45 protein-coding genes (2 of these 45 running past the window's edge) are annotated in these 57,546 nt (G+C 64.5%); 23 read left to right on the top strand and 22 right to left on the bottom strand.

The window, feature by feature from the left end; all coding sequences use genetic code 11:
• Nucleotides 1–360, top strand: partial view of a sensor histidine kinase gene (locus AC3IQ7_RS19540; RefSeq protein WP_099378746.1) — the end only. Its footprint begins 1,056 nt before the window's first position; the window shows 360 of its 1,416 coding nt (coding positions 1,057–1,416); the start codon falls outside the window, past its left edge; the stop codon is at nucleotides 358–360.
• 64 nt (nucleotides 361–424) lie between these two features.
• On the opposite strand, the gene AC3IQ7_RS19535 is transcribed toward AC3IQ7_RS19540, so the two are convergent.
• Entirely contained in the window at nucleotides 425–1,234 is an 810-nt protein-coding gene (locus AC3IQ7_RS19535) for a Crp/Fnr family transcriptional regulator (RefSeq protein ID WP_034783188.1), read from the bottom strand.
• A 227-nt stretch (nucleotides 1,235–1,461) separates the two neighbouring features.
• Entirely contained in the window at nucleotides 1,462–3,519 is a 2,058-nt protein-coding gene (locus AC3IQ7_RS19530) for a methyl-accepting chemotaxis protein (RefSeq protein WP_489207086.1), read from the bottom strand.
• 162 nt (nucleotides 3,520–3,681) lie between these two features.
• Here AC3IQ7_RS19530 and AC3IQ7_RS19525 point away from each other — a divergent pair, with 162 nt between their 5' ends.
• Nucleotides 3,682–5,370 carry a peptide chain release factor 3 gene (locus AC3IQ7_RS19525; RefSeq protein WP_416208753.1) on the top strand — a complete coding sequence of 563 codons (1,689 nt, stop codon included), beginning with the start codon at nucleotides 3,682–3,684 and terminating at the stop codon, nucleotides 5,368–5,370.
• Between the two features lie 49 nt (nucleotides 5,371–5,419).
• Here the strand turns inward: AC3IQ7_RS19525 and AC3IQ7_RS19520 are convergent, their stop codons facing one another.
• Complete coding sequence (locus AC3IQ7_RS19520) at nucleotides 5,420–7,312, bottom strand: putative bifunctional diguanylate cyclase/phosphodiesterase (RefSeq protein WP_099378748.1); 1,893 nt, start codon at nucleotides 7,310–7,312, stop codon at nucleotides 5,420–5,422.
• 267 nt (nucleotides 7,313–7,579) lie between these two features.
• The gene (locus tag AC3IQ7_RS19515) at nucleotides 7,580–7,708 is read right to left on the bottom strand and encodes a hypothetical protein (protein ID WP_267891657.1); all 129 of its coding nucleotides are present in this window, start codon (nucleotides 7,706–7,708) and stop codon (nucleotides 7,580–7,582) included.
• Between the two features lie 184 nt (nucleotides 7,709–7,892).
• On the opposite strand from AC3IQ7_RS19515, the gene rnk reads away from it, so the two are divergent.
• Nucleotides 7,893–8,300: a nucleoside diphosphate kinase regulator gene (rnk, locus tag AC3IQ7_RS19510; RefSeq protein WP_162835757.1), complete on the top strand. Its 408-nt coding sequence runs from the start codon at nucleotides 7,893–7,895 to the stop codon at nucleotides 8,298–8,300.
• Between the two features lie 63 nt (nucleotides 8,301–8,363).
• Here rnk and AC3IQ7_RS19505 read toward each other — a convergent pair whose 3' ends face one another.
• From AC3IQ7_RS19505 to AC3IQ7_RS19495, 3 genes are all read right to left on the bottom strand, one after another.
• Entirely contained in the window at nucleotides 8,364–9,392 is a 1,029-nt protein-coding gene (locus AC3IQ7_RS19505; RefSeq protein ID WP_322427778.1) for a transporter, read from the bottom strand.
• A gap of 158 nt (nucleotides 9,393–9,550) precedes the next feature.
• Entirely contained in the window at nucleotides 9,551–10,249 is a 699-nt protein-coding gene (locus AC3IQ7_RS19500; protein ID WP_489207085.1) for a YXWGXW repeat-containing protein, read from the bottom strand.
• 189 nt (nucleotides 10,250–10,438) lie between these two features.
• Entirely contained in the window at nucleotides 10,439–10,675 is a 237-nt protein-coding gene (locus AC3IQ7_RS19495) for a hypothetical protein (protein WP_099378750.1), read from the bottom strand.
• 332 nt (nucleotides 10,676–11,007) lie between these two features.
• On the opposite strand from AC3IQ7_RS19495, the gene AC3IQ7_RS19490 reads away from it, so the two are divergent.
• The 4 genes from AC3IQ7_RS19490 (at nucleotide 11,008) to AC3IQ7_RS19475 (ending at nucleotide 17,131) form a co-directional block, all read left to right on the top strand.
• Nucleotides 11,008–13,323 carry a coiled-coil domain-containing protein gene (locus AC3IQ7_RS19490; protein WP_489207084.1) on the top strand — a complete coding sequence of 772 codons (2,316 nt, stop codon included), beginning with the start codon at nucleotides 11,008–11,010 and terminating at the stop codon, nucleotides 13,321–13,323.
• 19 nt (nucleotides 13,324–13,342) lie between these two features.
• Nucleotides 13,343–15,664, top strand: coding sequence for an SUMF1/EgtB/PvdO family nonheme iron enzyme (locus AC3IQ7_RS19485; RefSeq protein ID WP_489207083.1), 2,322 nt, complete (start codon nucleotides 13,343–13,345; stop codon nucleotides 15,662–15,664).
• A gap of 184 nt (nucleotides 15,665–15,848) precedes the next feature.
• Entirely contained in the window at nucleotides 15,849–16,247 is a 399-nt protein-coding gene (locus AC3IQ7_RS19480; RefSeq protein ID WP_322427782.1) for an OsmC family protein, read from the top strand.
• The gene (locus tag AC3IQ7_RS19475) at nucleotides 16,244–17,131 is read left to right on the top strand and encodes a pirin family protein (protein ID WP_489207082.1); all 888 of its coding nucleotides are present in this window, start codon (nucleotides 16,244–16,246) and stop codon (nucleotides 17,129–17,131) included. Before AC3IQ7_RS19480 ends, AC3IQ7_RS19475 begins: the two co-directional genes overlap by 4 nt.
• A 6-nt stretch (nucleotides 17,132–17,137) precedes the next feature.
• On the opposite strand, the gene AC3IQ7_RS19470 is transcribed toward AC3IQ7_RS19475, so the two are convergent.
• From AC3IQ7_RS19470 to AC3IQ7_RS19450, 5 genes are all read right to left on the bottom strand, one after another.
• A complete protein-coding gene (locus AC3IQ7_RS19470) occupies nucleotides 17,138–19,615 on the bottom strand; it encodes a TonB-dependent siderophore receptor (protein ID WP_489207081.1) in 2,478 nt (825 codons plus the stop codon).
• Nucleotides 19,616–19,743: 128 nt separating this feature from the next.
• Nucleotides 19,744–20,712, bottom strand: coding sequence for a FecR domain-containing protein (locus tag AC3IQ7_RS19465; protein ID WP_489207080.1), 969 nt, complete (start codon nucleotides 20,710–20,712; stop codon nucleotides 19,744–19,746).
• A complete protein-coding gene (locus AC3IQ7_RS19460) occupies nucleotides 20,712–21,239 on the bottom strand; it encodes a sigma-70 family RNA polymerase sigma factor (RefSeq protein ID WP_322427787.1) in 528 nt (175 codons plus the stop codon). Before AC3IQ7_RS19460 ends, AC3IQ7_RS19465 begins: the two co-directional genes overlap by 1 nt.
• A gap of 105 nt (nucleotides 21,240–21,344) precedes the next feature.
• On the bottom strand, nucleotides 21,345–21,947 hold the full coding sequence (locus AC3IQ7_RS19455; RefSeq protein ID WP_489207079.1) for a metal-dependent hydrolase: 603 nt from the start codon (nucleotides 21,945–21,947) through the stop codon (nucleotides 21,345–21,347).
• Nucleotides 21,948–22,332: 385 nt separating this feature from the next.
• Nucleotides 22,333–23,937: an FHA domain-containing protein gene (locus tag AC3IQ7_RS19450; protein WP_489207078.1), complete on the bottom strand. Its 1,605-nt coding sequence runs from the start codon at nucleotides 23,935–23,937 to the stop codon at nucleotides 22,333–22,335.
• 346 nt (nucleotides 23,938–24,283) lie between these two features.
• Here AC3IQ7_RS19450 and AC3IQ7_RS19445 point away from each other — a divergent pair, with 346 nt between their 5' ends.
• Nucleotides 24,284–24,703 (top strand): DUF2177 family protein, encoded by a 420-nt coding sequence (locus tag AC3IQ7_RS19445; RefSeq protein ID WP_099378759.1) that lies wholly within the window; start codon nucleotides 24,284–24,286, stop codon nucleotides 24,701–24,703.
• Here AC3IQ7_RS19445 and AC3IQ7_RS19440 read toward each other — a convergent pair.
• The 3 genes from AC3IQ7_RS19440 to AC3IQ7_RS19430 all read right to left on the bottom strand — a co-directional run bounded on the left by AC3IQ7_RS19440 (nucleotide 24,684) and on the right by AC3IQ7_RS19430 (nucleotide 26,881).
• Complete coding sequence (locus AC3IQ7_RS19440; protein WP_489207077.1) at nucleotides 24,684–25,634, bottom strand: PP2C family protein-serine/threonine phosphatase; 951 nt, start codon at nucleotides 25,632–25,634, stop codon at nucleotides 24,684–24,686. The genes AC3IQ7_RS19445 and AC3IQ7_RS19440 overlap by 20 nt on opposite strands.
• Before the next feature lie 149 nt (nucleotides 25,635–25,783).
• Nucleotides 25,784–26,230, bottom strand: a complete 447-nt coding sequence (locus tag AC3IQ7_RS19435) for a glycine zipper 2TM domain-containing protein (protein WP_099378761.1) — start codon at nucleotides 26,228–26,230, stop codon at nucleotides 25,784–25,786.
• A gap of 120 nt (nucleotides 26,231–26,350) precedes the next feature.
• Nucleotides 26,351–26,881: a GNAT family N-acetyltransferase gene (locus tag AC3IQ7_RS19430; protein WP_099378762.1), complete on the bottom strand. Its 531-nt coding sequence runs from the start codon at nucleotides 26,879–26,881 to the stop codon at nucleotides 26,351–26,353.
• A gap of 174 nt (nucleotides 26,882–27,055) precedes the next feature.
• Here AC3IQ7_RS19430 and AC3IQ7_RS19425 point away from each other — a divergent pair, with 174 nt between their 5' ends.
• Both AC3IQ7_RS19425 and AC3IQ7_RS19420 read left to right on the top strand, forming a co-directional pair.
• The gene (locus AC3IQ7_RS19425) at nucleotides 27,056–28,504 is read left to right on the top strand and encodes a M20/M25/M40 family metallo-hydrolase (RefSeq protein WP_489207076.1); all 1,449 of its coding nucleotides are present in this window, start codon (nucleotides 27,056–27,058) and stop codon (nucleotides 28,502–28,504) included.
• Between the two features lie 30 nt (nucleotides 28,505–28,534).
• On the top strand, nucleotides 28,535–29,440 hold the full coding sequence (locus AC3IQ7_RS19420) for a LysR family transcriptional regulator (RefSeq protein WP_099378764.1): 906 nt from the start codon (nucleotides 28,535–28,537) through the stop codon (nucleotides 29,438–29,440).
• Nucleotides 29,441–29,459: 19 nt separating this feature from the next.
• Here AC3IQ7_RS19420 and AC3IQ7_RS19415 read toward each other — a convergent pair whose 3' ends face one another.
• The 6 genes from AC3IQ7_RS19415 to AC3IQ7_RS19390 form a co-directional block, all read right to left on the bottom strand.
• Nucleotides 29,460–33,962 (bottom strand): multidrug efflux RND transporter permease subunit, encoded by a 4,503-nt coding sequence (locus AC3IQ7_RS19415; protein ID WP_489207075.1) that lies wholly within the window; start codon nucleotides 33,960–33,962, stop codon nucleotides 29,460–29,462.
• Between the two features lie 9 nt (nucleotides 33,963–33,971).
• The gene (locus tag AC3IQ7_RS19410; protein ID WP_489207074.1) at nucleotides 33,972–35,114 is read right to left on the bottom strand and encodes an efflux RND transporter periplasmic adaptor subunit; all 1,143 of its coding nucleotides are present in this window, start codon (nucleotides 35,112–35,114) and stop codon (nucleotides 33,972–33,974) included.
• On the bottom strand, nucleotides 35,111–36,568 hold the full coding sequence (locus tag AC3IQ7_RS19405) for an MFS transporter (RefSeq protein ID WP_489207073.1): 1,458 nt from the start codon (nucleotides 36,566–36,568) through the stop codon (nucleotides 35,111–35,113). The genes AC3IQ7_RS19410 and AC3IQ7_RS19405 overlap by 4 nt, the downstream gene beginning before the upstream one ends.
• A 122-nt stretch (nucleotides 36,569–36,690) precedes the next feature.
• Nucleotides 36,691–38,019, bottom strand: a complete 1,329-nt coding sequence (locus tag AC3IQ7_RS19400) for a hypothetical protein (RefSeq protein WP_489207072.1) — start codon at nucleotides 38,017–38,019, stop codon at nucleotides 36,691–36,693.
• A 130-nt stretch (nucleotides 38,020–38,149) separates the two neighbouring features.
• Nucleotides 38,150–40,285 (bottom strand): T6SS effector phospholipase Tle3 domain-containing protein, encoded by a 2,136-nt coding sequence (locus AC3IQ7_RS19395; protein WP_489207071.1) that lies wholly within the window; start codon nucleotides 40,283–40,285, stop codon nucleotides 38,150–38,152.
• 140 nt (nucleotides 40,286–40,425) lie between these two features.
• A complete protein-coding gene (locus AC3IQ7_RS19390) occupies nucleotides 40,426–41,283 on the bottom strand; it encodes an MBL fold metallo-hydrolase (RefSeq protein ID WP_322427801.1) in 858 nt (285 codons plus the stop codon).
• Between the two features lie 166 nt (nucleotides 41,284–41,449).
• Between AC3IQ7_RS19390 and AC3IQ7_RS19385 the strand changes: the two genes are divergently transcribed.
• The 7 genes from AC3IQ7_RS19385 (at nucleotide 41,450) to AC3IQ7_RS19355 (ending at nucleotide 50,366) form a co-directional block, all read left to right on the top strand.
• A complete protein-coding gene (locus AC3IQ7_RS19385; RefSeq protein WP_099378769.1) occupies nucleotides 41,450–41,686 on the top strand; it encodes a hypothetical protein in 237 nt (78 codons plus the stop codon).
• Between the two features lie 122 nt (nucleotides 41,687–41,808).
• On the top strand, nucleotides 41,809–42,057 hold the full coding sequence (locus AC3IQ7_RS19380) for a hypothetical protein (protein ID WP_100873472.1): 249 nt from the start codon (nucleotides 41,809–41,811) through the stop codon (nucleotides 42,055–42,057).
• Nucleotides 42,058–42,384: 327 nt separating this feature from the next.
• Complete coding sequence (prpB, locus tag AC3IQ7_RS19375) at nucleotides 42,385–43,272, top strand: methylisocitrate lyase (protein WP_034783951.1); 888 nt, start codon at nucleotides 42,385–42,387, stop codon at nucleotides 43,270–43,272.
• Between the two features lie 80 nt (nucleotides 43,273–43,352).
• On the top strand, nucleotides 43,353–44,507 hold the full coding sequence (gene prpC / locus AC3IQ7_RS19370; protein WP_100873471.1) for a bifunctional 2-methylcitrate synthase/citrate synthase: 1,155 nt from the start codon (nucleotides 43,353–43,355) through the stop codon (nucleotides 44,505–44,507).
• A 23-nt stretch (nucleotides 44,508–44,530) separates the two neighbouring features.
• The gene (gene acnD, locus AC3IQ7_RS19365) at nucleotides 44,531–47,125 is read left to right on the top strand and encodes a Fe/S-dependent 2-methylisocitrate dehydratase AcnD (protein WP_489210486.1); all 2,595 of its coding nucleotides are present in this window, start codon (nucleotides 44,531–44,533) and stop codon (nucleotides 47,123–47,125) included.
• 61 nt (nucleotides 47,126–47,186) lie between these two features.
• Complete coding sequence (gene prpF, locus AC3IQ7_RS19360) at nucleotides 47,187–48,377, top strand: 2-methylaconitate cis-trans isomerase PrpF (protein WP_099378771.1); 1,191 nt, start codon at nucleotides 47,187–47,189, stop codon at nucleotides 48,375–48,377.
• Nucleotides 48,378–48,479: 102 nt separating this feature from the next.
• Nucleotides 48,480–50,366 carry a propionate--CoA ligase gene (locus AC3IQ7_RS19355; protein WP_489207070.1) on the top strand — a complete coding sequence of 629 codons (1,887 nt, stop codon included), beginning with the start codon at nucleotides 48,480–48,482 and terminating at the stop codon, nucleotides 50,364–50,366.
• A 44-nt stretch (nucleotides 50,367–50,410) separates the two neighbouring features.
• On the opposite strand, the gene AC3IQ7_RS19350 is transcribed toward AC3IQ7_RS19355, so the two are convergent.
• Nucleotides 50,411–51,124, bottom strand: a complete 714-nt coding sequence (locus AC3IQ7_RS19350; protein ID WP_099378773.1) for a S24 family peptidase — start codon at nucleotides 51,122–51,124, stop codon at nucleotides 50,411–50,413.
• 149 nt (nucleotides 51,125–51,273) lie between these two features.
• Between AC3IQ7_RS19350 and AC3IQ7_RS19345 the strand changes: the two genes are divergently transcribed.
• From AC3IQ7_RS19345 to AC3IQ7_RS19320, 6 genes are all read left to right on the top strand, one after another.
• Nucleotides 51,274–51,690, top strand: coding sequence for a FeoC-like transcriptional regulator (locus tag AC3IQ7_RS19345; protein WP_489207069.1), 417 nt, complete (start codon nucleotides 51,274–51,276; stop codon nucleotides 51,688–51,690).
• Nucleotides 51,691–51,708: 18 nt separating this feature from the next.
• Nucleotides 51,709–52,251, top strand: coding sequence for a hypothetical protein (locus tag AC3IQ7_RS19340; protein WP_489207068.1), 543 nt, complete (start codon nucleotides 51,709–51,711; stop codon nucleotides 52,249–52,251).
• A gap of 339 nt (nucleotides 52,252–52,590) precedes the next feature.
• Nucleotides 52,591–53,796 carry a phage tail tube protein gene (locus AC3IQ7_RS19335; RefSeq protein WP_489207067.1) on the top strand — a complete coding sequence of 402 codons (1,206 nt, stop codon included), beginning with the start codon at nucleotides 52,591–52,593 and terminating at the stop codon, nucleotides 53,794–53,796.
• Nucleotides 53,797–53,869: 73 nt separating this feature from the next.
• On the top strand, nucleotides 53,870–54,313 hold the full coding sequence (locus AC3IQ7_RS19330) for a hypothetical protein (protein ID WP_034751875.1): 444 nt from the start codon (nucleotides 53,870–53,872) through the stop codon (nucleotides 54,311–54,313).
• Nucleotides 54,247–54,657, top strand: coding sequence for a phage tail assembly chaperone (locus AC3IQ7_RS19325; RefSeq protein WP_489210484.1), 411 nt, complete (start codon nucleotides 54,247–54,249; stop codon nucleotides 54,655–54,657). Before AC3IQ7_RS19330 ends, AC3IQ7_RS19325 begins: the two co-directional genes overlap by 67 nt.
• Nucleotides 54,658–54,708: 51 nt before the next feature.
• Nucleotides 54,709–57,546, top strand: the 5' portion of a protein-coding gene (locus AC3IQ7_RS19320; protein WP_489207066.1) for a phage tail length tape measure family protein. It continues 1,755 nt past the right edge of the window; only the first 2,838 of its 4,593 coding nucleotides appear in the window; its start codon is at nucleotides 54,709–54,711; its stop codon lies off the right edge, out of view.

Here is a 57,546-nt window from a genome sequence, read left to right as displayed (position 1 = left end):
GTGGCCATCAATATCGACAACCGCGAAGCTACCCTGACGATAGCCCTGTTCCGCATCGTGCAGGAATCGCTGACGAACATCCTGAAATATGCACGCGCCGGCATGGTCAGCGTGACCTTGAAACGCAACGAGCACGGCCTGGTGCTGCGCGTCATCGACGACGGCATCGGCATCACGGAAGATGCGCTGCAGAAACCCATGTCGCACGGTTTGCTGGGCATGCGCGAGCGGGCCTTGCTGCTGGGCGGCACCCTCACCGTGCGCCAGGGTCCGGAAGGCAAGGGGACGTGCGTGGAGGCCGTGATTCCGCTGCCGCTGACGCCGGAACCGGAAGACATCGATGCGGATGCCGAAGCGTAATTGTCGTTAAAGCAAAAAAAATGGCCGGGCATGCAGCCCGGCCATTTTTATTTGTCTTGCCTGATCAGCAGCGCGATACGTCGCGCAGCAAGCGGTCGTATTCCGTCTTGGCCACTTTGTAGCACTCGCCCGCATAGCATTCCAGGCCGGCGCGGTCCAGCACTGTGATATTGCCGCGGCGATAGTGGATCAAGCCTTCTTCCTGCAGCTTGCCGGCGGCCGCCGTGATGCTTTCGCGGCGCACGCCCAGCATGATGGAGATCAGCTCTTGCGTGACTTTCAATTCGTTCGATGGCGAACGGTCCAGGCGGTCCAGCAGCCAGCGGCACAGCTTTTGCTCGATCGAGCTGTGGCGGCCACCGACGGCGTTCTGCGCCATTTGCGCAAACAGGGCGTTGGTGTAGCGCATCAGCAACTGGGGCAGGGCGCCGCCTTGATTGAAGGCATCGCGCAAGCTTTGCGTTTTCAGGCGGTAGCCATAGCCGGCGCTTTGCACGACGGCCGTGCACATGGCGCGTTCGCCTGCCAGCAGCGAGGCACCGGCCACGCCTTCATGGCCGACGACGGCGATTTCCGTCGTGGCGCCGTCTTCCATTACATACAGCAAGGAAATGATGGCGGTGGTGGGGAAATAGCTGTATTCCAGGTTGTTACCGTAGGCATACAATTCCTTGCCGAAAGGCAGTTCCACCAGTTCCAGGTCTTCGAACAGCGATTCGAGCGCGGCGCGCGGCAGGGCGGCCAGCAATTCATTCTGTTGGGCACTGCTGAGACTAACCCGCGACGCAAGCTTGATTTCCCGTCCGGCTGCCGGCATGGCGCGCGGCAGCAACTGGTTCTTCTGGACCGGGGCGATAAGTTGAGTATGGCTCATAGTATTCCTCACAGGCTTTTTACATCGGAGTGCGACTGCCGCGTTGCTGGTCAAAAAAAGTTGCCGCATCCATCTTGGAACAGCGTTTTTTTTCGACCGCGCGGTGCAGATCGCGATGTAGCTACTTTAAAAGCTTATGTAAGTGGCGAACATAAGATTAGCAGTCGCCACTTTGTAGTCTCTTTTGAGGCGAAATTGTAGTCCTTGTCCTACGTGCACACTTTTGACTAGCTAGCCTTGCGCCGTTCTGCGCGATTTTGTGATATGACGCGCGGCTTGTTGGCGCTCCACAGGCCGGCCGGACGCACGCTGGGCAAGCCGTCGCGCGTGGTCGCGGCCGCTGCCTGGCGCGGGTTTGGCGCCTCGTGTTCCCCCAGGCGGAAGCGGCTGACGGCTTGCGTCAGCGCCTCGCCTTCCTGGTGCAGGCGCTGCGAACCGGCGCGCGCTTCGTCGACCAGGCCCGCGTTCTGGCGCGTCATGTCGTCGATTTGCGCCAGTGCCTGGTTGATGCGGGCGATCTCGCCATTCTGCTCGGCGCCGGCGCTGCTGATGCGCCCGATGACGACGGACACCTGCTGCACCGCGTCGACGACTTGCCGCATGGTGCTGCCGGCTGCGTTGACCAGGTCGCCGCCCGCATCCACGGTGGCCACGGAATCGCCGATCAGGCGCTTGATTTGCTGCGCCGCCTCGCTGGAGCGCTGCGCCAGGCTGCGCACCTCGGATGCCACGACGGCAAAGCCGCGCCCCTGCTCGCCGGCTCTGGCTGCCTCGACGGCCGCGTTCAGGGCCAGGATATTCGTCTGGAAGGCGATGCCGTTGATGACGCCGATGATGTCGACGATCTTGTGCGAGCTGGCCTTGATCGAGGCCATGGTCTCGACCACGGCGCTGACGGTCTCGCCGCCGCGCAGGGCCACCTCGGCGGCCGACGCCACCAGGGTGCGCCCCTGTCCTACGTGGGCTTCGTTGCGGCCCACGGTGGCCGTCAGCTCGCGCATCGAATCGACGGTGGCGCCCAGCGCGTCCGCTTGCGTGGCCGTATGGCCGGACAGGGCAGCGTTGCCCTGCGCGATATCGGCGCCGGCGGCGGCAATGACGGCCGCGCCGCCGCGGATTTCCTGCACCAGGGTGGCCAGGCCATGCGTCATGGCGCCGAAGTCGCGCACCAGGTCGCCGATTTCATCGTGCGCCTGCGAGGTGATGCGCTGCGACAGGTCGCCCGCCGCCGCCGCGCCGACGGCCACGCGCAATTGCTTCACGTCGCGCGCGAACGCGGCATAAAAGCCTGCGCACAGGTAGGCGGCGGCCAGCAGCACCAGCAGCATGGCCGCCAGGATCAGGGCGCGGCGCGCCTCGTCGCGCGCGATGCGCTGCGCCAGCAAGCCGTCCAGGGCGGTGGCGGAGGCGCCCGAGAGCGCGTGCAGGGCATCGATGGCTTGCATGCCGGCCGCGTGGAATTGCGCGCCCGAGGTCTGGTCGTAGGAATTCGTCACTTCGTTTTTCGTGCGCTCGAGGAAGGCCAGCGCGGCCGGCACGGCTTTCAGGGCCGGCTGCAGGCTGGCGCGCAATGCCGGCTTGGCGGCGATGATTTCGTCGAAGCGGGCTGGCAGGCGTTCCAGTTCGTGGCGGGCGATCAGGGCGTTGGCGTTGACGAGTTGATCTTCATTCGCCTCGAACAGGCCCGTGTCGATGTAGGCGGCGCCGCGCCCTCCGATGTCGGACAGGCTCTCGGCCAGGTCGGGCAGGGTGGCGGTAAACACGGCGCTCAGGTGGTTGGCGCCCGCGTCCGGGTCCAGGCTCAGGTGTGAGCGGTCGGCCACCAACTGGACCAGTTTGGCCGCCTGGCGCAGCAACGCCGTGTGTGCCGCGTAGCTGTCGCGCGCCGCGAGGCCCGTCTGGCGGCCCAGCAGGGCTTGCCACTGCTTCGTCAGCTCGGCCGCCTGGGGCAGGCCGGCGCCCGCCGGCAAGCGCGCCAGGACGGCCAGCGTGGCCGTGATGCGTGCATTCAGGGCCGTGTTGTCCATGCCCGCCTTGCCGCTCAGGCGCAAATGTTCCAGGCCGCGCCGCTGCTGCAGCAGGCGCGTGCCTTCCTGTAGCTGGCGCACATAGGCGACGCCCCGCTGCGCATCCTGCGCCTGGGCCAGCGATTTGCCCAGCTCCGAGATCAGCAGGGTGGTCGCCAGCACCAAAGGCAGCAAAAAGACCAGGCAGACAAGCATGAATTTGGGCAGCAGGCGCAAGCGCTGCATGAGTCGGATGGCGGGGGTGAGGAGCATTTTCATCGGGTTTCCAGGGAAGAGTGGCAACATTTCTGCAGTGCAATGTTGCCTGCCGATTGTGACCCCTTGATGAAGTGGGCGATTTCGCTTGCCGCCAGAGTGAAGCAGTTCACACGGAAGGCCGATCCTTCTGTAAAATCGAGGGTTTTTTGCGAGGGCCATATTATGGTCACCAATATGGCCAACGAGAACGACATCAACACCCCCGATTCCAGCGACAATGCGGACATCGCCGCAGCGTCCGTCAGCAGCAAGGCGCCGGCCGTGATCGCGCGCGAAGTGCAGCGCCGCCGCACCTTCGGCATCATTTCCCACCCGGATGCCGGTAAGACCACCTTGACGGAAAAACTGCTGCTTTTCTCGGGCGCGATCCAGATGGCCGGTACCGTCAAGGCCCGCAAATCGGGCCGCCACGCGACGTCGGACTGGATGGAGATCGAGAAGCAGCGCGGCATTTCCGTCGCTTCCTCGGTGATGCAGTTCGAATTCCGCGACCACGTCGTCAACCTGCTCGACACCCCTGGCCACCAGGACTTCTCGGAAGATACCTACCGCGTGCTGACGGCGGTCGACTCGGCGCTGATGGTGATCGATGCGGCCAAGGGCGTGGAAGCGCAGACGATCAAGCTGCTGGCCGTGTGCCGCATGCGCAACACGCCCATCGTCACTTTCATGAACAAGATGGACCGCGAAACGCGCGATCCGCTGGATCTGCTCGACGAACTCGAATCGGTGCTGAAGATTCAATGCGCGCCCGTCACCTGGCCTATCGGCATGGGCAAGAACTTCCGCGGCGTGTACCACCTGCTGAACGACGAGATCATGCTGTTCAAGGCCGGTGAAGAGAAGGCCGACGGCGCCTTTGAAATCATCAAGGGCATCGACAACCCGCGCCTGCAGGAGATGTTCCCGCTCGAGATGGACCAGTTGCGCATGGAAGTGGAGCTGGTGCATGGCGCGTCCAACCCGTTCAACCTGGAGGAATTCCTCTCCGGCGTGCAGACGCCCGTGTTCTTCGGTTCGGCCATCAACAACTTCGGCGTGCGCGAGATTCTCTCCGCGCTGGTCGACTGGGCGCCGGCGCCGCGCGAGCGCGACGCCACCGTGCGTTCGGTGGCCCCGTCCGAGCAGCCATTTACCGGTTTCGTCTTCAAGATCCAGGCGAACATGGACCCGGCCCACCGCGACCGCATCGCCTTTTTGCGCGTGTGCTCGGGACGTTTCGAGCGCGGCATGAAGGTCAAGCACTTGCGCCTGGGGCGCGAGATCAAGGTGTCGAACGTGGTGACCTTCATGGCATCGTCGCGCGAACAGGTGGAAGAAGCATACGCTGGCGACATCATCGGCTTGCCGAACCACGGCAACATGCAGATCGGCGACAGTTTTTCCGAAGGCGAGATGCTGACGTTTACGGGCATCCCGTACTTCGCGCCAGACTTCTTCCGCTCCGTGCGCATCCGTAATCCCTTGAAAATCAAGCAGCTGCACAAGGGTTTGCAGCAGCTGGGCGAAGAGGGCGCGGTGCAGGTCTTCAAGCCGGTGCAGGGCGGCGAACTGGTACTGGGCGCCGTCGGCGTGCTGCAGTTCGAGGTGGTGGCCAGCCGTTTGCTCAACGAATATGGCGTCGACGCCGTGTTCGAAGGCACCAGCATCAGCAGCGCCCGCTGGGTCAGCTGCGACGACAAGCGCATCCTGCAGGATTTCGAGAACGCGCTGGGCCACAACGTGGCCTACGATGCGGCCGGCAACATGGCTTACCTGGCCACGTCGGGCGTGAACCTGCGCCTGACGGAAGAGCGCTGGCCGAAGCTGACTTTCCACGCGACGCGCGAGCATTCGGCCAAGCTGGCCTGATGCATCCGGAGTAAGTAGCAAGGGCAGAACAGGCAGTTCTGCCCTTTTTTTATGCCGGTAGAATCGTGCGCGTGCTCCAGTCGCGCCGTTCCAGCAGCAATGCCGTCAACTGCGCTGCCGTCATCGGGCGCGCGAAGAAGAAGCCCTGGGCATTGTCGCAGCCGGCTTTTCTCAAAAACTCCACCTGCCGCAAGGTCTCCACCCCTTCGGCCACCACTTTCAGGTGCAGGCTGTGCGCCATGGCGATGATGGCCGTGACGATGGCTTCGCCCTCGCCGGGCAGGTCGTGCACGAAGCTGCGGTCGATTTTCAACTGGTCGATGGGCAGGCGCTTCAGGTACGACATCGATGAATAGCCGGTGCCGAAATCGTCGATCGACAGGTGGATGCCCGTTTCCTGCAGGCGCCGCATCAGTTCCACGTTGGCGTGGACATTGTCCATCAGGACGCCTTCCGTGATTTCCAGCTCCAGCAAGCCATGCGGCAGCTGCGTTTCATCCAGGATGGCGCGGATATCGTCCATCAGTCCCGCATCGCGCGCCTGACAGGCCGACAGGTTGACGGCCACGTGTTCGAGCGAATCGAGCAGGCCCGCCTTGCACCACAGGGCCGCCTGGCGGCAGGCGCTTTGCAGTACCCAGCGTCCCAGGTCGACGATGATGCCGCTTTCCTCGGCCACGGGGATGAATTCGGCGGGGCTCAACTGGCCCATGTCGCGGCAATTCCAGCGTATCAGCGCTTCCACACCGACGATGCGCCCGCTGCGCAAGTCGATCTGCGGCTGGTAGTGCAAATACAGTTCCTCGTTCTGCAGTGCGCGGCGCAGGTTCGCTTCCATGCGCAGGCGGCGCTGCGCGCGCAATTCCATTTCCGCCTTGAAGACGGCGTAGCGGTTCTTGCCCTGGTGCTTGGCGTGGTACATGGCCGTATCGGCATTGCGCGTCAGGGTGGCCACATCCTGCGCGTCGAACGGATACAGGCTCACGCCGATGCTGGCGCTGACATACAGCTGGTGGCCTTCGAGATCGAATGGCGCGGCCAGCACGGCGAGGATCTTGCGCGCCACGCTGGCCATTTCCGAGGCGTCGTCGGCCGGTTCGACGATGACGACGAATTCGTCGCCGCCGATGCGGCAGATGATGTCGGTGCCGCGCAGGATGGCCACCAGGCGTTCGGACACGAGCTTGAGCAGCTGGTCGCCGCAGTGGTGGCCCAGCGTATCGTTGACGATCTTGAAGTTGTCCAGGTCCAGCAGCAGCAGGCCCACGCTGCTGTCCTGGCGGTCGGCGCGCGCCAGCGCGTAGGCCAGGGCATCGTTGAATTCATGGCGGTTCGGCAGTTGCGTGACCGGGTCGACATGGGCCAGGTAGTGCAAATGGCTTTCCGCATGCTGGGCGGCCGTGCGCGTGCGGCGCACCATCAGGTACGTCAGGCCGAACGCGCACAGGCAGACGAGCAGGGTAAAGGCGGCAAATTGCGCCAGGCTGGCGTACAGCGGCGCCAGGCTGGCGCGCAGGTACAGCGCGCCGCCGCCGGGCAAGGCCGTCAGGATGGCCGCGCTGCCGTCCAGGTAATCGAGGTGCAGGCCGTTGCGCGGCGCCATGGGCGCGGCATCGCTGCTGCTGCGCGTGTAGCGGGCAAACGGCGTGCCATAGGGACTGTAAAGTAGTGCTTGCCGGACATGCGGGGCGGCGGCGAGGGAAGCGAGGAGTTGTTGTGCCGCAAGACGATTGTCCTGGCGCATGGCCTGGGTGGCGGCGGGCGCCAGCATGTCGGCCTGGATGCGCAGGTTGCGCTGGAAGGATGCCTGGAGGGAAAACAACTGGAAGAGGACCAGCAGCAGGCTGGCCATGGCCAGCATGGCCGCCGCGGCCAGCAAGTTCAGCCTGGCAATCCGGTCGCCGCGCAATTGCGCCGACGGCAGCATCAATGGCGTCATCATGACGCTTTCTCCTGCCGGCCCCGCTTGCCGCCGCCCCGTGTCATCCCGCCTCGCCCTGCCATACTTTACGTTCCAGTCTGATGAAAACCGAAGTGAGCCGGAACTCTCAACGTGTTGCTAAGGCCGACATATTGTCATTTTGCAGCGTGAAAGTACAGGGCGCGCGGCAATTTTGTCTGCATGCCACAGGCCGGTGGCAGCAGGCAGGGCGACAAATCAGGCGGAAAAGGCAGGACGTGTTTTTCTAATAATAATCCACACTGAATTTTAATCCTTTTTTTGCCCGCCGGTTTTTTTCGCTAAAAACATGCTGACGGTAAACAAAATAGCATCAAGAATAACTTCAATGCCTGCAGTCATCCTGGTACGGATTAACTTTTGCTCCGTATCGTCCATTGCAAGTCATTGATTTTAATAAATTTTAATGAAGAATGCGAGAACGCTATGGCCTTGCTCCACGAGTTCGTCCATAATCCTCAGATGATGGACGTTCTGATGCTGTTTATTTTGTCTGCCGCGGCCAAGCAAGCTGCCGCCAGAAAAACCGGACGTCGCCCTAATGATCAATAGTGAGGATATCTTGGAAAAAAAACCAAAAATTATTTTGTCATCACAAGACCTGGAACGACTGGAAGCGTTGTTGTATGCCTTGGGTAATAATCTGTCGCCGGACAAGGCCGCCTTGCTCGACGAGCTGGGCCGCGCCGAGGTGCTCGAGCCGCAAGAGATTCCCCCGACCGTCGTGACGATGAATTCCACCGTGCGCTTCACGGTGGAAAACAAGGAAGAATTCTGCCTGACGCTCGTGTATCCGAAGGATGTGGAAGGCCAGGCCGACCGCATTTCCGTGCTGGCGCCCGTCGGCAGCGCGCTGCTGGGCTTGTCCGTCGGCGACAGCATCGCCTGGCCCATGCCGGGCGGCGTGGTGAAGGTGAAAATCGAGGAAATCGTTTACCAGCCTGAACGGGCCGGCGAATACCACCGCTAAGCGCGGCAAGCAGTGATGGCGGACGGCGCCTGCCGTTCGCCTGCCAGGCCGTGTTCCCAATAGTCAACTATTGCGTTGCACGCGCACCACCAGCCATCCCGCCACCACCGTGAACGTGACGATGATGGCGACGATGATCCAGAAGCCCTGCGGATGCTGGGCCAGCGGAATTCCCCCCACGTTCATGCCCAGCATGCCGGCGATGATATTGATCGGCAAGGCCAGCACGGTGACGATGGTCAGCACGAACAGGCTGCGGCTGTTTTCCTCGTTGACGCTGGCGGCAATCTCTTCCTGCAGTAATTTGATACGTTCCTGCAAGGACGACATATCGCTGAGCACCACCGAAAACTCCTCCGTCGACTGGCGCAATTCCAGACTGTCGAGCTCCGATACCCACGATGGCGGCCGTTGCAGAAGGCGGAACAGGGCGGCCGGTTCCGGCGCCAGCAGGCGCTGCAGCCGCACCAGCACGCGCCGCATGGCGCCCAGGTCTTCGCGTTTCGGCACTAGGCGCCCGGCCAGCAAGTGGTCCTCGATATCGTCGACCCGCGCCACTGCGTCGCGCACGATGTTGACCAGCACGTCGGCCTGGTCGCGCAGCAGATGAATCAGCAATTCCACCGACGAGCGGATCGGCTCGTGGTTCTTGATGACGGCCTGGCGCAGGCGCTCGATCGACTGCAGCGGCGCGCGGCGCGCCGTGATGACGAGGTTTTGCGCCACGCTGGCCCACATGGTGGAAATGTCGGACGCTTCGAACGAGAAATTGTGCACCACATCGTTGACCACGGCGATCAGGGTGTTTTCCGCCTGTTCGATGCGCGTCGAGCGGGAACCCTGGTGCAGGGTTTCATAGAATTCGTCGGCCAGCTGCGTGTGCGTCATCAGCCATTTTTCGCTGGCCGCATGCGACAAATTGAAATGCAGCCAGACGAATTCCTGCGCCGGTCTGGCCGCGCCATCGGCCAGCCAGGCCAGTGCGGCCGTCGAGTCGAGCGCCAGCGGCTGCGCCTCACGGCCAAACAGGAAGCCCCAGACCAGGCCCGAGGTGTCCGAGCCGTAGGTAAAACCGGCAGTTTCCATCGCCATCGTGAATCTTTCTCGCGCAGTGTGATTGATCGTCGCGCGATTTTAATACACGGATGTGTCGGGAAAATGACAAGGCCACCGCGAACGGTGGCCTTGGTGGGTAAAGCTTGCAGTAACGCTTGATAGAACCGCCGCGCAGCAGGTTTGGTCAGGTGTTACTAGTCGCGGCGCGGATTGTCGGGCCTGCGGTCGTCGCGGTTCGGAATCCCGTCGCCGTCGCGGTCGTGGCGGTTGCCATTGTCGCGGTCATAGCGGTTGGGGATGCCGTCGCGGTCGCGGTCACCGTTCGGCCCGCGTGGCGACCAGCGGCCTTGCTCCATCTGCCAGCGGCCATCGCGCTGGTTCCAGGCGGGCGGCGCATACACGTAACCGGGGCGTTCGGCGATCCATATGCCTGGCGTCCAGGCGTAGCGCTGGCCGCGCCATTCCCAGTGGCCGGGCGCCCAGACGTAGCCGTGGCGGGCGCGCGGGATGGCTTCGCGGCGCGGCGGTGGCGGGGCGATGCGGATATCGTCATAGCGCACGGGCTGCACTTGCGCGGCGACCCAGCCGCCACGGTCCAGGCGCCAGCGGTTGTTTTCTTGTATCCAGGCGGCGCGGCGGTACTGGTTGCCGCCCCGTTCGCGCAGCCATTCGCCGTTGTTCCAGACATGGCGCTGGCCATCCCAGTTCCAGTAGCCGGGCGCCCAGACATATCCGGCGCGTGGCGCTGGCACGCTTTCAAACCGTGGCGGAGGCGGGGCGTTGCCGATGACAATGCTGACGCCGAGCTGATTCTGTGCCATGGCCTGCACGGGCAGGAAGGCCGCGGTGCTGATGGCAAGCATGGCTGCTGCGTAGAGTGTGATGGGTTTCATGGTGTGCTCCATTTCGGTGATTGCGTGAAATGGACTATAGGCGCTTGCCGGCGAGCGGATCGCTTTTGATTCAACTTATTACAATTGACACAATGCTGTGTGTCCGTGTATCCGTGGCGGATACAAATGGCGGCCTGGCGCGGAGGTATTCAAATTGGCGCCAGGCGGCGTGGTGTCAGCATCGGTGGCTCACAGGGTGCTGGCGGTGGCGTTGCCCAGCAAGGCTTGCCGTTCCTCGATCAGCGAGATTTTCTTTTCCTGTTCCGTCATGCGCTTGGCGCTGACGACGACGACGGGGATGGCACTCGCTTGTGCCACATCAGCCGCTTTGGCGGCCGATGGCTGCATGAAGCTGACGTAGCTGGCGCCGCAGGCAATGGCAACGGCGACGGTGAAGATGGCTTCCATGTTTTTTAACGTTTTCATGATGTTTCCTTTCGGGTGGCGGGTGGGTATGCATGCACTGTAGCCAGGCGCGGGCCGGCGCGCCATGCAGATGCGACCAGCCGTGGTTTTGGCGGGATGGCCTGCAAAAAAACGGCGCTGAAATGCCGGCGCACGGGCCTGGCGGGCGACCGCATGAATTGAGGCCTAATTCGCCCTGTATCCGTGCATATGAATGCAATTGCCCTATGGCATTATCTGATGCTGCGCACTGCCGTGCCCATGCTGTGCGCGGCAAGTGAGGCCCGGCTATCCTGCTAGAATCGGCATGGCAGCCGTGTTGCGCGCACAATCATTCTCATCAGGAGTCACACATGTTCCAATTGTTTGGTTTTGGCGGCGCCCGCTGCCCGCGCTGCGAGCACAAGAACGGCGCTGCCGCCGGCTATTGCGCGCAATGCGGCTTGTCGCTGGGGGCACCCGACAGCGACGCGGTGCTGCATGCCAATCAATGGCATCTTGCTGAAGGGCAACTAGCCCTGTTCTTTGGCGTGCGCGAACTGTCCTCGTTGTTCGGCAGCGCCGCGCGCCGCCTGCAGGTGCCGGCCGAGTCGCGCGCCTGGATCGTGCAATCGGACGCTTTCACCTTGATACCGGCCGGCGACTACGACAGCGCCGCCTTCTTTGCGCGCCTGCCCGCGCTGCTGCCGGCGCGTCCGGCCGAAGTGCTGATCGCGCGCGCCGACGCCGTCAGCCTGGACTTCGACTTGCCTGGCCTGGCCAGCTCGGAACTGCTGAACGTTGCCGCGTCCCTGCGTGTCGATATCGGGCTGGGCCAGCCCGATGCGTTCGCGCGCCAGTTCATGCGCGCGCCGGGCGCCGTCACGCGGGCCCACCTGCACGCCTTGCTGCTGCCGTCCGTGCGCCAGATTGCGCTGGAATTCATCGGCAGCCGCGCGTTGGTCGAGATGGACGCGAATGCCGACCTGCGGCCCGAATTGAACGAACGCCTGCAATCGGCGCTGACGCAGCGACTGGCGCCCAGCGGCCTGGCCGTGGCGCGCGTGGAAACGCTGAGTTTGCGCCACGACAAACGCGAGGGCAATGGCGATGCCTCCATCGGTACCCTGTGGCTGGGCGGCTTGCCGGCGCAGGAACTCGAGCAACACAGTCTGGAACGCATGAAGCAGCTCGACCAGCTGTATGACGAGGAAGAGTGGCAGCGCATCCGCCGCGAGGAACTGGCAGCGCGCCACGCACACCGCCGCGCGGAATTGCAGCAGGATGCGACGCTGGAAAAGGCGGAACTGAACCACCAGGAAGCGGAGCGCCTGCAAGCGCTGCGCGGGCGCCAGATCGACCTGTATGGCCGCATCCTGGAAGCGAAATCGCGGCGCCAGGCGCTCGACCATGGCGCCGCGCTGGCGCTGGGCGAGCTGGAACAGGAACTGGCGCAGAAGGGCGCGCAGCACGCCGACGAAGCGGCCAACTGGGAACACGTGCGCGCGCTGGCCGCCATCAAGATGCGCAGCGAGCTGGAACTGTCGCAGCTGCATGGGCGCGAACAGATCCAGCTGGCGCAGCAGCGCTTTACGCATCAGGTGCACCTGCAGTCGATCGCGCAGCAAGTGGAAAGCGCGCTGCTGATCGACGACGAGACGGGTCGCCGCACCCAGCTGGCGCGCCTGCGTCAGGCGGAGGCGGATGCGGCCCAACGCGAGGCGCAGCTGGAGGCGGAGCAGCACCAGGCAGCCTGGCAGGGCCTGATGCTGGCCAACGCGGCGCGCAAGCGCGAGGCCGAGCGGGTACAGGAGTGGGAAGAGCAGATGCAGCTGGCGCGCCAGCGCGAACTGCTGCGCGCCGAGGCGCACAAGGATGAAGCGGCCCAGGTGCAGGCGACGGAAATCGCGGAAAAAGTCGCAGCGCTGCGGCGTGGCGGCGCGCGCGAAGACGCCATCGCGCAGCAGGAAAAGCTGCTGCGCACCATCGAGGCCGATGGCGTGCACGCGCGCCAGCTGCAGCAGCAAACGCAGCTTGCGCAGCTCGACGCGCTGGCCATCGAGGAGCAGCGCCAGCAGCTGCGCCAGCTGGAGCAGGAAGCGCAATGGCAGCGCGACTTGCTGGCCATGGCCCAGCAGCGCGAAAGCGATTACGCGCGCTGGAAGGGCGAATACGAAGCCCTGCTGGCGCAGCAGGCGCATGCGGCCGAACTGGCGCGCATCGACATCGACCGCATCGAGAAAATCGGCTCGCTGAGCGACACGGGCAAGGTGGCCATGGCCGCCGGGCAGAATGCGGTCGCGCTGGCGCAAGTGCTGAAAGTGCAGCTGCAGGCGGGCATGAGCGCCGAGCAGATCCACGCGCTGGCGGCGCTGGCAGCGGCCGAGAGCAGCGTCGCCCCGCTGGACGCCATGCGCATGGCGCAGGACAGCGTGGCGCAGGAGCGCAGCTACCTGGAAGGCCAGGCGGAACGCGAGCGGCGCCAGCAGCTCGATCTGATCAACCTGCAGAACGCGGCGCACGCGCATGGCTTGTCGGCGCAGGCGCAGCTGGGCGTGGCCGTGGCGCAGGCGCTGCAGCCGGGCGCCGCCTCTGCAGCGCCGGCCCGCTGCAAGAACGGCCACGCGCAGCGCGCGGGCCATCCGGAAGCTAAATTCTGCGCCGCCTGCGGCGTCGCCCTGCAGCCTTGACGGAAGCGTTTCACTCCAGATGATGCAAAAAGCACGAGACAAGCTGCGGGAACTGCGCGCCCTCCACGACGACGGGCTGCTCAGCGAGCAGGAATTTGAACGCCGCAAGAACGCCATCCTCGACGCCGAGTACGCGCCGCCAGGCGCCGCACCTGTGGCCGCGCCGCTGCCCGTGCGCCAGGGCACGGAGCTGGGCTTCATGACGGGCCAGGAAATCGGTCCGCAAAACCGCCGCTACCGGCTCGAACGGCTGATCGGCACGGGCGGCATGGGGCAGGTGTGGCAAGCCACCGACCTGGCCACGCACGCGGAACTGGGCAGCAGCGAAATGGTGGCGCTGAAGATATTGCCGCCGCAGCTGACGCAAAGCGCCACGCACGCCAAGCTGCTGATCGAGGAAGCGACCCAGGCGAGAAAACTCGCGCATGAAAACATCGTGCGCGTCTACGAATGGGCGCAGGACCCGGCCACGGCCAGCTATTTCATCATCATGGAATGCCTCGATGGCGAAGACCTGGAACACTATCTGGGCCGCCAGGGTGCGCTGCCGCTGTCCACGGTGCAGGAACTGTTGCAGCCGGTGGCCGAAGCGCTGTCGTATGCCTGGGAAAAGCACAAGCTGGTGCACCGCGACATCAAGCCAGGCAATGTCTTCCTGACGGCGAAGGGCGACGTCAAGCTGCTCGACTACGGCATCGCCACGCGGGTGCGCAATGCGGACAGCAGCCTGGCGCTGGAGATGCCGAATGCGGGCACGCACGGCTACCGGGCGCCCGAAGCCGGCGCCAACCAGCGCCAGCCCAGCCCGCGCCTGGACGTGTATGCGGTGGCCGTGATGATCTATCAGATGCTGGAAGGGCGCATGCCGTTCGACGACATGCGCAGCGCCAGCCATTTGCCTTCAAAGCCGCAAGCGCTCAACGCGCAACAGTGGCAAGTGCTGCAGAACGGTTTTTCGCTGACGGCGGAATTGCGGCCCCAATCCGTGCAAGCCTTGCTGGAAGGGCTGGAACGCGCGGCCGGGCCATCGCCCGAAGAACTGGCGGAACAGGCGCGCCAGCAGCAGGCGCGCGCGGCGCAGCAGGCGCAGCAACAGCGGGAGGCGGCGCTGGCCGCCGAGCAGGCGCGCGAGGAAGAGATCAAGCGAGCCCGCATACGCCAGGAAGAACTGGATCAGCGCCGCAAGGCGGAAATCCAGGCCGCCGCGCTGGAAAAGCAGCGGCAGGACAAACTGCGCCGCGAACAGGAAGCGCAGCGCCATTTCGAGGCGGAAGAGGCGCGCAAGTTGCGCAAGGAAGCGCTGCGCGGCCAGCTGCGCGCGCGCCGCGAAGCCGATGCCGCCACGGCCTTGCAGGAACACCAGGAATTGCAGCGCAAGGCCATCGTCGCCAAGGCCGAGGCGGCATATCGGGCCGAGCAAGAGCGCGCGCGCAAGGAAGAGGCCAGCCGCGCCGCGACCGCATCTGTCCCTGTGCAGGCATCCGCGCCGGTGCCGGAAACGGAACACGCGGAACCGGTGGCCAATGCCGAAGGCATCTTGCGCGACGATTTTCTCGATGGCGCGGGACAGGGGCCGGAACTGGTGCTCATTCCCAGCGGCCGCTTCCAGATGGGCGCGCACGAGACGGAACACAAGGCGGCCATGCAGGCCGGCTCGCAAAAGACGTGGCTCGAACGCGAAATGCCGCAGCACTGGGTCGGCATCGAGCGCCCGTTCGCGCTGGCTCGCCACCCCGTCAGCGTGGGCGAATGGCGCGCCTTCGTCAAGGCGACCGGCTGGGCGGGCGGGTCGGAAACGGACTGGGATAATCCTGGCTTCGTGCAGAACGAGCAGCACCCGGTGGTGGGCGTGAGCTGGAATGACGCGCAGCTGTACCTGGCGTGGATGAGCGAATGCACGGGCCGCCAGTACCGCTTGCCCAGCGAAGCGGAATGGGAATACGCGTGCCGTGCCGGCTCGCGCACGACCTTCAACGTGGGCGACACCATCAGCACGGAGCAAGCCAATTACGACGGCCTGTATGTGTACAACGGCGGCCCGCGCGGCGTGTATCGGGGCGGCACCACGCCGCTGGGAACATTCGCGCCGAATTCCTGGGGCCTGTTCGACATGCATGGCAATGTGTGGGAATGGGTGCAGGACGTGGTGCACGATAATTACGAAGGCGCGCCCGTCGACGGCAGCGCATGGGAAGAGGGCAGCGACAGTAGCCGGCGCATCCTGCGCGGCGGCTCCTGGCTGTACCACCCGCGCTATTTGCGCTCGGCCCTGCGCAACGGCTTTTCCACCGTGCTGTCGAACGACATCGTGGGTTTCAGGGTGGCGCGCACGCTCGACTGACTCATTATCATATCGGTCATCTTGAGGGATACTGCATGCACCTTAACCGTGCTGGAGTGTCCATCGTCTTCGCCTGCCCACCGACCCCCTGTTCCGTATCAAATGACCAGGTAGCGGGGGAGCGGGCTGCGCAAAGCGGGCAAACGGTGTAAATTGTGGCTTTCCAAACGCACCAAGGAACGCCATGACCATCAAAGCCATCCGCGACCAGTCGCAAGCCATGCGCCACATCGTGCACGTGCGCGATCACATCATTTCCGCCGACGCCTCGGTGGCCGAAGGGGGCGGCGATGCCGGCCCGTCGCCGCACGACCTGTATGACGCGGCCCTGTCGGCCTGCAAGGCGCTCACCGTCGTCTGGTATGCCAAACACAAGGGCATCCCCCTGGAGCACGTGGAAGTGTCGACCGAACGCGATGCCAGCGAAGAGCGCAAGGGTGTGTACCGCCTGGCCGCCACCCTGCACCTGACGGGCGAGCTGACGGATGCGCAGCGCGAGGAATTGCTGGCCGCGGCCGGCAAATGCCCGCTGCATAAATTGATGACGGCCGTGACCACCGAAGTGACGACGGTGCTGGCATGAGCGCGGCGATCCTGAAAAGCCACGAAAAGGATCTGGGCGGCGGCTTCGTCGTGCGGCGCCTGTTGCCTTCCGCCGTCAAACAGGCCGTCGGCCCCTTCATTTTCTTTGACCATTTCGGCCCCATCGACGTGGCGCCCGACGCCAACCACGACGTGCGCCCGCATCCGCATATCGGCCTGGCCACCGTCACCTATCTGTTCGAGGGCGCGATCGACCACCGCGACAGCATCGGCTCGTACCAGCGCATCGAGCCGGGCGCCATCAACTGGATGACGGCCGGGCGCGGCATCGTGCATTCGGAACGCACGCCACAGGACCTGGCGGGTCAGCCGCACCGCACGCACGGCTTGCAGCTGTGGGCCGCGCTGCCGAAGGCGCACGAAGAGGATGAACCGAGTTTCACGCACACGCCGCAGGCCGACATTCCCGTGGTGCCGCTCGATGGCGCCGTCGTGAAGGTGTTGATCGGCACGGCCTTTGGCCAGAGCTCGCCCGTGCGCACCTACATGCAGACGGTGTACCTGGACGTGGCGCTGCAGGCGGGGCGCGAGTTGCGCCTGGAAGGCTTGCCGGCGGAAGCGGCGATTTATCCGATCAGCGGGGATGTGCTGGTCGATGGCGTGGCGCTGGTGCCGCACACCATGGCCTTGCTGGAAGCTGGTGCCGCGCCCGTGGTGACGGCAGGCGGCGGCCCGGTGCAGTTCGTCGTGATCGGCGGCGAGCCGCTGGACGGCCACCGCTTCCTGTTCTGGAATTTCGTCTCGTCGAGCAAGGAGCGATTGTCGCAGGCGGCCGACGACTGGACCGCCCAGCGCATGGGCAGTGTGCCGGGCGAGACGGAATTCATCCCGCTGCCGAAGGCGCCATTGCGTCCTCCGGCATAAGCTGGATTAGAACCGCGCGCGCAAGGTCAGTTGCGCCTTGCGCGGCTCGCCATAGAAATTGCCCCACGCCGGCGCGCTCACCGTCTGGTAGTAGCGCTTGTCGAGCAAGTTCGTCACGGACAGCGACGCCGTCCAGTTGCGGTCGATCTGGTAGGCGGCGCGCGCGCTCCACAAGGCATACGCGCCTTGCGCCACCTTCACGTCGCGCGTCGTGCGCGAGCTCTCCGTCTGGAAGTTCACGCCGCCGCCCACGCTCCACTTCTGCAAGGCACCGGGCAGGCGGTAGTCGCTCCACGCGCGCAGCATGTGGCGCGGCGAGTAGGTACTGGCGAACATCACGCCTGCGTCCGACGTCTGCTCCAGGTATTTGAAGTTGTTCAGGGAGTAGCCGGCGAACAGCTGCCAGCCCGGCGTCACTTCGCCGCTGATTTCCGCATCGACGCCTTCGCTGCGCACCTTGCCGGTCGAGAAATAGCACTCCGTGCCGCTGGTGCAGATATTGACCAGATCTGCCTCGGCGCGGTTGCGCTGCTCGATGCGGAACAGCGCCAGCGAGGTATTGACCTTGCCGTCGAACAGTTCACCTTTCACGCCCACCTCCAGGTTGCGCCCTTTCAGCGGCTCAAGCAGGGCGCCTTCGGCCGTGCGCTGGTTTTGCGGCTGGAAGATGTCGGAGACGCTGGCGTAGCCGGACCAGCGCTTGTCGAACGCGTAAATGACGCCGCCATACGGCGTGACGACGCCGTTTTCGCGGGACGGATCGAGATATACCTCGCCCGTGTCGCGGTACACGCTGGTCGATTTGAAATTCGATACGCGCGCGCCCGCCACCACGGTGAGCGGGTCGCTGACGCTGAATCGGGCCACGCCATAGGCACCCGTCTGCGTCATGGTGGTCAGGCTGTGGCCGCCGCCATATTGTTCCTTGCGTATCCAGGCATCGCTCGGTTCCGCCACGCCGTGATTCGGTTGCAGCGCGCTGTTGGGCAGCAGCATCTTGGCCAGGCTGTAATCGCTGTCGCTTTCCAGCCGGTTCGTGCTGACACCGGCGCTGAAGCCGTGGCGGCGGCCGAAGGCGTTGAATTTGCCATCGAGCGACAGGTCGAGTCCCTTGTTGGTGGTGCCGTAGTCGAACACGCCCGCGTACATCATCATGCCGGCCATGGTGGCGGGATTGAGCGCGCCCAGGTTGAACATGTATTTCACGTCATGCTGTTCGCGCGTGTAGTTGGCGCTGGCCTTGAGCGACCAGTCTGCATCGAAGCGGTGTTCGAATTCGGCGAAGGCGGCCGTCTGACGGCTGTCCCAGCGGTTCCAGTCCGCGCCCAGGTAGGTCGAGCGGGGCAGTTTCGGGTCGCTGCCATCGAGGTAGCGGGGCATGCCGGAGAAAAACGGCGTTGATTTCAGTTTTTCGTAGCTGGCGCCCGTTGTCAGCTTGCTGCCCGGCGCCAGGTCGAATTCCAGCACGCCGTACAGCACGTCGGTGCGGCTGTCGGCCACGTCATAAAAATAATCGCGCTGGTCGTGCGCGGCCACGACGCGGCCGCGGATGCTGCCCGCCTCGTTCAGGGGGCCGGTGACGTCGACCTCGCCGCGCACGTCGTTCCAGCGGCCGGCGCTGAGCGCCAGCTGCACCTGTTTTTCCGCCAGCGGGCGCTTGCGCACCATGTTGATGGCGGCGCCCGGCGAACCGGTGCCCTGCAACAGGCCCGTGGCGCCGCGCACGATTTCGACGCGATCGAGCATGGCCGTGTTGCTGGTAAAACTGTTCGCCTGCGGGTAGAACATGGCGCGGTTGACGCCATCGAACTGGTAAGTGTCGACCATGAAGCCGCGCGAATACACATAACGCCCGCCCATGGGGCTGTCGTACATGGTGATGCCGGTGGTGTTGGCCAGCACGGCGTCGATGGTATTGAGGTTCTGGTCGTCCATCTTCTGGCGCGTGACGACGCTGACGGATAGCGGAATTTCGCGCAGGGTTTGCACGCCCTTGCCGACGGTGACGGCGCGCGCCGCATACGAGTTGCTGTGCTCACTGACGGGGTCGCGCTCCATGCTGGCGCTGACAGTCACGGGCGCCATGGTCTTTTCCACGCCGGCCGCCGCTGCGGACGCTGGCGCTGCCTGGCGCAGCACATAGGCGCCGTTCGGCAGCTGCACGGCTTCCAGGCCGCTGCCGGCCAGCACCTGGGCAAAACCCTGGCCGACATTGAAGCTGCCGCGCACGCCGGGCGAGCGCAGGCCCCGCGTCTGCGCGGGATCGGTCGACAGGCTGACGCCGGCGGCGACGGCAAAGTCGTTCAGGGCCGTGGCCAGCGGGCCGGCTGGCACGGCGTAGGCTTGCGGTGCTGCAGCGGCAGCCTGGCCTTGCGCCAGGACGGGTGCTGCGACAAAGGCGGCGGGGGCGGCGCAAGCCATGGCGATGACGGCCAGGCGGATGGCGCGCGCGGCGGGATGGAGGACGGGGGTGGTCAGCTGCATGCTCGGTCTTTCTGCTCTAAAGGGATAAGAATTGGCGTGTGAATCGGCTACGTGAATTGGCTACTTAACTAGGAAGCCGAAGCAGCGCAGCGAAACACCAACCCCTGGCGCAAAAAAACTGAAAATAATTACGTGGAGCGGGCCGCCACCGTGGCCCAGTAGCGCGTGAAGTACGTCACTTGCAGCCCGTGCGAGGCGCACAGGCTTTCCAGCACGGCGTCGATATCGTCGAGGCGGTAGGTGCCCGTGACGGGGCGGCGCGCCACTTTGGTGTCGCAGACGAGACGCCCGCGCCGGTAGCGCGCCAGTTCCGCAACCAGTTGTTGCAGCGGCCAGTCGGCCGCCACCAGCATGCCGCGCAGCCAGCTGTCCTGGTGCGCAGGCATGGTCTGCACGTCATCCGCGCCAGTTGCGCTGAAGCGTAGCTGCTGTCCAGCTTCCAGGCGCCGCACGGCATCCGGGCGCGCAGCGCAGCGCACTTCCACGGCATGTTCGTAGACGCTGACGGTGCTGCCATCGCCATCGCAGCGCACGCCGAAGCGCGTGCCCAGCGCGCGGATCACGCCGTGCGGCGTGTCGACGAGGAAGGGGCGCGGGTCGGGCGCCGTCGTGATCATGATTTCGCCATGATGCAGGCGGATGCGGCGGTGCGTGGCGCTGTAAGCGACATCCAGGGCGCTATCCGTATTCACTTCCAGGCGCCCGCCATCGGCCAGGGTGACGTGGCGGCGCTGGCCCGGCGCCGTGCGCAAGGACGCCGTCAGGGCTTGCCATGGGTCCGATTGCAGGCCCACCTGGCCCAGCGCGATGCCGCCGCCGGTTGCCACCAGCAGCGCGAGTATCTTGGCGGCCGCGCGCCGGCGCTGCTGCGCCGCCTGCAGGGCGGGAATCGCCAGTGCTGCCGGTATCGCGCCCAACTGGCCGTCCATACGCTGCAGCAGCTCCCAGGCCCGTTCATGTTCTGCGCTGGCGTCGCGCCATGCCTGCAGCGCTGCCGGGTCGGCGCCGCCGCACTGGAGCTCCACATGCCAGTGGGCGGCGGCGGCCAGCACCTTGCGGGGGATAGTCGACGAAGGGGAGGCGGATGCGGCGAACATCAGGCGGCCGCCAGCATCAGGCATTCCGTATAGGCGCGCACCAGGTGTTTTTTTACGGTGGGCAGGGAGACGCCGAGGCGCCGGCTGATGTCGACATAACTGAGCTCCTCTATTTGCGCCAGCAGGAAGATGGCCCGCGTGCGGGCACCCAGGCCGTCGAGCAGGCGGTCGATGGCGAGCAGGGTTTCGATAATGATGGCATGCGTTTCGGCGCACATCGATACAGGCTCGGCTTGCTGCGCCAGCGCTTCCAGGTAAGCTTGCTCCAGCGCCTGGCGCCGGTAGCGGTCGATCAGCAAGCCGCGCGCAATGGTCGCCAGGTAGCCGCGCGGCTCGCGCAGGGGCGCCAGCGGTGTCACCTCGCGCTTGCCCATCAGGCGCAAGAACGTATCCTGCGCCAGGTCGGCCGCCTCGGCGCGGTTGCCCAGCTTGCCGCGCAGCCAGCCATACAGCCAGCCGTGGTGCTCGCTGTACAGGGTTTTCAGGTGGACGGCATGGACGGCATGGACGGGACTGACGGTACTCACTGCGTTCTCCAGGCAAGGAAAGGGCTGGGCTGACGGAACGCGGGGTGCCGGCTGGCTGGGCTGTTTGAGAATGATACTCATTATCACATTGCCACGCTGCCGGCGTCAATTGGCGTCGCCGCCCAGGCGCCAGCGTAGCTGCCATTGTTGCAGATTTGCCCAAGCTTGCTGCAGGGCAGCGGCGGACCAGTGCAGCAGGCTGTCCAGCGCCAGCACAGTGCGGCGCAGGTGGATGCCGTCAAAAAACACGTGATCGGCCACGATGGTGGCGGCCAGCCAGGCGGCGATGATGACGATGATGTCGTGGCGGCCGCTTTTCCACCAGCGCAGCGAGTGGCGGCGGAAAATCCATGGCACGCCCAGCGGATTGGGCCAGTCGGCCAGCAGATGCATGATGCCGCCGGCGGCAAAGCCGAACAGGGGCGGCGCCCACAGGTGGTGCGGCAATTGCAGGTAGGTGTAGACGAGCAGGGCGATCCACGCCAGGCCCCAGTGCGTCCATGTGCGGTGCGTGATCCACAGCCGGTGCGTGCGCGCCCACCAGGCCACTTCCAGCCAGTCCGGCGCCGTGCCGCCCAGCGCGCCCATGACAAAGGCGAGCATGCTCAGCACTTGATAGGGACCACCGGCGCCAGCGTGCGCGACCAGGGCCGCGGCGATCACGCCGGCAGCCCAACCGGTCGCATGATGCGCTTTGTTGGAAGCCATAGAAAATGTAAAACGCCATGCGGGCGCTGTGTGAAATGCAGGGGATATTAACTGGATGAATATACAGTATGCAAGGGCTTGGAGGGGTGCTATTTGCAGAATATCGGCCGATAATTTGTTAAATTGTGTGTCGGGAGAGCTTGGCCAGCGGACTCGGCAAGTCATGCCGGGCGGTCAATTGTGTTGTGTGGCTGATAATGTAATCGGCGCAGGGCGCGCTATGCTGAAAGCAGTCCTGTGTTTTGAAGAGGTGTCGCCATGAAAATCCCGCGCGAATTGCAGATTCCCGCCATCGTATTTACGCTGGAAGCGGTGTTTATTTTTGGGCTGTCGATGATTTTCCTGGTACTGGTACCGCGCTAGCTAGTGTTTGAGAGCCGTTGTATCAGGCGGTTAGCACGCTATCGCACAGCGCAGCACCTTCGGTGCGGATGATCCAGCATTCCGGATACGGTTCACTGGCGAAGCGGTTATGGCGCGCAAAGCCGCTGAGCTTGTCGAGCGCGGTGGCAGGGGCCAGCGCGGTTTCCTTTCCGCTGGCCGTATCGATGTGCCAGAAACCACCGTTGCGGTGGAAGAGCACGGGCAGGCAGCTGGCCTGCGGCGTGGCAAGGTGGCTTGCCGGCGTGGGCTGGGCTTCTGGCAGCAGCAGGTAAAAACACTCGGCGCGGGCGCCGTGGTCGATGCGGTGCAGGATCACGCCGTGCGCGAGCAGGGCCGTGACGCTGAGCACGACGATGCCCTTGATGCTGGCAGATAATTCGATGCGCATGCCCAGGCGCAGGGCGACGGGCTTGTGCTTGCCGGGCCATACGCCGTCGAGCAGCACGCCATAGCGCGATACGTCCTCGATTTCAAAGCCTTGCTGGCCGCGCCGGATGATGGCGTGGCGGCCCGACAGGCGGCGCGTCAAGCCATTGTTGTCCTGGCCGTCGGGACTGAAATGGCTGAGCAGCACATCGGCTTCCGGGTCGACCAGCTCAAAACGCCCCAGCATGCATTCTTCCAGCGCGAACAGGCGGATCTGGCGCTGTTCGCCCGCTTCCGGCGCCGCATTGACGAGGCAGGCGGCCTGGCTCGGGTGCGGATGGCAGTGGCTGGCGGCGGGCAGGTCGACCTCGATCAACTCTTCGTCCCAGGCGATGGTGGTAAAGCCCATGTCGATCTTGCCTTGTGGCGCAGACAGGTCCACGTGGGCAATGCCGGCATTGCGTGCCGTCACGTCGAGGTTGCAGCCGTCGCCGCCCGTGACGCGGGCAATCGACGCGTCGTCGGCCATCACGCGCACGTTCTTGTGGGTGCTGAGGAAGATCTGGTGGATCTCCGTCAGGGTGGCGTCGCGGCGTGGCACGAGGATGACAAACGTGCATACCCATTTCTGCGCCACGGCGCCATCGATGTGGCTGTGTACTTCGACTTCGATCTGGTATTGCCCGTGTTCCTTGTTGCGCGAGGAAAACTCGACAAACACGGGACGCCAGTCGCCGCGCGTGGTGCGCACGAAATCATGCTGCACGTGGCCGCGCGGGATCAGGTCCGAGCGCAGGCGCAAGGTCAGCTGCGGCGCGCAGGCGGCGCTCATGCCGCGCAATTCCATTTTTAATGTTTGCCGTCCGCCTGCCGCGCGCGGATCGAAGCCGCTGATGTGCAGGTGGGCTTGCACGGGCTGGTAAGCAGGATGGGCGGCTGTGGCAACCGTGGCGACGGCGGCAGGCGAAGCCGCTGGCGTGGACGCCGGCATCGCCGTGGGAATGCGGCTGGGCAGCGCTGGCGCGACTATGCCCATCAGCGGTGCGGTAACGGCGTCAGCAGCAGGGGCGTGCGCATTCTCCGTTGCCGATGGCTCGGAACGGGCGCTGCGCAGTGCGGTCAACAGGTCGTAGCTGCTGGGGGCAGTCGTTGCTTGCGGGTGGTTGCCCGCGCAGACTGTTTCCCCAGGCAAGACCCAGAACGTACAGTGCGGGTGCTCCGGGTTGCTGCATTTTTTCATGACATTCTGACTCGAATCGAGCGGGGACATTTTGCCCTCTGTTATACATGAGAGCTTACGCGCTTTTGCGCTTGCTTGGCAACTTTCACGACACCGGAATGCGCTCTTTTTACCCAAATTCATGCGCCTGATCACAGCTTGTCATGCCTGCCATGGAAACTATTGCTCAAAAACACATTTTATATCTTTCTAGATATGTAATTTGATATCGCATGGAATTTCTTTCCCACCGATGCGCGTGCGTGCCGGCTGGGCATTTTAGGCGCGCGATGCGAGCCTCGCGGCATTTTTGCATTATGCTGGTGCAACCGTTACCCCACACGCCGCCTGACGCCGAAAGACGACCATGCCTGTCCAACGTCCGTTCCAGCTTGCCATAGCCTATGGCGCCACCTTGTGCGTATTCCTGGCCATCGATGCCCTGTGGCTGGCGGTGCTGATGAAACCCGTGTACGCCGCGGCGCTGGGGCCGTTACTGGCGGAGTCTCCCCGCTGGGCGCCGGCCGTGCTGTTTTATTTGCTGTACGTGGCGGGATTGCTGGTCTTCGCCATCTTGCCCGGCCTGCGCGTGCGCCGCGGACGCACGGCGGCAGCGCTGGGGGCGCTGCTCGGCCTGCTTGCCTACGGCACCTATGATTTGAGCAACTATGCGACCTTGCGCGACTGGCCGCTGGCCTTGACGGTGATCGACATGGCCTGGGGCGCCGTGCTGTCGTCCGTGTCGGCGTCGGCCGGTTATCTGGCTGCTAGCCGCCTGGGGCGGTGAATTCCGCATCGAAGCGCAGCGCCACCACGGTAATGTTGTCGCTATGCAAGCCTTTTGGCGGATGCGAGAGGAAATCGTCGAACAGGGCGCTGACGGCCTGTGCCGCAGTCTTGCCGGCACACAGGGCGGGCCAGCGGGCCGTGAGAGCTGGCGGATCCTCGCAAGCCCAGAAACCATCGCTGGCCAGCAGATAGTGGGCGCCGGGCCGCACGCGCAGCACGCGGCGGTCGCCCAGGTGCGCGAGGAAGGGCGGCAAGGTGGCTGCATCGAGGCTGCGCAGGGGCTTGTCGAGCTGCAAGCTGTCGCTGATGGCGTTACCTAAAATGAATGCCTGCGAGATTTGCGGATGGTGCTCGCCATGCACGGCGGCACGCCAGCGCGTCTCGTCGAGCGCGCCGCGCATGGCGTACACGGTGGCCGGCACGTGGTCCACGGTGAGGATGCTGGCCGTGCCGTCGGCGATTTCATACAGGCGCGAATCGCCCACGTGATACAGCAGCGGCGCTTCGCCGGGCGGCACTTCCAGCAAGGTCAGGGTGGTGCCGGGCGGTCGCGCCTGGGCTGGCGCGGCACTGGCGAAACTGTCCTGCAGCCGTGTGTGCAACTCGTCGAGCCTGGTCGCCAGGCTGACCGTGTCGAGGCAGGCGGGCATGGCCAGCAAGCCTTGAACGGCCGCTTCCGCCGCTTCGCGCCCGTGGCCGTGGCCGCCCATGCCGTCGAGCACGGCGGCGCGCACGTGGCCGCGCGGCCAGCCCGGCACCTGGCAGTGGAACGGCGCCTGCCGCGACAGGCAGACGGCGTGGCCGCTGGCGTCGATCAGCAGGAAGTTGTCCTGGTTTTCGCGGCGCGGCAGGGGGCCGGCACCTACGCTGGTGCCAGCGGCGGCATCGAGCCAGGCGCCGAAGTCGAGCTCGTCTTTGATTAAATGCATCGGTTGGTGCGGTCCAGGCGGCCAGCAATGTTGATCATAGGACACAGCTTAGCCGATATTGTGTGGGCGCGATACCTTGCTCATTTCGCAAAAAAACCTGCGGCAGCAGGCTGGCGCAGGTTTTTCATGGTGCAAGTGCAGGGCGGTGCTTAACGGCGATGGCCCCAGCCGTGGCCACGGCCATGGTCGTGGTCATAATAGTCGCGGCGGCCATGGTCGCGGTAGTAGCCGCGGCCCGGTTGCACGTAGACGACAGCAGGCGGGCCGTAATAGCGTGGTGGCGGCGCGTAATATACTGGCTGCGGGGCAGGGGCGTAATACACGGGCTGCGGCGCAGGCGCATAATAGGTTTCGCGGTAACCGCCGCGATAACCGCCACGGTCGTAATAACGGTCATTCGTGCTGATGCTGTTGCCGACGGCGGCGCCAAGCACGCCACCGACGATCGCGCCATTGCGGCCGCCGGTGCTGTTGCCAATGGCCGCTCCGACAACGGCGCCTGCAACGGTATTGAAGTCGCGGTCACCGGCGACTGCGGCCGAAGACACAGCCACTGCCGCTACCATTACCGCACCCAGGAGTTTCTTGTTCAACATGGCATTTCCTTCCATTCCGGCGAGATCACAATGATCTGCATGGAGTGGACTATATCTGCTGTCGCCGGCATGTTCCACGTCTAATACAACTTATTACAATCCTGCCCCGGCGGTAACAAGTCAGCGCAGGCGTGCCTGCCATTCGGGACGCAGCAGGCTGTACATTTTGACATCGCGCATCACGCCATTGATAAAGAAGGCCTGGCGCAGCAAGCCTTCCTGGGTAAAGCCATTCTTTTGCGCGATGCGCTCGGAACCGATGTTCAGCGGGTCCATCAGCAGTTCCAGCCGGTGATACGGATAGGCGTTGAACAGGTAGTCGACCAACAGGCGCGTCGCTTCGCTGATGTAGCCGCGTCCGTCCCGCTGCCGGTCGAACAGGCGGTAGCCGATCTCGCGCGAGGCTGGCGTGCGGCTCTTGAAGTGCGTGATCGTGCCGATGATGTGCTGGGCGTGATCTTCGATGAGGAACAGTTCGCTATCCTCTGTCACGAAGCCCGATTGCAGGAAGTCGCGTCGCATGGCCTCGGGCGACTTGAACTGCATCGAGAAAAACTCGCCGCGCGAAGGCAGGTCGTTGACGAGGGAAATATAGGTATTCAGGTCGGCGGCCTGCAAATGCCGGACGGTACAGAGTGTTCCCTTGAGCATGGCGGTTTCCGGTAGCGATCACGATCCTGATGGTAATCGACTCTTGGGGAAACAGGCAATCGATGCCGTAAAAGTTGCTGCAATGACAGAATAAATACGCTATCGTAGAAAAAGTCGCGCCTTGCCCATGGCCACGGCGTACCCGCTCCGACCTCGTAGACTGGATTTGAACACATGCATAGCATCCTGACTGGCGCGCCACTGCGCCGTTCCGCAGTATCCCTTGCCCTTGGCTGCATCGTCAGCGCCGGCGCCTTTGCCGCCGCGCCAGGCAATACGCCGCAAGCGCTGGCACAGGTGCGCGACACCGCGCTGCAAAGCGACTGGGCATATGCCCGCCTGGCCGACATGACGGATCTGATCGGCCCGCGCCTGTCCGGCTCCGCCGGCGCCGCCGCCGCCGTGCAGCAAGTGGCCGACACCATGCGCCAGCTGGGCGCCAAAGTCACCCTGCAGCCCGTGAAAGTGCCGCACTGGGTGCGCGGCGTGGAAACAGCGGAAATCGTCGACTACGCCGGCCGTCCGCAGGGCGTCAGCCAGCGCGTGGTGCTCACCGCCCTGGGCGGCTCCGGCGCCACGCCGGCCGCCGGCCTGACGGCGCCCGTGATCATCGTCAAAAGCCTGGAAGAACTCAAGGCCCGCGCGGCGGAAGTGAAGGGCGCTATCGTGCTGATCGACACGCCGTTCGACCAGGAGATGGCCGAGCGGGGCCTGGCCGGCGTCACCTATGGCCAGGGTTCGCGCTCGCGCTTCCTCGGACCGAAGGCGGCGGCCGACCTGGGTGCGGCCGCCGCGCTGGTGCGCTCGGTCGGCGGCGCCGATTTCCGCATCCCGCACGCGGGCGCCACAGGTCTCGACGAGAATAAACGCATTCCGGCCGCGGCCGTCACTGTGGAAGACGCCTTGCTGATGGGCCGCCTGGCCGCGCGCGGCCCTCTGAAAATGCACCTGACCCTGACGCCGCAAAACCTGCCGGAAGCGGACAGCTACAACGTCATCGCCGACTGGCCGGGCACGGACAAGGCCGACGAAGTGGTGGTGGTTTCGGGCCACCTCGACTCCTGGGACCTGGCGACCGGTGCGCACGACGACGGCGCCGGCGTGGTGGCGGCCATGGGCGTGGTGGAGACCCTGAAAAAGCTCGACTACCGCCCGCGCCGCACCATCCGCGTGATCGCCTGGATGAACGAGGAAAACGGCGGCCGTGGCGGCCAGGCCTATTTCGAGGCCCACAAGCAGGCGCTCGGCAAGCAATATGCGGCCATCGAGATGGACAGCGGCGCCGGCCGCCCGTTCGGCATCCTCGCCAGCGTGGGGCCGAAGTCGGAAAAACTGTTCGCGCCCCTGCGCGCGGCGCTGCTGCCGATGGGCGCGCACGCGTTCACGCGCCGGGACGCGCTGGGCACGGGGGACTTGCACCGCCTGGAAACGGGCGGCGTGCCCAGCTTCGAGCCGCTGGTCGATAGCCACAGTTACTTCCACTACCACCACACGGCGGCCGACACCTTGGACAAGGTCGACCCGGATAACCTGAAGCGCAACGTGGCGCTGATGTCGTCGCTGGCCTGGTTCCTGGCCAATATCGACGGCGAGATTGGCCGCGCGCCGGAGCAGGGCGAGTAAGCGCCAGCAACGCGTGCTCAGGTAAAAACCATGTCGCTACCCGACCTGAACCTGTTGATCACCCTCGATGCGCTGCTGGCCGAAGGCAGCGTCACGCGCGCCGCGCGGCGCTTGCGTTTGAGTCCATCGGCCATGAGCCGCGCCCTGGCGCGCCTGCGCGAGACGACCGGCGATCCGCTGCTGGTGCGCGCCGGCCGTGAACTGGTGCCCACGCCGCGCGCGCTGGAGCTGCGCGCAAGAGTCGGCCCCCTGTTGAACGAGGTGCTGGGCGTGCTGGGACCGGCGCAGCAGCTCGATCCGCGCCAGCTGGAGCAGACTTTCACGCTGCGTGCGAGCGACGGTTTCGTGGAAAATTTCGGTCCGGCGCTGCTCGCGCATATCGGCGCGCAAGCGCCGGGCGTGCGTTTGCGCTTCGTGCAAAAGTTAGACCGCGAAAGCGTGCAGCTGCGCGAGGGCAGCATCGACCTGGAAACGGGCGTGATCGGCAGTCTTACCAGCCCGGAAGTGCGCACGCGCAGGCTGTTCGGCGACCGTTTCGTGGGCGTGGTGCGCAGCGGCCATGCGCTGGCGCAAGGCGAGATCAGCGCCGAGCGCTATGCGGCCGGCCAGCATGTGCTGGTGGCGCGGCGCGACCAGGATACGGGGCCGATGGACGATGCGCTGGCCGCGCTGGGATTGCAGCGCACGATCGCCAGCATCGTCGGCGGCTTCACGGCGGCGCTGGCGCTGGCCGCCGGCTCGGACCTGATCGCCACCGTGCCGGAACGGCATACGGGCAATCTGCGCGCCGGCATGTTCAGCTTTGCGCTGCCGCTGCGCATGCCGGAGCTGACCGTGTCGCTGATGTGGCATCCGCGCATGGATGCCGACCCGGCCCACCGCTGGCTGCGCGGCTGCGTGGTCGACGCCTGCGCCGGCCAGATCGGCGCCGTTTGACGCCGCCGGCGCCTGTCTTCTAGCGCTGCACCGGTCCGTCGAAGCCGCCCGCCATGGCCGTGTAGCCATGGGCCGTGGCGATGGCCACGTCGCGGTGGGCCGTCACCAGCTGCTCCTGCGTGGCCAGCGCGATGCGCTCTGCTTCGAGCACGCCGAGCAGGCTTTCCGCGCCTTCCTGGTAGCGCACCCTGGCCAGGCGCGCGCTGTCCTGCGCCAGCTGGTGCGCCTCGCGCAGTGCCGCATGGCGGCTGCGCAGCTGCACCCATTGCGCGATGGCGCTGTCGGTTTCTTCCAGCGCCAGCGCCAGTGCCTTGTCGAAGCTGGCCTGCGCGGCCAGCACGTCGGCGCCGGCCGCGCGGGCGCGGGCGCGGCGCGTGCCGCCATCGAACAGCGGCAGGGTAAAGGCGGCGCCCGCATGCCAGCGCGCCGCGTCGCCGTCATGCCAGTCGCCGGCCACTCCGGAGGCGCCGAACAGCGCGCCCAGGCTGATGCGCGGGAAGCGCTCGGCGATGGCGGCGCCTTCGCGCGCGCTGGCCGCCGCCAGCGCGCGTTCGGCCGCGCGCACGTCGGGCCGGCGCAGCAGCAGGTGGGCCGGTTCATCCGTCAGCAGGGTCTGCGGCAGCGTCAGCGGCATCGGCTGGTCGAGCGCCGCCAGTTCCGGCGCATCGAGCCGCTGCCCCGTGAGGGTCGCCAGGCGGTTGCGCGCCGCGCGCTCATCAAAGTTCAGGCTGGGAAGGCGGGCGCTGGCCAGGCGCATCTGCGCCTCGGCGCGCATGCGTTCGGCCGGCGCGGCGCGGCCCGCGCTTTCGCGCTCGCGCACCAGCCGCAAGGTGCCGGACTGGTTGGCTAATTGTTCTTCCAGGCTGGCGCGCATCTGCTGCGCGCCGCGCAGCGTCAGGTAGGCGTCCACCACCTGCGCCAGGATCAGGCGCCGCACGTCGTCGCGCACGGCGGCGCGTTCGTCCGCCGTGGCCTCGGCCGCGGCGATGCTGTGGCGCACGCGGCCGAACAGGTCGAGTTCCCAGCTGAAGACGGCGTTCCACTGTACCGGCGAAGCGATGTGCGGCTGGCCGTCGCGGCTCCCGATCGCCGCCAGACGCGCGCGCCCGGCCTGGACATCGAGGTCCGCCGCCGGCAGGCGGGCGCCGCGCGCCGCTTGCGCAAATTCGCTGGCGCTGGCCAGGCGCGCGGCGGCGATGCGCACGTCGTCATTGTCGTGCCAGGCGCGTTGCACTAATTGCTCCAGCCTGGCGTCGCCCAGTGCTTGCCACCACAGCGCTGGCGGTGCGCCGGCCTGCAGCTCCGGTGCGCCGGCTGCCGAGGGCAGGACCGGCAGCTGCGCAATATCGAGCGCCCGCGTCGCCGTGGGCGTGCCGACGCTGCAGCCGGCCAGGGCCAGCAGCGTGGCCGCCAGCAAAGGCGCCGCGCGGCGCCGGCTCAGCAAGGTGAAAAACAACGGTGTAAACAACAGGCCGGACACGGTCACGCCCAGCATGCCGGCGAAGACGGCCGTGCCCATCGACTGGCGCATTTCCGCGCCCGCGCCGGAAGACAGCATCAGCGGTATCGCGCCCAGCAAAAAGGCCAGCGACGTCATGAGGATGGGCCGCAGGCGCGTGCGGGCGGCGGCGATGGCCGCCTCACGCGCATCGGCGCCGGCCGCCATCGCCTGGCGCGCGAATTCGACGATCAGGATGGCATTCTTGGCCGCCAGGCCGATCAGCACCACGATGCTGATCTGCGTCAGCACGTTGTTGTCCAGGCCGCGCCACGACACGCCGACCAGCGTGGCCAGCACGCAGCTGGGCACGATCAGCACGACGGACAGGGGCAGCAGCCAGCTTTCAAACAGGGCCGCCAGCAGCAAATATACGAGCAGCACGGCCAGGCCCAGCACCATGCCGGTGCTGCCGCTCGCGTGTTTTTCCTGCAGCGCCAGTTCCGTCCACTCGTAGTCGAAGCCGTCCGGTAGGCGCGCCTTGAGCAGTTCTTCCATCGCGGCGATGGTTTGCCCCGTCGAGTAGCCAGGCCTGGTGCTGCCCTGGATTTCGGCCGCGGGATACAGGTTGTAGCGCGGCACGCGGAATGGCGCCGTGCCTTCGCTGAAGGCGGCCACGCTGCCCAGCGGGACCATGTCGCCGTTGGCGGTGCGCGTCTTCAGGGCTGCCAGGTCGGCCACGCTGCGCCGGTAGGGCGCGTCCGCCTGGGCGGTGACGCGCCACACCCGGCCCATCAGGTTCATGTCGTTGACGAACACGGGCGCCATGTAGCTTTGCAGGGTTTCGTTGAGGCGCAGCAGCGGCACGCCCAGGTATTCGGCCTTGGTGCGGTCCAGCTCGACCTTGATCTGCGGGCTCATGGCGTTGAACGGCGTGAAGGCGCCCGTTACCGAGGGCAGCTTGCCCGCTTCCTCGACGATGGCGCGCGCGGCCGTCTGCAAGGCTTGCGGTCCCTGGCCGCCCGTGTCGCGCAGCATCAGCTTGAAGCCGCCACCCGTGCCGATGCCGCGCACGGACGGCGGCGGTATCACCATCACGCGCGCCGTGCTGATGGGCGCCAGCATGGCGCGCATGGCGGCCAGCATGGCCGGGCCGTCCAGGCCATCGCTGGCGCGCGCGCCGAAGTCCTTGAACATGGTGAAGATGACGGCCGTGTTGGGCGCGGACGTAAACGTGGCGCCATCGGTGCCGACGAAGGCGGCCGTGTGGGCCACGCCGGGGTGGCTCAACAGGCGGGCCGTGGCATCCTGCACCACTTCGCTGGTGCGCGCCAGGGTCGAACCGGCCGGCAGCTGGATCGAGACGATGGCGTAGCCGCGGTCCAGCTGCGGCACGAAACCATGCGGCGTCACGTCCAGGCGCCACAGGGTCAAGCCCGCCAGCAGCAGGTACACGGGCAGCATCAGCCAGCGCCGCGAGAGGATGCGCCCCGTCAGCCGCACGTAGCCGCCCGTCAGGCGGGAAAAGCCGCGGTTGAAAATGCGCATCCAGCGCGCGCCCAGGCTGTTGGCATCGTGCCTCGGCTTGAGCAGCAGCGCGGCCAGGGCCGGCGACAGCGTCAGCGACACCAGCGCCGAGATCACGGTGGAGGCGGCGATGGTGACGGCGAACTGGCGGTAGAACATGCCGGAGATGCCGTCGATGAAGGCCGTCGGCACGAAGACCGCCACCAGCACCAGCGCGATGGCGACCAGGGCAAAGCCCACTTCGTCCATGCTGCGCTGCGCCGCGGCGACGGGGCTCATGCCGTCCTCCATGTGCCGCTCGACGTTTTCCACTACCACGATGGCGTCATCGACGACGATGCCGATGGCCAGCACCAGGCCGAACAATGACAGGGTATTGAGGCTATAGCCCATCGCCGCCAGCACGCTGAAGGTGCCGACGAGGGACACGGGAATGGCCAGGATGGGAATGATGGCGGCGCGCCACGAGCCGAGGAACAGCAGCATGGCCAGGCACACCAGCAGGGCCGCCTCGAAGATGGTGTCGCGCACCTTGTCGATCGAGGAGCGGATGAATTCAGTCGGATTGTAATAGCTGTGGTAGGCGACGTCCTGCGGGAAATCGGCTTCCATCCTGGCCAGCAGGTCCAGCACGCGGTCGCCCGTGGCCAGCGCGTTCGAGCCGGGCAGCAGGCTGATGCTCAGCGCGATGGCCGTGCGGTTGTCGACGAAGCCGCTTTCCGTGTAATCCTGCGCGCCCATCTCGACGCGCGCCACGTCGCGCAGGCGCACCACGCCGCCGCCGGCATGGGCGGCCACGACGATGGCTTCGAATTCGGCCACGTCGCGCAGGCGGCTTTGCGCCTGCACCTGTACCTGGAAGGCGCCGTCGCTGCCGCCGGGCGGCTGGTTCAATACGCCGCCAGCGACCTGGGAATTAGCTTGCCGCACCGCCGCGATCACTTCCGGCGCCGTCAATCCCAGCGAGGCCACGCGCGCCGGGTCGAGCCAGATGCGCATCGAGAAGTCGCGCGCACCGCGCGTGTAGATGTCGCCCACGCCTTCGACGCGGGCCAGCTTGTCCTTGATGGCCGTGCCGATGAAGTTGGAAATGTATTGCTGGTCGCGCGTGCCTTTGGGCGAATCGAACAGCACCACCATCAGCTGGTCGGGCGATGCCTTCTTGACGGCCAGCCCCAGGCGCCGCACGGCATCGGGCAGGCGCGCCTCGGCCACCGCCACGCGGTTCTGCACCAGCGACTGGGCCTGTTCGACGTTGGTGCCCGCCTTGAACACCACGCTGATGGTCAGCTTGCCGTCGCCCACCGATTGCGAGGACAGGTAGAGCATGCCGTCGACGCCGTTGATTTCCTGTTCGATCGGCGCGGCGACGGTATCGGCGATTTCCTGCGCCGAGGCGCCAGGATAGTTGGCCTTCACGGTCACCGTGGGCGGCACGATCTCGGGAAACTCCGAGATCGGCAGGCGCATGGCCGATACTGCACCCACCAGGGTGATGAGGATGGACAGCACGATGGCAAACACGGGGCGGCGGATGAAAAATCGGGAAAAACGCATGCTCTCTCCTTATGCGCCGCTGGCGCGCGCAGCGGCCACCAGCACTTGGTCGCCCGGGCGCACCTTGGCCGCGCCGGAGACGATGACTTTATCGTGCGGTCCGAGGCCGGACAGCACGATCTGCTTGTCGCCCCGCAGGCCGCCCAGTGCCAGTTTGCGCGGCGCCACCTTGCCCGCCGCGTCCACGACGAACACCATCTTTTTGTTCTGGTCGCTGAGTATGGCGGCGTCGGGCACCAGCAGGCGCTCCTGCGCCGCGCCGACGGGGATGCGCACGCGCGCAAAGCTGCCCGGCATGATGGCGCGGTCGGCGTTGGCCAGGCTGGCGCGCAGGCGCACGGTGCCCGAGCGGGCGCTGATTTCGTTGTCGACAAAGTCCACGCTGGCATCCTGCGCGGGGCCGCCGCCGTCGAATGCCAGTAGCACCTTCGATGGCAGTTTGCTTTGCTGGCGCAGGCGCTGGAAATCCGCTTCCGACAGGTCGACCATGGCGCGCACGGGGCTGTGCGCGACGATGGTGGTCAGTATGCCGCTTTGCGCCGCGCCGCCGGCCACGTAGTTGCCGACATCGACGCGGCGGTCCGACACGGTGCCGGCGATGGGCGCGCGCATGGTGGTAAAAGACAGTTCCAGTTCGGCGCTGCGTAATTCGGCCTGGCTCAGCATGACGGCCGCCTGCGCGCCTTCCAGTTCGCCGCGCGCCCGTTCCAGCTCCTCGGTGCTGGCTGCGCCCGTTTGCTGCAGCCGGCTGCTGCGCTCGAACTGGGCCGTGGCCAGCTTGCTGCGTGCATTGGCCTGGGCCAGGCCGGCCCGGGCACGGTCGCGCGCCGCCGCGAAGGGGCGCGGGTCGATGACGAACAGCGCATCGCCGGCCTTGACCTGCTGGCCATCGCGAAAGGTGATCTGCTGCAAATAGCCCGACACGCGCGAGCGCACTTCCACGCGCTGCGACGGTTCGATGCGGCCCGTGTAGTCGAGGGTCGCCTGCACCATCGACGATTCGGGCAGCGCCACGGACACGGTGGGCTTGGGCGGCGGGCCGCCAGGCGCGGCCTGGGAACGGCCGCAGCCGGATAACGTGGCGTTGCAGGCCAGGGCCAGCAGCAGTAACAGCGGGACGGGCAGGGACGGGATCGGACGATGGCGCATCATGCGGGGTCTCCAGAAGGCGTGGGTGGCTTGGCCAGGGCGCGGCCGAGCGCGAAAATGGCCAGCGCGGCGAGCACCAGCGCGCTGGCCACGCCAAAGGTGGCGTGCATGCCGCCGATCATGGCGGCTGGCGGAGCACTGGCGATATCGCTGATGCCGGCAGCGAAGACGGCGCCCATCACGGAGGCGCCCGTGACGAGGCCCAGATTGCGCGACAGATTGAGCATGCCGGAGATGACGCCGCGCTGCTCGGGAACGATATCGCCCATCACGGCCGTATTGTTGGCTGCCTGGAACAGTGCATAGCTGGCTGTGAGCAGCATGATCGGGACGACATAGCCGGCAATGCCCAGGCTGGCGGGCAGCAGGGCCAGTGCCAGGCAGGCGCCGGCTGCGCCGCACAGGCCCGCGCCGCCCATGCGCTGCGCGCCGTAGCGGTCCACCAGCCAGCCGGACGGCACGCCGCAGAACGCCGCCACCAGCGGTCCGGCTGCCAGTACCATGCCGGTGGCGGCCGTGCCCAGGCCCAGGCCGCGCGCCAGATAGAAGGGGCCGACCACCAGGGTGGACATCATTACCGTCGAAACCAGCATGCTGGTCGCCAGGCCGGCGCTGAGCACTGGCGCGCGCAGCATGGCCAGGCGTATCAGCGGCGCCGGCGCCTTCAGTTCGACGCGGACGAACAGGATGGCGCCCACGCAGGCGGCCAGCAGCAGCGCCACGTTGCGCGCGCCGAAATGGCCGCGGCCCAGGGTCATGGCCAGCGCATAGGCACCCAGGGTCAGCGCCAGCAGCACGGTGCCGCGATGGTCGAAGACGGGCCGTCTGGCGTTGGTGCCGCGCTGGTCCGCCGGCAGGTAGCGCCAGGCCAGCAGCAACGCCACGCCGGCCAGCGGCACGTTGACGAGGAAAATGGCTGGCCAGCCGAAGCGCGCGATCAGCAGGCCGCCCAGCGCGGGGCCAAGCGTGGTGCCGACGGCGGACATGGTGCCGAGCAGGCCCATGGCGCTGCCCGTCCTGGCCTTGGGCACGGTACTGCCGACGAAGGCCATGGTCAGCGCCATCATGACGGAGGCGCCAAGTCCCTGCAGGGCGCGCGCGGCAACCAGCAGCCACAAGGTGGGCGCCAGGGCACACAGGATGGAAGCAAGGGCAAACAGCGCGATGCCGGCCAGCAGCAGGCGGCGCCGGCCGACCATGTCGCCAAGGCGGCCCACGCTGACGATCAGGGCGGTGATGGCCAGCAGATACGCGAGCACGATCCATTGCACATCCTGGAACGGCGCCTGCAGTGCTCTCGCCATGTCGGGCAAGCCCACGTTGGCGATACTGGTGCCCAGCGCGGGCAACAGCATCGCCAGCGACAGGCAGGCAAGCGCGCCGCGCACGGGGCGCGTGGCGCTACCGGCTTCGGTGGCTTGCTGGTCGGGTAGCGCGGGTTTTGAAGGTGGTTGCATGGCGTGGCGGATCCTCGAATAGGGTCACCACATGGTACTGAGGGATCTGGCATGGCGGAAGACGCATCATTTGCATTGTGTTATTGCGTTTGACGCCATGTGAGGAGCATTGCCTTCGGACTTCAATCTGAGTAACCCTGCATATCGTCCGCCGTATCGTGACGGATGCCCCACCACGGCAAATACGCATGGTTTTCGCCGCGCGCGCGGAACCAAGGCTTGTCGTGATTGATGGGCCGTACCTTGTCCGGCGGCGACACCAGCACGCCCGTGACGCTGGCAGGATCGCTGGTGCCGGCCACCAGCACGGGTTTGCCGACGTGGTTCGCATGGGCGATGCCCAAGGCCACGTTGGTCAGCGCCGTGCCGGCGCCCATTTCACCCAGCAAGACCGGCGTATTGAAAGTCTGCGGCAGGAAGTCGAAGTTGGGTATTTCCAGCGTCAGCGCCTGCGCCAGCTGGCCCAGGCGATCGGAGGAGGTGAGCAAGGTCTGGTTGGCGTCGTGGATGACGTAGCCAATATCGGTCTCCGTCTTGCCGCCCTGGCGCGCCGCTTCGGCAAATAGCGCCTGCCAGGCCTGCACGGCGCGCGGCGGCTGGTCCTTGCTCAGTTCAAAATCGGCCACATTTTTCGTGGCCGGATAGCCTATCCACGCCAGCGCCGCCCGCTCCGTTTTGTAATCAGGGCCGGCCAGCACCAGCAGCGCCAGGTTTTCATTGATCTGCATGGTTTTCGGCCGGCTCGGCGCATCCCAGTTCATGACCCATACGGTTTGCTGCGGATGCGCTTCCAGGTAGGCCAGCGCGGCTTGCAGCGAGATGAAGCCTGCATTGTTGCCGCCCAGGGTGATGCGCACATCGGGTGGGGTGGCGCGGGTCCAGAGGGTGGGGAAGTGGGTGTTGCCGATGTCGAAGTTGCTGATAATTTCATCTTTTATTGTCTGGTGAACTTCTGGCGGATCGAATTTCCCTTCAGGCAGGGCATACTCCACGCGGATGCCGGCCAGTTCGCGCCAGTTCTGTTTTTGATCCTTGGGGTAGACGTGGTAGAAGTAGGTGGGGCTGGAAAAATAGATATCGTGGAAATTGCTCATCAGTTCTTGTAAATACTTATGGTGGTAACCCTTGAACGTTTCCCTGCCATTGATATCGTGAGCAATGGGGGCGACGGCCTGCAAGGTGCTGAAGCCCCTGGGATCCGTCCTGACCATATCGTCATTTTCGTTGGGCTTGGCCAATCCCAACGTCCATAGCAGCTGCCACTCGGTCGGATAGTCGAGCCGCTGCAGCGGATTGAGCCACTGCAGACCCACCACTTGCGCTCGGAAGGGAACGTGGGCCGTGCTTGCTGGGAGAGCGTCTTCTTTCTGCGCAGGCTGCACGGCGCAGGCCGTCAATAGCGTAAATAGGGAGAAAGCGGCGAGCATGGGTAGCGCAAGGAACTGTTTCATGAGTTCTCCAGGTGAATGGATAGTCTGGTGACCTGCATAGCTTGACCAGTTGAGCCAGAGCGCAAGGCAAATGACAATGAGAGATGCGGCGAGCGCCCAAGCCAGTCGCTGGCGCGGCGTGGCAATGAACTTACGCACCGTCGGTCCTCAGCGCAAAGTTGGTGGAAATGTCGGCAGGCCTGGCATTCTGGCGCTCGTCAACGATGCTTTCTGGTTTTTTGGCGGGGCTATCTTTATCATTTGCCCATTCAAATAGAGGTACTCCTTTAAATTTCCCCTTGTTGTAGTACTCGAAAAATTCTTTGTTTTTGTCGGTATTCTCCAGTCCCCTTAGTATTTGCCAATCCGCCGCGACCCTTAATTCGCGCAACGCCTCCTGCCTGATCGTGCACACCCCCACCGCCACGTCATACGCCAGTGCCTTTTGCGCATGCTCGGGATTGGTCATGATGGTCGAGTGATCGGTGGCGTGGGTGTCGATGTTGGCAGCCAGGTAGTTCTGAATTTCCTGCTTGCGCCAGGCATTGAATTCCTTGCTAGCCTCCTCCGGCTTGTCCACCGCCGTCACAGGCTTGCCTTTTTCGACCAAGCCGTCGCGCCTGGCCTGCATGCGCAGCATGGCGTTCTGTTCATAGCGCAGCGCCGCCTCGGTTTGCGCATCGCCCTTGCCCTGGGAACGGTAGGGCGCATACGCGCCATCGGCTTCGGCGGCGCGGTCTATGTGCAGGGAGTCGGCCGGGGCATCGCAGCCTTCGTCAAACTGGTCGCTGATGTCGGCAAAGCGCTTCGAGTGCGGCAGGAATGCCTCGGGCAGCTTGGGCGCCTTCATCGGCAGCCGCCAGGACTTGGGCGGCAGGGCGTTGATGCGCGTGCCGGCTGCTTTGGAAAGCACGATGGCGATGGGCGCGAACAAAAAGGTCAGTATCTTGCGCCCGATGCCTTTGCCGGCCCGCATGCCCTTTTTGATCGAGTACTCGGCGACAAGTGAACGCGGGTGCCAGAAATCGAGGCTGTCCGGCGTCAATGGCTGGCCATTGCGCTGCCAGATATCGTAGTCCTTTTCATTTTCCTGGCCGACAAGGTGGTTTTGCGCAAACACGCGCTGGGTGAAGACGCCGTCGCCGCCCGTATCGGCAATTTCCTGTGCCGACATGCCGCGCCAGCCTATGCCTTGCACGGGCGTGGCGGAAATCACCTGGTCGTGCGGATTGAAATACAGGGTGACCCTGCCATAGGTAGAGTCCTGCAAGCCATAGTCTGCGCGGTCGAACGCGGCCGTATAGCTATCCTTGCGTTCAGGCTTGCGATTGGCACTGCACTCGTCGACAAAGGCGGCATCCTGCTGCATTGCCGAGCGGGTGCGCAGGATGTTGAAAAACGTTTTCAAGGTTTGCGTGCGCGCCGCATACTTTTGCCGGCCCGTGTTGCCGTGCTCATCCGTCAAATGGCCGCTGACCCAGTTTTCCGTGAAATTGCTGTTGAGCAGGCTGTAGGGCGGGTTGCACAGTACGTAACAGTCGGCCACGGCGGAAGCGCCCAGCGTCTCGCCGAGAAAGGCGGCCGCCATAGCCACCATATTGCCCTGGCTATGGCAGACGATGGTGACGGGCGCGTCGTGCTGGCACGTCCTGATCGATTGCACGAGCCGCGCCAGGCGCCAGGCGGCGAACACAAAATACGGGCGTGGCGGACAGGCATACACTTGCCGGTCATTCGTCGGGTTCATGTGCTGGATATGCATCCACAGGAACAGTTCTTCCGACAAACCCTTGCCCCACAGATCAGGCAGGGCGCTGCAGCCGTTGGCGAACGGTCCGCCGCCCCAGTAATTCTTTTCGTTGAGATAGATGCCGTCGCCAAACGCCTGCAATTCCTCGCCGTTGGCCTTGTAGTCCCAGCGAAAGCGCATCACGGGCGAATTGGCGTCGTCCGCTTGCAGGAAGGTGGTGGCATTGCGCTTGGGATTGAGGAAGCCGTCATCCGTTAATTCGGGTGCGTAAGTGGCGGCCAGCATCTGCCCGGCGGCCGGGCCGGGGATTGCCAGGTCCTCATCGCGGCGTTTCAGGCGGGCATTCAGGCCTTCGCACAGGCCTTGTTCCGCCTGCTCATACCATTCACCGTCGGAATTGACGCCGTGCACGAAGATGATGATGCCGGGACGCGGCAAGCGCGTGACGGCCTTGAGCAGCGCATGGCTGAACAAGGTCGTGCCTTCGGCTTCGGCGAGCAGGATGCAATTGCTATCGAGCGTAGGGTCGGGCGACATGCGGGCGCTCCGTCAGCGTTAAGCAGGAAAAGGCGGCGCCAAAGTGAACTCAGGCAATCTGCACTGTATGTGGATTGCCTGAGGTAGGACTTGCGTGGTGTCAAGAAAGGAGTTGCGAGGGGCGGGGATTGCCGGGGAAATCAGATCGCGTTCAGCGGTATTTTGAGGTAACGCACGCCGTTGTCTTCCGGCTCGGGCAGCTTGCCCGCATTGATGTTGACCTGGATGGCGGGCAGGATCAAGGTCGGCATGTCGAGGGTGGCATCGCGGCTGGTGCGCATGGCCACGAATTGGTCTTCCGTGATGCCGTCGCGCAAGTGGATGTTGCCTGCGCGCTGTTCCGCCACCGTCACTTCCCAGCGCGCCTCGCGGCCATTGGGCGGGTAGTCGTGGCACATGAACAGCCGCGTTTGCGGCGGCAGCGACAGCAAGCGCTGCGCGGAGCGGTACAGCAGGGCAGCGGAACCGCCGGGAAAATCGCAGCGGGCCGAGCCCACGTCCGGCATGAACAGGGTGTCGCCGACAAAGACGGCGTCGCCGATCTGGTACGCCAGGTCGGCCGGCGTGTGGCCGGGCACGTGCAGCGCGCGCACTTCCAGCTTGCCGATATGAAACACCTGGTCGGGCGCGAACAGCTGGTCGAATTGCGAGCCGTCGGCCCTGGCGTCATCCTGGTGGTAGACGGCCGCGAACGCCTGCTGCACCGTCTGGATGGCGGCGCCGATGGCCACGTCGCCGCCCAGCTGCTGCTGCAGGTAGGGCGCGGCGGAAAGGTGGTCGGCATGCGCATGGGTTTCCAGCAGCCAGCGGCACTGCAAGCCGTGTTCGCACACGAAGGCGATCACCTTGTCGGCCGAAGCGGTGGACGTGCGGCCCGCCTTGGGATCGTAGTCGAGCACGGAATCGATGATGGCGCAGTCGCGGCCATCGGCCTCATACACAACGTAGGTGACGGTGGCGGTGGCGGGGTCGAAGAAAGCTTGGATTTGTGGAGTCATCACGGCGGCAAGGGACGGGCAAGGGAAGGGCATTATATCGCCAGAGTTCGCTAAAAAAATGCTGAAAATGGACATTTAACATGCGAAAAACAGATAAGCGCCCGTCACAGTCGTGCGCACCCTGACGCTTGCTGCATGGTAACCTCATTCTTCCAAGGAGGAATTCATGAACGATATCACTGCACGCAGCGAACAGTACCGCGGTTTTACGATTTCCGTGACCCCGCAAAAGGATAACGACGATTTATGGGATTTTACCTACCGCCTGCAGCGTGAGGGCGAGCCGCAGGCGCAGGCGATCACGCGCAGCCGCACCCTGGGCGGTTACGCGGCCCCCGAGACGGCTTGCACGGCTGGCCTGGAAGTAGCGAAGACGGAAGTGGATAATCTGCTGCGCCCTTGAGCCAGCGTAAATCGTTTAGCCCGAAAGTGAGCGGACTACGGCTGGCGCGTGAAACACGTCGCTGCCAGTCGCGCTTCATGCTACGATTTCCACTATTGAGTCAGTCACGAAGGAGGCACCCCATGGATAGCAGTTCTAAAATTCACTATAAAGGCTGGGAAATCGTTCCCCTGGCCGTGCCCACCACCGATGGCAAATGGTCGGCCAGTTGCGATATCGAACGCGCCACCGCGGAAGGCCTGGAAGTATTCGAAGGCTCGACCATGCAATTCGTGCGCGACGACGAGGACGGCGCGATTGCCGCCGCCTGCGAAGAAGCCGTGCGCCAGATCGACAATATCATCGCCAATCCGCTGGTTAGGCTGGCCTAGTTTTACTTCGAAATATCACTCTCAGCCGGCGCTCGCCGGCTGTTTTTTTTATTCCCGCTCTTTTTCTGCCTGTTGCATGTTTCATTCAATGTTTCAAAATGAATTTTTTGAAACAATTATGAAACATTGTTGACGCCAAACGGACATCGCTGTTCCCTCGCGTGACAGCCACGCTGCGTGGCCGCTACAGCCGTTTGCTCGCCTTTTCGCTCTGCAACAACGGGTTTTTCCTCTGGTCGAAGGGTCCTGGCACGGCATTTGCAATACCCATGCTCATAGCCACTCCGTGAAACATTCGGGACCATCCGAAACCCATAAGGTGAACACATGACTCAATACTCAGCAGGTGCCGCATTCCGCAAGGCCGTCCAGGAAGAATCCCCGTTGCAAGTCGTCGGCGCCATCAACGCCAACCACGCCTTGCTGGCCAAGCGTGCCGGCTACAAGGCTATCTACCTGTCCGGCGGCGGCGTCGCGGCCGGCTCGCTGGGTTTGCCCGACCTGGGCATTTCCAGCCTGGACGACGTGCTGACCGATATCCGCCGCATCACTGACGTGTGCGACCTGCCGCTGCTGGTCGACGCCGACACGGGCTTCGGTTCGTCCGCCTTCAACGTGGCGCGCACGGTGAAATCGATGATCAAGTTCGGCGCGGCCGGCCTGCATATTGAAGACCAGGTGGGCGCCAAGCGCTGCGGTCACCGTCCTGGCAAGGAAATCGTGAGCAAGGAAGAAATGGTCGACCGCATCAAGGCCGCCGTCGATGCGCGCACGGACCCGAATTTCGTCATCATGGCGCGCACCGATGCGCTGGCCGTCGATGGCCTGGAAGCGGCGTTGGAACGCGCCGTCGCCTGCGTCGAAGCGGGCGCCGACATGATCTTCCCGGAAGCCATCACGGATCTGGACATGTACGCCACCTTCGCCAAGGCCGTCAACGTGCCGATTTTGGCCAACATCACGGAATTCGGTTCCACGCCGCTGTTCACGCTGGACGAATTGCGCAGCGCGCACGTGGGCCTGGCCTTGTATCCGCTGTCCGCCTTCCGCGCCATGAACAAGGCGGCGGAAAACGTGTACCAGGCGCTGCGCCGCGACGGCACGCAAAAGAATGTCGTCGACACCATGCAGACGCGCATGGAGCTGTATGAATCGATCAATTACCACGACTTCGAGCAAAAGCTCGATGCGCTGTTCGCCGCGCAAAAGAAATAAGCAGAAATAAGCAAGAAGCAGGGGCCGCATGCCGGCCCCGCAGTGACGCAACCGAGACTAGTCAATTTTTGGAGAAATCAATGAACGCACCGCAAGCCGCCACTTTCAAGCCTAAAAAATCCGTCGCCCTGTCCGGCGTCACCGCCGGCAACACGGCGCTGTGCTCGGTCGGCAAGACCGGCAACGATTTGCATTACCGCGGCTATGACATCCTGGACGTGGCCGACAGCTGCGAGTTCGAGGAAATCGCCTATCTGCTGGTGCACGGCAAGCTGCCGACGTCCGCCGAACTGAAAGGCTACAAGGCCAAATTGAAATCGCTGCGCGGCTTGCCGTCGGCCGTGAAGCTGGCGCTGGAAGCGCTGCCGGCCGCCGCCCACCCGATGGACGTGATGCGCACGGGCGTGTCCGTGCTGGGCTGCACCCTGCCGGAAAAAGACGACCATAACGCGCCGGGCGCGCGCGACATCGCCGACCGCCTGATGGCGTCGTTCGGCTCCATGTTGCTGTACTGGTACCACTACAGCCATAACGGCAAGCGCATCGAAGTGGAAACGGACGACGACTCGATCGGCGGCCACTTCCTGCACCTGCTGCATGGCGAAAAACCGTCGGCGTCGTGGGAAAAGGCCATGCACACATCGCTGATCCTGTACGCGGAACACGAATTCAACGCCTCGACCTTCACCAGCCGCGTCATCGCCGGCACGGGTTCGGACATCCACTCGGCCATCACGGGCGCCATCGGCGCGCTGCGCGGCCCGAAACACGGCGGCGCAAACGAAGTGGCGCTGGATATCCAGAAACGCTATGACAACCCCGATGAAGCGGAAGCGGATATCCGCGAGCGCGTGGCCAACAAGGAAGTGGTGATCGGTTTCGGCCACCCCGTCTACACGATCTCCGACCCGCGCAACGTCGTCATCAAGGAAGTGGCGCGTTCGCTGTCGCAGGAAGCCGGCTCCACGAAAATGTTCGACATCGCCGAGCGCCTGGAATCGGTCATGTGGGAAATCAAGAACATGTTCCCGAACCTGGACTGGTTCTCGGCCGTGTCGTACCACATGATGGGCGTGCCGACGGCGATGTTCACGCCGCTGTTCGTCATTTCGCGCACTTCGGGCTGGGCTGCCCACATCATCGAGCAGCGCATCGACAACAAGATCATCCGCCCGAGCGCCAACTACGTGGGCCCGGAAGATCTGGAATTCGTGCCGATCAAGGACCGCAAATAATGAGTACTGCATTGACTACCCCGATGAATACCCTGCACCGCAAATCCTTGCCGGGCACCCAGCTAGACTACTTCGACACGCGCGCCGCCGTCGATGCGATCCAGCCAGGCGCCTACGCCACCTTGCCCTACACCTCGCGCGTGCTGGCCGAAAACCTCGTGCGCCGCTGTGACCCGGCGACATTGAATGCTTCGCTGAGCCAGTTCATCGAACGCCGGCGCGACCTCGATTTCCCATGGTTCCCCGCGCGCGTCGTCTGCCATGACATCCTGGGACAGACGGCCCTGGTCGACCTGGCCGGCTTGCGCGACGCCATCGCGGCCCAGGGCGGCGACCCGGCCCTGGTCAACCCGGTCGTGCCGACGCAACTGGTGGTCGACCACTCGCTGGCCGTCGAATGCGGCGGTTTCGACCCCGACGCCTTCGCCAAGAACCGCGCCATCGAAGACCGCCGCAACGAAGACCGTTTCGACTTCATCGACTGGACCAAGAAAGCCTTTAAAAACGTTGACGTGATCCCGCCCGGCAACGGCATCCTGCACCAGATCAATCTTGAGCGCATGTCGCCCGTGATCCAGGTGCAGGATGGCGTGGCCTATCCCGACACCCTGGTGGGCACGGATTCGCATACGCCGATGGTCGACGCGCTGGGTGTGATCGCCATCGGCGTGGGCGGCCTGGAAGCGGAAAGCGTGATGCTGGGCCGCGCCTCGTGGATGCGCTTGCCCGACATCATCGGCGTCAAGCTGACGGGCAAGCCGCAGCCTGGCATCACGGCCACGGACACGGTGCTGGCGCTGACGGAATTCCTGCGCAAGCAGAAGGTCGTCTCGTCCTACCTGGAATTCTTTGGCGAAGGCGCGTCGCACCTGACCCTGGGCGACCGCGCCACGATTTCCAACATGGCGCCGGAATTTGGTGCCACGGCCGCCATGTTCTACATCGACGCGCAAACCATCAAATATCTGAAACTGACGGGCCGCGACGACGAACTGGTGAAACTGGTGGAGCTGTATGCCAAAGAAACGGGCCTGTGGGCCGACAGCCTGGTCGACGCGCAGTATGAGCGCGTATTGAGCTTTGACCTGTCGTCCGTCGTGCGCAATATCGCCGGTCCGTCGAATCCGCACAACCGCGTGCCGACGTCTGAACTGGCCGCGCGCGGCATTTCCGGCGTGGTGGAAAACGAGCCGGGCAAGATGCCGGACGGCGCCGTCATCATCGCGGCCATCACCAGCTGCACCAATACGAACAACCCGCGCAACATGATCGCCGCCGGTTTGATCGCGCGCAATGCGAACCGCCTTGGTTTGACCCGCAAGCCGTGGGTGAAATCGTCGCTGGCGCCCGGCTCGAAAACCGTGGAACTGTATCTGCAGGAAGCGGGCCTGATGCCGGAGCTCGAAACATTGGGCTTTGGCGTCGTGGCTTTCGCCTGCACCTCGTGCAACGGCATGTCGGGCGCGCTCGATCCCGTCATCCAGGAAGAAGTGGTGTCGCGCGACCTGTACGCCACGGCTGTCCTGTCGGGCAACCGCAACTTCGACGGCCGCATCCACCCGTACGCGAAGCAGGCTTTCCTCGCCTCGCCGCCGCTGGTGGTGGCCTACGCGATCGCCGGCACCATCCGTTTCGATATCGAGAAGGATGTGCTGGGCCATGACGCGGACGGCAAGCCGATTTTGCTGAAAGATATCTGGCCTTCGGACGAGGAAATCGACGCCATCGTCGCTTCCAGCGTCAAGCCGGAGCAGTTCCGCAAGGTGTACATTCCGATGTTCGCCGCGCAGGCGGACGACGGCGTCAAGGTCAGCCCCCTGTACGACTGGCGTCCGCAGACGACGTATATCCGCCGTCCGCCGTACTGGGAAGGCGCGCTGGCTGGCGCACGCCCCTTGAAAGGCATGCGTCCGCTGGCCGTCCTGGGCGACAACATCACCACCGACCACTTGTCGCCATCGAACGCCATCATGCTCGATAGCGCGGCCGGCGAATACCTGGCGAAGATGGGCTTACCGGAAGAAGATTTCAATTCCTACGCCACGCACCGGGGCGACCATTTGACGGCGCAGCGCGCCACGTTTGCCAATCCGACCCTGAAAAACGAGATGGTCATCGAGGACGGCAAGGTGAAGGCCGGTTCGCTCACGCGCATCGAGCCGGAAGGCACAATCTCGCGCATGTGGGAAGCCATCGAGGTGTACATGGAGCGCAAGCAGCCATTGATCATCATCGCCGGCGCCGACTACGGCCAGGGCTCCTCGCGCGACTGGGCCGCCAAGGGCGTGCGCCTGGCCGGCGTGGAAGCCATCGTGGCCGAAGGGTTCGAGCGCATCCACCGCACCAACCTGGTGGGCATGGGCGTCTTGCCGCTGGAATTTCTGCCTGGCGTGAACCGCAAGACGTTGGGCCTCGATGGCAGCGAAACCTATGATGTCGTAGGCGAGCGCACGCCGCGCTCCACCTTGACCCTCGTCATTCATCGCAAGGACGGCGAAACGCTCGAAGTGCCCGTTACCTGCCGCCTCGATACGGCGGAAGAGGTGTCGATTTACGAGGCCGGCGGCGTGCTGCAAAGGTTTGCCCAGGATTTCCTCGAGTCGTCCAAGGCCGCGTAAGCACTTCGTCATTCACCGGGTGGCGTGCAGGCGCGCGCTGCCCGGCTTTTCAGGAAACCCCATGACCCAGACCCCTCAAATTAAAATTCCCGCCACCTACATGCGCGGCGGCACCAGCAAGGGCGTGTTCTTCCGCCTGCAGGATTTGCCCGCCAGCGCGCAAGTGCCGGGTGCGGCGCGCGATGCGCTCCTGCTGCGCGTGATCGGCAGCCCCGACCCCTATGGCAAGCAGATCGACGGCATGGGCGGCGCCACTTCCAGCACCAGCAAGACGGTGATCCTGGCGAAAAGTAGCAAGCCGGAACACGACGTCGACTACCTGTTCGGCCAGGTCTCCATCGACAAACCGTTTGTCGACTGGAGCGGCAACTGCGGCAACCTGTCGGCTGCCGTCGGTTCGTTCGCCATTGCCAGCGGCCTGATTGACGCCGCTCGCGTGCCTGCAAACGGCATCGCCACGGTGCGCATCTGGCAAGCCAATATCGGCAAGACCATCATCGCCCATGTGCCCATGACGAATGGCGAAGTACAGGAAACCGGCGATTTCGAACTCGATGGTGTGACTTTCCCGGCCGCCGAAGTAAAACTGGAATTCCTCGATCCGGCCGCGGAGGAAGAGGGCGGCGGTGGTGCCATGTTCCCGACCGGCAACCTGGTTGATGACCTCGACGTGCCCGGCATCGGCGTGTTGAAAGTCACGATGATCAACGCCGGCATCCCGACGATTTTTGTCGATGCGGACGCCATCGGCTACACGGGCACGGAACTGCAGGACGCCATCAATGGCGATCCGGCCGCGCTGGCCCGTTTCGAGACCATCCGCGCACATGGCGCGCTACGCATGGGCCTCATCGCACATCTTGACGAGGCGGCGAAGCGCCAGCACACGCCGAAAGTGGCGTTTGTCGCCAAGCCGGCCGGCTATGTCTCATCCAGCGGCAAGCAGGTGGCAGCGGGCGAGATCGACCTGCTGGTGCGCGCCCTGTCCATGGGCAAACTGCATCACGCCATGATGGGCACGGCCGCTGTCGCCATCGGCACGGCGGCGGCCATCCTCGGCACCCTGGTCAACCTGGCGGCCGGCGGTGGCCCCCGCAATTCGGTGCGCTTCGGCCACCCGTCCGGCACCCTGATGGTGGGCGCGGAAGCGGCGCTGGCCGATGGCGTGTGGAGCGTCACCAAGGCCATCATGAGCCGCAGCGCACGCGTGCTGATGGAAGGGGTTGTGCGCGTTCCCGGCGACGCGTTTTAGGAAAAATACGCAGGCGGATGGCACGCAGGCGATGCACACAAGCGGTGGCCAGGCCAGTTCGGCCAGGCCCCGATACAAGAATGCACGCATACCGGAGGAGACATGGATTTCGCAGCATTTTATCAACGCTCGATCGACACGCCTGATGCTTTTTGGCGCGAGGAAGCGGACAAGATCGACTGGCATACCCCGTTTTCGCAAGTGCTCGATTATTCCCGCCCGCCGTTCGCCAAGTGGTTTGTCGGCGGCACCACCAATTTGTGCCACAACGCCGTGGACCGCTGGGTGGATAGCCAGGGCGATGCCGCCGCGCTGATCTCCATTTCCACCGAGACGAACACGGAGCGCAGCTACAGTTTTCGCGAACTGCAGCGCGAAGTGGAGCGCTGCGCCGCCATGTTGCTGTCGCTGGGCGTCGTCAAGGGCGACCGCGTACTGATCTACATGCCGATGATCGCCGAGGCGGCGTTCGCCATGCTCGCTTGCGCGCGCATCGGCGCCGTGCATTCCGTGGTGTTCGGCGGCTTTGCCGCCAACAGCCTGGCCAGCCGCATCGACGATGCGCAGCCCAAGCTGGTGTTTTCCGCCGATGCGGGTTCGCGCAATGGCAAGGCGATTGCCTACAAGCCGCTGCTCGACGAAGCCATCCGCATCGCCGCGCACAAGCCGCAGCAGGTATTGCTGGTCGACCGCCACCTGGTGCCGATGGAACTGACGCCGGGCCGCGATGTCGATTACGCGACACTGCGCGAGCAGCACCTGGACGCGCAGGTGCCCGTCACCTGGCTCGAAGCGAACGAGCCGTCGTATGTGCTGTACACCTCGGGCACGACGGGTAAACCAAAGGGCGTGCAGCGCGACGTGGGCGGCTACGCGGTGGCGCTGGCGTCGTCGATGCAATACACGTTTTGCGGCAAGCCCGGCGAAACTTTCTTTGCCACCTCGGATATCGGCTGGGTGGTGGGCCATTCCTACATCGTGTACGGCCCGCTGATCGCCGGCATGGCCACCATCCTGTACGAGGGCTTGCCCATCTGTCCCGATGCCGGCATCTGGTGGAGCATCGTCGAGAAATACAAGGTCACGCGCATGTTCTCGGCGCCGACGGCCATCCGCGTGCTGCGCAAGCACCCGGTGGAACTGATGCGCAAATACGACCTGTCGTCATTGAAGGCGCTGTACCTGGCGGGCGAACCGCTCGATGAAACCACCTCGCAATGGATCGCCGATGAGCTGAAAGTGGACATCATCGACAACTACTGGCAGACGGAGACGGGCTGGCCGATCCTCTCGGTGGCGAAAGGCGTGGCGGACACGCCGACGCGCCTGGGCAGCCCCGGCCTGGCCATGTACGGCTACCAGGTCAAGCTGCTCAACGAAGCGACGGGCGAGGAGTGCGGCGCGAACGAGAAGGGCGTGCTGGTGCTGGATGGCCCGCTGCCGCCTGGCTGCATGCAGACGGTCTACGGCGACGATGCGCGTTTCGTCGACACCTACTGGTCCACTTTCAGCGGCCGACAAGTGTATTCCACCTTTGACTGGGGCGTGCGCGATGCGGATGGCTATTACTTTATTTTGGGCCGCACCGATGACGTGATCAACGTGGCCGGCCACCGCCTGGGCACGCGCGAAATCGAGGAAAGCATCACCAGCCATCCGAACGTGTCGGAAGTGGCCGTCGTGGGCGTGGAGGACAAGCTCAAAGGCCAGGTGGCGATGGCGTTTGTGATCCTGAAGGACCCGCAGGGCTTCGACAGCGTTGAAGCGAAAGCGGTGCTGGAGCGCGAAGTGATGGCCGTCGTCGACCGCCAGCTGGGTGCCGTGGCGCGGCCCGCGCGCGTGCTGTTCGTGCCGCAGCTGCCGAAGACGCGCTCGGGAAAATTGCTGCGCCGTTCGATCCAGGCTATCTGCGAAGGGCGCAGCCCGGGCGACCTGACGTCGATGGACGACCCGGCCGCGCTGCAGCAAATCCAGGCAGCGCTGGCGTAAACGCCCAATTGAAAGCGAAGTTTATCAATCGATAAATTTCGCTTTCAAATCCGGTCGCTTTCCTTGCGCACGACCCTGCCCACGATCAGGCATTCATTGCCACGGCACAGCTTGCGGTGGTATTTGCGCTGGTCGGGGTTGTCCGACGTCAGCCACCATTCGCCGATATCGCGCGCCATGCGCTTGACCACCGGCTCGCCTTCGTAATTGATGGCAAACACAATGCCATCGGCCGGCCGGTTGTCGGCCGTATTGATGATCACCACGTCGTCCTCGTACAGGGCCGGCTCCATGCTCTCGCCCTTGACCTTGATCGCCACCAGTTTTTCTGGGTGGTAGCCATTGCGTTCGACCCAGCTGCGCGGCACGCTGATGGTGCTGCCGTCGTGCGTTTCCGGTTCGATGGCAAAGCCCGTGATGCCTGCCGACAGGCGCAGTTTCACCTTGCGGATCGGGTAGAAGCGTTCATCCTCGCCATCTTCCACCACCACGGCCTGCACGCCGGCCAGTGCGCGTGCCGCCAGCGCCGCCTGGTCGGGCGCCGCGCCCTGGTCGAAATACATGCTGCCCAGCTGCAAGTCCGCTTCCAGCTTGCGCGCGATCTTTTCGCTGAAGGCGCGTCCCTCGCGGTAGGTGGGCGAGAGGATTTGCGAGATGCGCGCCTCGCTCCAGCCACTGACGTCGGAAATTTTCTTGCGCGTGTTGTCGTAGTGTTCGCGGATCAGGGCCAGCAGGCGGTCGCGTCTGTATTGATACATATTCATCTCCACATTAAACCTGAAATTTACCGTTTGATAAATTACCAAATGCTTGACTTTAACATTAGCGATTGATAAAGTCCACTCGTTGCCTGTCGCAAACGCACTACAGCGTCTGCCGGTTGGCGACACCACGGGAGGTCAGGCAGATGTTGAACAGCAGTCAATTGGTGGAAAGCAGGACGGCGCCACGTCAGGGGCGCCAGTTACAGGGACGCAGCAAGAAGTCGCAGCTGCATATCGCCCGCATCGCGCAATACATCCGCGAGCAGGGCCAGGCCAGCGCGGCGCAGTTGTCCGCTTTGTTGGGACTCGATGCGGGCACCATGAGCCGCTATTTGCGCCACATGTGTGGGATGGGACAGATCCACCTGGCGCAGCGCCACTGCACGGAACCGGGGCGCCAGCGGCCCGCCCTGTACGGCTTGGGCGAGCAGGATGACGAGGTCGATGGCTGGGCCGAACTGCCGCCGCAAGTGCGCCGCACGGCCAGCTGGACACGCGGCACGGCGCGCCGCGATCCGCTGGTGGCGGCGCTGTTTGGCCCGGCACAGAACAACGATTAGTATCAACGAGGAGAAATCATGGGGTTTGCAGAAAAATTCATCGCATCGCTGTCGTCGCAGAACTTGCGCGACGATGCCGTCCACCACGACCTGGACGTGATCGCGGCCGCCGCGCTGGCCGGTGACATGGGCGCCTTGCTGTGCCGCGTCAAATATGCGGACGGCACCGTCAGCCGCCTGTTCGAAGGCAATGCGGGCAACCTGGCGCAGTTGCTGCGCGCCTGGACGGCGGCCGTGACGCAGAAGGGCCGCGCGCGGCGCTGGGTCAAGGCGCACACTGCCTGGGATACGCAGGCAGCCAATACCTTGTACCGCCGCGTGGCCGAAGCGTCGCTCGCGCATTGGCTCGACAGCAAATGCAAGGTTTGCCATGGTACGGGCGTCGTCGCTGCCATGCAGGCCGGCGCACCTGTCGTCTGCCAGGCTTGCCACGGCGGCGGCGAAGCGGCCATCAGCTGCTCCGGCGGCTTCGAACTCGAACGCATCAAGGACATGGTCAGCGAACTGGAAGGCATCTTCCAGTCGCACGGCGCCCGCGCCATGCGCCGCCTCGGTCACTAAAAAGTTTTTGCAATATGCCCGGCGATGAAAAAAAGCCCCCTAGAATAGAGTCTCGATCACGCAGCAACTGCAACACAGCGAATAGCGCAGTACACCACATGCTTCTCCACTCGTAATAGACGCGCTTCCAGCGCGACACCGATAGGGGAACTCAGCGCAGCGAACGGCCTTCATGGTCCCTTCGCCCACCTTCCATCCGGCATGGCCCCACGCCATCCGGACACCAGCCCGCCGCCTCACCGCGTGCGGGTTTTTCATATGTCTTCCCGATTATTCGCAGTTCCCTCCCCAAGACCGCCGCTGGCGGTCTTTTTTTATCCCACGAAAGGTTTTACAACTATGGCATCGACAGCAAACGGCATCGACAGCTTGATCGTTATCAGCAAACAAAGCGCCGAAGGCAGCAAGGCCGCCGCCGGCGGCGGCCAGATTTATCCCCGCGTCACGGCCACCTTCGACACGGAAGCGGACAAATACGCGAGCGCCGAAATCGACGCCAGCCAGCAGCAGGGCGATACCCGCCTGGGCAACTTCCGCACCACGGGCGCCATCAAGGCCGAAGCAGCTTGCGGCACGTATGCGCCGCTGATGGCGGCGCTGCTGCGCCGCGACTTCACGGCGGGCGGCGTCGCTGCCGCGCAAACAACCATCGCGGCCGCCGCCTCCGGCCTGACCCGTAGCGCCGGCTCCTGGCTGGCGGAAGGTTTCCGCGCCGGCAGCGTTGTGCGCATCACCGGCATGACGGCGCCGGCCGCCGCCAACAACGCGAAGAACTTCTTCGTCACGTCGGTCACGGCCACCAACCTGAATGGCCAGTTCATGGACGGTACGGTCATGATCGTCAAGGCGGCTGGCGATTCGGTCGGCGTGGCGGCGGTCGGCAAGCGCAGCTTCACCCCGTTGACCGGTCATACCACCGACTGGTTCACGGCCGAAGTGCAGGATCCGAAGATCGGCGTGCACCGCAGCTTCGTCGATCAATTGGTCAGTAAGATGGATATCGCCGTGCAGCCGAACGGCATCACCAGCCTGGACTTCACCCTGATGGGCAAGGCGGAAGGCCCGACCACGGCCGTACCGTATTTCCCCACGCCGCTGGCCGCGCCGGGCACCGGCAAATTCTCGGGCGCCACGGCCATGCTGTCGGTGAACGGCATCCCGTCGCAGATCTGCACCGGCATGTCCGTCTCACTGGACGGTCAGGTCAAGGTCGATCCGGTGATCGGCTCGAAGTACGCCACGGCCGCCTCGCGCGGCAAGGTGATGGGTTCGGGCCAGTTTACGGTCCTGCTGCAGGACGCTACCTATCTCGACTACTTCAAGTCCGAGACGGAAATCCCGCTGGCCTACGCCATGGCGTCGGGCACGGCGCCGACCGCTGACGTGCTGGCGCTGGCCATGGGCCGCATCAAGATCACCTCGGCCAAGATCGACGACGGCGAGAAAAACAAGATCGTCACCTGCGCCTTTGACGTCCTGCGCTACAAGGGCACGGACGCGCAGCATGAAGCGACCACCTTGACCATCCAGGACAGCGCGCTGTAAGCGGCTAGCGCCTGCACCGGGGCCGCCTTCGTGGCGGCCTTTTTATCTTTAATTCATCCAGAAAGCAGCACATATGAACAACGCACAAAAAATCCAGGCAGGTTTCGACATCGGCAACATCCACGCGGCGGCTACTCCCGTCACCTTCGACGTGCCCGTCATTTTCGACGCGGATGGCGAAGCGGTGGCCGGCCTGACCATCGTCGGCAAGAACAGTGAGCAGTATCGCGTCGCCAACAACGCCGTGCGCGCCGAAGGCTACAAGAAGTCGGCACGTCGCAAGACGGCCATCGACGCCTCCACCGACGAAGGCGCGGAACTGCTGGTGCAAGCCATTGACGGCAACCAGAAACGCCTGGCACTGGCCGTGGTCACGGGCTGGTATGGCTTCACGAGCAACGGCGCACCCGTGCCGCTCGATCCGGCGCTGCTGGAGGCGGCCTTTGAAAAATACCCGACCTGGCAGGAAAAAGTGACCACCGCGCTGGAAAACGAGTCGAATTTTTTGAAACTCTGACGGCCAGCCTGCTGCGCTACGCCGGGCACCAGTTCGAGCGCGGCGCGCGGGCGGCCGATGGCCATGCCAAGGGCGAGCATATCGACGCCGCCCGGCGCCATCCGCTGTACCGCGCACCGCCCGAGGAGGCGATGCCGCCGATGCCGTTCGAGCTGGCCCACGTGTGGGAATGGTTCGCGCAATTGAACCGCAAGCGGCAGAATGGCATGGCCGTCAACCCCATCGCCAGCACGGAAATCCTCGCCTGGCAGGCGCGCCACGCCATCGCCATCGAGCCGTTCGAGCACCAGTTGCTGGACCAGCTCGACGCGCTGTTCTTGTCGTACCAGCATGCGGCGGGCTGACCCGCATTTTCCAACCCGGCCGCCATGCGCGGCCTTTTTTATGGGCCAAACATGCCAGAGATAACAGAGTTAAAAATTGCCGTGAATGCGGCGGAGATCAAGGCAGGGACGCAGGCGGTGAATGACCTGGCTACCGCCAGTAAACAGACAGGCGATCAAGTCGAGGAAGCCAGTACCAAGTTTGGCAACTTCGAACCACGGGTACGCGCGCAGGCCGAAGCGGCACGCGCGGCGGCAGACGCGTCCAAAGTACTCGGTGACGAAAGCAGCGCCGCTGCGGATGCCATGTTCAAGGGTATGGCCGCGGTCGATGGCTTTGCCAAAGCCTCGGCCAAGATTGGCGAAGGCAGCTTGAACGCCGACATCGGGCAGATCAAGGACGGCCTTGGGGAGATGGCCAACGCCACCGGCTTGACGGAATTGGCCATGAAACGCCTGGGTGCGGGGCCGTTGCTGGCGCTGCAGATGGCGGCCGACATGGCGGCGTTCGTGGCCGAGGCCTTCGTGCAGGGCCAGCTGGAATCGGACAAGTTATCCCGTGCCCTGGAACTGACAGGAAATGCCGCGGGCATCACGGAAGGCCAGTTCAACACTATGGTGGCGTCGGTTTCTGATGCCAGCCAGGGTGGCCTGGGTGATACCCGCGTGGTTTTGCAGACTCTGGTGGAAACGGGCCAGTTCACCAGTGAAGCGCTCAATTCCGTGGGCGCTGCCGCCGTCACCATGGCGCAAATGAATGGCCAATCGGCTGGCGCTGTGGCGGCCGACTTTGCGACGATGGCCGATGGCGTCACCAATTGGGTCGATACGCACGACAAGAATTACAACATCCTCACGGGTGCCCAGTACGCGCATATCGCGGCGCTGGAAAAGGAAGGCAAGACGCAAGAGGCCATGGTCATGGCGAGTGACTTGATCAATGCAGGCCTGCAAAAACGCGCTGAAAAGCTTAGCATGATCGGTACCTTGCTGCAAGGCAGCAAGAATCTCTGGTCCAGTTTCATGGATGGCATGCGTTCTATCGGACGCGAAGAGACGCCGGAAGACGAGATCGAAAAAATCAAGAAACGCACGGCCGACGTGCGCCGCACAGGCCAACTGGTTCCCGGCACGCACCCGGCGGCGCGATTGACCGGCGCCCAGATGGAACAGTTTGAGCAGGAGCAGGCCAAGGCGTTGGCAGTGGCGATGAACAAGCAGACGCAGCTGGAAGCAAAGGCGAAGGCCGACCAGGCGGAATCGAAACGCAATGCCGATTCCAAGCAGGCCGTCAAGGAGCTGGGCGAGCTGCAGAAGCGCTATGTCACCAAGGCGGAGCGAGAGGTCGCGGAAATCAAGCAGTTTGAGGAAGCCCTGGCCAATGCCAGAGCCGCCGGTGTTCCCTTCTCTGCCGACAAGGAGAAAGAGCTGCGGCAGAATATGCGAGCCTCGTTTGCGGCACCTTCCCGGACTGCCGCACCTGCCAGGACTGCCGCACCTCCAGCGGCAGGTTCCGACCCTCGCGACGCGGTGCTGGCAGGTCAGTTGCAGGCGATTCAAAGCGCGTTGCGCATCAAGACTGAAGGTTATGACCAGCAGGCCAAGCTCGACGAAGCGCGCCGCAAAGGCGGCGCCTTGAGCGAGGATGAGTTTTTTGCCAACCGCCGCATGGCCATTAGCGCGCGTGGCGCTGCCGAAGTGGCAGCCTACCAGCAGCAAGCCGAGGTATTAAAAGGTTTTCAGGCGAAGACGGCGCAGGGCCAGCAGGAAAGGGACAACAAGATCGCGGAAGCAGGCGCCGCACAGCTGCGCGTACAGCAGCAAGTCAACGCCGACCTGGCGCAACTGGAGGAAACGGCACGCCAGGAGAAGGAAGCGGCGGCGAAGAAACGCGACGAGGAGGCCAAGGCAAAGGAGACCAAGAGTCGCGCCGACGCCAAGGCGGCGGACGAAAAAACGTGGAAAGACATGGTCGATGGCGCCAAGGCCATGGGCGATGCGCTGGAAAAGGCGTTCGGCAAGGCGGGGGCGGCGATCGGCAAGCTGGGTACGGCCTTTGCCGATTACCAGAAGGCGCAGCGTGACATTCAACGCACCTTGAGCGAAGGACTCGTGGACGCGGGAGAGGATAAACCCAAAAAAGAAGCTGCGGAATCGAAGGCACGCGAGGATGGCGCGAAGGCACAGGTCAAGGGTTACCGCGACATGGCTGGTGCGGCCAAGGGCTTCTTCAAGGAAAACAGTACGGGCTACAAGTTGATGGAAGGGGCCGAAAAAGCTTTCCGCGCTGTGGAAATGGCTGGCCAATTGCAAAAACTGGCCACCAGCCTGTTTGTCTCGGGCTCGTCTGCCGCGGGCGTGGTCGTCGGGCAGGCCACAGAGACGGGGGCAGTGATGGCCGGCCAAACGGCGCAGAATGCAGCCAAGGTACCCGGCGTGTTCATGTCCTTCATGAGCTCCATGGGACCGTGGGGCTATGCGGCAGCGGCAGCGGCGATTGCCGCCGTGCTGGGCGGCGCCTTCAGCGGCGGCGGTGGCGGCGTCGACACGACGGCGAAGGATCGCCAAGCTGCCAATGGCACTGGCACGGTGCTCGGCGATTCATCCGCGAAGTCGGCGTCGATCACCAAGAGCTTGGAAATCATGGAGAAAAACTCCGGCCTGGGCCTGGCGTATTCGTCGTCGATGGTGGTCTCGCTCAAGCAGATCGTCTCGGGCATCGGCGGCCTGGGCAGCTTGCTGGTGCGCTCGGACATCCTGACGTCCGCATTGGGAACCAAAGGCAGTTCCAGCGGCGGCTTCATAGGTAATGTCGTCAGCAGCATCTTTGGCGGCAAGACTACGGTGCAGGATGTGGGGGTAGTCACCAACTCGTCGCGCTTGGGCGACCTTGATACTAAGCGCTTCGAC

It is taken from the genome of Janthinobacterium sp. GL_088, assembly GCF_057837845.1.
Note: the sequence above shows the minus strand (reverse complement) of the source record. Positions and strands in the feature narration are given on the sequence as shown.

What these genes read in the sequence shown, in the direction of transcription:
- AC3IQ7_RS19525 (WP_416208753.1), top strand. Translation starts at nt 3,682, where the DNA reads ATGGTCACCAATATGGCCAACGAGAACGACATCAACACCCCCGATTCC.
- AC3IQ7_RS19380 (WP_100873472.1), top strand. Translation starts at nt 41,809, where the DNA reads ATGGATAGCAGTTCTAAAATTCACTATAAAGGCTGGGAAATCGTTCCC.
- AC3IQ7_RS19505 (WP_322427778.1), bottom strand. Translation starts at nt 9,392, where the DNA reads ATGGCGATGGAAACTGCCGGTTTTACCTACGGCTCGGACACCTCGGGC.
- AC3IQ7_RS19515 (WP_267891657.1), bottom strand. Translation starts at nt 7,708, where the DNA reads ATGGACGATACGGAGCAAAAGTTAATCCGTACCAGGATGACTGCAGGC.
- AC3IQ7_RS19335 (WP_489207067.1), top strand. Translation starts at nt 52,591, where the DNA reads ATGGCATCGACAGCAAACGGCATCGACAGCTTGATCGTTATCAGCAAA.
- prpF (WP_099378771.1), top strand. Translation starts at nt 47,187, where the DNA reads ATGACCCAGACCCCTCAAATTAAAATTCCCGCCACCTACATGCGCGGC.
- AC3IQ7_RS19535 (WP_034783188.1), bottom strand. Translation starts at nt 1,234, where the DNA reads ATGAGCCATACTCAACTTATCGCCCCGGTCCAGAAGAACCAGTTGCTG.
- AC3IQ7_RS19390 (WP_322427801.1), bottom strand. Translation starts at nt 41,283, where the DNA reads ATGACTCCACAAATCCAAGCTTTCTTCGACCCCGCCACCGCCACCGTC.
- AC3IQ7_RS19530 (WP_489207086.1), bottom strand. Translation starts at nt 3,519, where the DNA reads ATGAAAATGCTCCTCACCCCCGCCATCCGACTCATGCAGCGCTTGCGC.
- AC3IQ7_RS19400 (WP_489207072.1), bottom strand. Translation starts at nt 38,019, where the DNA reads ATGAAACAGTTCCTTGCGCTACCCATGCTCGCCGCTTTCTCCCTATTT.
- AC3IQ7_RS19345 (WP_489207069.1), top strand. Translation starts at nt 51,274, where the DNA reads ATGTTGAACAGCAGTCAATTGGTGGAAAGCAGGACGGCGCCACGTCAG.
- AC3IQ7_RS19355 (WP_489207070.1), top strand. Translation starts at nt 48,480, where the DNA reads ATGGATTTCGCAGCATTTTATCAACGCTCGATCGACACGCCTGATGCT.
- AC3IQ7_RS19495 (WP_099378750.1), bottom strand. Translation starts at nt 10,675, where the DNA reads ATGAAAACGTTAAAAAACATGGAAGCCATCTTCACCGTCGCCGTTGCC.
- AC3IQ7_RS19445 (WP_099378759.1), top strand. Translation starts at nt 24,284, where the DNA reads ATGCCTGTCCAACGTCCGTTCCAGCTTGCCATAGCCTATGGCGCCACC.
- AC3IQ7_RS19350 (WP_099378773.1), bottom strand. Translation starts at nt 51,124, where the DNA reads ATGTATCAATACAGACGCGACCGCCTGCTGGCCCTGATCCGCGAACAC.
- AC3IQ7_RS19475 (WP_489207082.1), top strand. Translation starts at nt 16,244, where the DNA reads ATGAGCGCGGCGATCCTGAAAAGCCACGAAAAGGATCTGGGCGGCGGC.
- AC3IQ7_RS19485 (WP_489207083.1), top strand. Translation starts at nt 13,343, where the DNA reads ATGATGCAAAAAGCACGAGACAAGCTGCGGGAACTGCGCGCCCTCCAC.
- AC3IQ7_RS19340 (WP_489207068.1), top strand. Translation starts at nt 51,709, where the DNA reads ATGGGGTTTGCAGAAAAATTCATCGCATCGCTGTCGTCGCAGAACTTG.
- AC3IQ7_RS19465 (WP_489207080.1), bottom strand. Translation starts at nt 20,712, where the DNA reads ATGTTCGCCGCATCCGCCTCCCCTTCGTCGACTATCCCCCGCAAGGTG.
- AC3IQ7_RS19520 (WP_099378748.1), bottom strand. Translation starts at nt 7,312, where the DNA reads ATGATGACGCCATTGATGCTGCCGTCGGCGCAATTGCGCGGCGACCGG.
- AC3IQ7_RS19410 (WP_489207074.1), bottom strand. Translation starts at nt 35,114, where the DNA reads ATGATGCGCCATCGTCCGATCCCGTCCCTGCCCGTCCCGCTGTTACTG.
- AC3IQ7_RS19385 (WP_099378769.1), top strand. Translation starts at nt 41,450, where the DNA reads ATGAACGATATCACTGCACGCAGCGAACAGTACCGCGGTTTTACGATT.
- AC3IQ7_RS19415 (WP_489207075.1), bottom strand. Translation starts at nt 33,962, where the DNA reads ATGCGTTTTTCCCGATTTTTCATCCGCCGCCCCGTGTTTGCCATCGTG.
- AC3IQ7_RS19425 (WP_489207076.1), top strand. Translation starts at nt 27,056, where the DNA reads ATGCATAGCATCCTGACTGGCGCGCCACTGCGCCGTTCCGCAGTATCC.
- AC3IQ7_RS19435 (WP_099378761.1), bottom strand. Translation starts at nt 26,230, where the DNA reads ATGTTGAACAAGAAACTCCTGGGTGCGGTAATGGTAGCGGCAGTGGCT.
- prpC (WP_100873471.1), top strand. Translation starts at nt 43,353, where the DNA reads ATGAACGCACCGCAAGCCGCCACTTTCAAGCCTAAAAAATCCGTCGCC.
- AC3IQ7_RS19395 (WP_489207071.1), bottom strand. Translation starts at nt 40,285, where the DNA reads ATGTCGCCCGACCCTACGCTCGATAGCAATTGCATCCTGCTCGCCGAA.
- prpB (WP_034783951.1), top strand. Translation starts at nt 42,385, where the DNA reads ATGACTCAATACTCAGCAGGTGCCGCATTCCGCAAGGCCGTCCAGGAA.
- AC3IQ7_RS19420 (WP_099378764.1), top strand. Translation starts at nt 28,535, where the DNA reads ATGTCGCTACCCGACCTGAACCTGTTGATCACCCTCGATGCGCTGCTG.
- AC3IQ7_RS19480 (WP_322427782.1), top strand. Translation starts at nt 15,849, where the DNA reads ATGACCATCAAAGCCATCCGCGACCAGTCGCAAGCCATGCGCCACATC.
- AC3IQ7_RS19450 (WP_489207078.1), bottom strand. Translation starts at nt 23,937, where the DNA reads ATGAAAAAATGCAGCAACCCGGAGCACCCGCACTGTACGTTCTGGGTC.
- AC3IQ7_RS19405 (WP_489207073.1), bottom strand. Translation starts at nt 36,568, where the DNA reads ATGCAACCACCTTCAAAACCCGCGCTACCCGACCAGCAAGCCACCGAA.
- AC3IQ7_RS19470 (WP_489207081.1), bottom strand. Translation starts at nt 19,615, where the DNA reads ATGCAGCTGACCACCCCCGTCCTCCATCCCGCCGCGCGCGCCATCCGC.
- AC3IQ7_RS19455 (WP_489207079.1), bottom strand. Translation starts at nt 21,947, where the DNA reads ATGGCTTCCAACAAAGCGCATCATGCGACCGGTTGGGCTGCCGGCGTG.
- AC3IQ7_RS19430 (WP_099378762.1), bottom strand. Translation starts at nt 26,881, where the DNA reads ATGCTCAAGGGAACACTCTGTACCGTCCGGCATTTGCAGGCCGCCGAC.
- acnD (WP_489210486.1), top strand. Translation starts at nt 44,531, where the DNA reads ATGAATACCCTGCACCGCAAATCCTTGCCGGGCACCCAGCTAGACTAC.
- AC3IQ7_RS19330 (WP_034751875.1), top strand. Translation starts at nt 53,870, where the DNA reads ATGAACAACGCACAAAAAATCCAGGCAGGTTTCGACATCGGCAACATC.
- AC3IQ7_RS19440 (WP_489207077.1), bottom strand. Translation starts at nt 25,634, where the DNA reads ATGCATTTAATCAAAGACGAGCTCGACTTCGGCGCCTGGCTCGATGCC.
- AC3IQ7_RS19490 (WP_489207084.1), top strand. Translation starts at nt 11,008, where the DNA reads ATGTTCCAATTGTTTGGTTTTGGCGGCGCCCGCTGCCCGCGCTGCGAG.
- AC3IQ7_RS19500 (WP_489207085.1), bottom strand. Translation starts at nt 10,249, where the DNA reads ATGAAACCCATCACACTCTACGCAGCAGCCATGCTTGCCATCAGCACC.